The organism is Acidocella aquatica (assembly GCF_030160635.1).
GTDB lineage: Bacteria > Pseudomonadota > Alphaproteobacteria > Acetobacterales > Acetobacteraceae > Acidocella > Acidocella aquatica.
Window position 1 is genome coordinate 223,782 of sequence record NZ_BSOS01000067.1, and the last position, 54,316, is coordinate 278,097.

The 54,316-nt window shown below is 64.5% G+C and carries 56 protein-coding genes, 2 tRNA genes and 1 riboswitch (2 of these 59 only partly in view); of the genes, 34 read left to right on the forward strand and 24 right to left on the reverse strand.

Translation table 11 applies throughout. The annotated features are described in order from the left end of the window. Positions 1-916: the 3' portion of a metalloprotease TldD gene (gene tldD / locus QQJ84_RS11970; protein WP_408862071.1), read on the forward strand. 536 nt of this gene lie to the left of the window's left edge; only the last 916 of its 1,452 coding nucleotides appear in the window; the start codon falls outside the window, past its left edge; the stop codon is at positions 914-916. A 69-nt stretch (positions 917-985) separates the two neighbouring features. On the opposite strand, the gene xylB is transcribed toward tldD, so the two are convergent. Next, positions 986-2,476, reverse strand: coding sequence for a xylulokinase (xylB, locus tag QQJ84_RS11975; protein WP_284258439.1), 1,491 nt, complete (start codon positions 2,474-2,476; stop codon positions 986-988). Between the two features lie 18 nt (positions 2,477-2,494). Between xylB and QQJ84_RS11980 the strand changes: the two genes are divergently transcribed. Next, positions 2,495-3,547, forward strand: a complete 1,053-nt coding sequence (locus QQJ84_RS11980; RefSeq protein ID WP_284258440.1) for an isopenicillin N synthase family dioxygenase — start codon at positions 2,495-2,497, stop codon at positions 3,545-3,547. Here QQJ84_RS11980 and murI read toward each other — a convergent pair. The 6 genes from murI to QQJ84_RS12010 all read right to left on the reverse strand — a co-directional run bounded on the left by murI (position 3,526) and on the right by QQJ84_RS12010 (position 9,599). Next, the gene (murI, locus tag QQJ84_RS11985; RefSeq protein ID WP_284258441.1) at positions 3,526-4,311 is read right to left on the reverse strand and encodes a glutamate racemase; all 786 of its coding nucleotides are present in this window, start codon (positions 4,309-4,311) and stop codon (positions 3,526-3,528) included. The two genes, QQJ84_RS11980 and murI, sit on opposite strands and share 22 nt — an antisense overlap. 9 nt (positions 4,312-4,320) lie before the next feature. Next, positions 4,321-5,475 carry a rod shape-determining protein RodA gene (gene rodA, locus QQJ84_RS11990; protein WP_284258442.1) on the reverse strand — a complete coding sequence of 385 codons (1,155 nt, stop codon included), beginning with the start codon at positions 5,473-5,475 and terminating at the stop codon, positions 4,321-4,323. Then, the gene (gene mrdA, locus QQJ84_RS11995; RefSeq protein WP_284258443.1) at positions 5,472-7,334 is read right to left on the reverse strand and encodes a penicillin-binding protein 2; all 1,863 of its coding nucleotides are present in this window, start codon (positions 7,332-7,334) and stop codon (positions 5,472-5,474) included. Before mrdA ends, rodA begins: the two co-directional genes overlap by 4 nt. Before the next feature lie 51 nt (positions 7,335-7,385). Further along, on the reverse strand, positions 7,386-7,910 hold the full coding sequence (locus QQJ84_RS12000) for a rod shape-determining protein MreD (protein WP_284258444.1): 525 nt from the start codon (positions 7,908-7,910) through the stop codon (positions 7,386-7,388). A 3-nt stretch (positions 7,911-7,913) separates the two neighbouring features. Beyond that, complete coding sequence (gene mreC / locus QQJ84_RS12005; protein ID WP_284258445.1) at positions 7,914-8,801, reverse strand: rod shape-determining protein MreC; 888 nt, start codon at positions 8,799-8,801, stop codon at positions 7,914-7,916. A gap of 105 nt (positions 8,802-8,906) precedes the next feature. Next, complete coding sequence (locus QQJ84_RS12010) at positions 8,907-9,599, reverse strand: YggS family pyridoxal phosphate-dependent enzyme (RefSeq protein WP_284258446.1); 693 nt, start codon at positions 9,597-9,599, stop codon at positions 8,907-8,909. Here QQJ84_RS12010 and QQJ84_RS12015 point away from each other — a divergent pair. The 4 genes from QQJ84_RS12015 (at position 9,598) to QQJ84_RS12030 (ending at position 13,086) form a co-directional block, all read left to right on the forward strand. After that, positions 9,598-10,194, forward strand: coding sequence for a thiamine phosphate synthase (locus QQJ84_RS12015; RefSeq protein WP_284258447.1), 597 nt, complete (start codon positions 9,598-9,600; stop codon positions 10,192-10,194). The two genes, QQJ84_RS12010 and QQJ84_RS12015, sit on opposite strands and share 2 nt — an antisense overlap. 317 nt (positions 10,195-10,511) lie before the next feature. Continuing rightward, a complete protein-coding gene (locus tag QQJ84_RS12020) occupies positions 10,512-11,834 on the forward strand; it encodes a porin family protein (RefSeq protein ID WP_284258448.1) in 1,323 nt (440 codons plus the stop codon). A gap of 177 nt (positions 11,835-12,011) precedes the next feature. Continuing rightward, positions 12,012-12,545: a DUF3576 domain-containing protein gene (locus tag QQJ84_RS12025; RefSeq protein WP_408862074.1), complete on the forward strand. Its 534-nt coding sequence runs from the start codon at positions 12,012-12,014 to the stop codon at positions 12,543-12,545. Between the two features lie 310 nt (positions 12,546-12,855). After that, positions 12,856-13,086: a hypothetical protein gene (locus tag QQJ84_RS12030; protein WP_284258450.1), complete on the forward strand. Its 231-nt coding sequence runs from the start codon at positions 12,856-12,858 to the stop codon at positions 13,084-13,086. Between the two features lie 37 nt (positions 13,087-13,123). Here QQJ84_RS12030 and QQJ84_RS12035 read toward each other — a convergent pair whose 3' ends face one another. Both QQJ84_RS12035 and metZ read right to left on the reverse strand, forming a co-directional pair. Next, positions 13,124-13,588 carry a hypothetical protein gene (locus QQJ84_RS12035; protein WP_284258451.1) on the reverse strand — a complete coding sequence of 155 codons (465 nt, stop codon included), beginning with the start codon at positions 13,586-13,588 and terminating at the stop codon, positions 13,124-13,126. A 92-nt stretch (positions 13,589-13,680) separates the two neighbouring features. After that, a complete protein-coding gene (gene metZ, locus QQJ84_RS12040) occupies positions 13,681-14,868 on the reverse strand; it encodes an O-succinylhomoserine sulfhydrylase (protein WP_284258452.1) in 1,188 nt (395 codons plus the stop codon). A 49-nt stretch (positions 14,869-14,917) separates the two neighbouring features. Beyond that, positions 14,918-15,015: riboswitch (SAM riboswitch) on the reverse strand. 123 nt (positions 15,016-15,138) lie between these two features. Between metZ and QQJ84_RS12045 the strand changes: the two genes are divergently transcribed. Next, entirely contained in the window at positions 15,139-16,230 is a 1,092-nt protein-coding gene (locus QQJ84_RS12045) for a Zn-dependent alcohol dehydrogenase (RefSeq protein WP_284258453.1), read from the forward strand. Positions 16,231-16,431: 201 nt separating this feature from the next. After that, positions 16,432-16,505, forward strand: a tRNA-Gly gene (locus tag QQJ84_RS12050). A 337-nt stretch (positions 16,506-16,842) separates the two neighbouring features. On the opposite strand, the gene QQJ84_RS12055 is transcribed toward QQJ84_RS12050, so the two are convergent. Continuing rightward, on the reverse strand, positions 16,843-17,739 hold the full coding sequence (locus QQJ84_RS12055; RefSeq protein WP_284258606.1) for a LysR family transcriptional regulator: 897 nt from the start codon (positions 17,737-17,739) through the stop codon (positions 16,843-16,845). Between the two features lie 17 nt (positions 17,740-17,756). After that, positions 17,757-18,722 (reverse strand): thioredoxin-disulfide reductase, encoded by a 966-nt coding sequence (gene trxB, locus QQJ84_RS12060; RefSeq protein WP_284258454.1) that lies wholly within the window; start codon positions 18,720-18,722, stop codon positions 17,757-17,759. Between the two features lie 178 nt (positions 18,723-18,900). Here trxB and QQJ84_RS12065 point away from each other — a divergent pair, with 178 nt between their 5' ends. The 3 genes from QQJ84_RS12065 to QQJ84_RS12075 all read left to right on the forward strand — a co-directional run bounded on the left by QQJ84_RS12065 (position 18,901) and on the right by QQJ84_RS12075 (position 22,017). Beyond that, the gene (locus QQJ84_RS12065) at positions 18,901-19,392 is read left to right on the forward strand and encodes an Lrp/AsnC family transcriptional regulator (RefSeq protein ID WP_284258455.1); all 492 of its coding nucleotides are present in this window, start codon (positions 18,901-18,903) and stop codon (positions 19,390-19,392) included. Beyond that, a complete protein-coding gene (locus tag QQJ84_RS12070; RefSeq protein WP_284258456.1) occupies positions 19,385-20,314 on the forward strand; it encodes a cytochrome c oxidase assembly protein in 930 nt (309 codons plus the stop codon). The genes QQJ84_RS12065 and QQJ84_RS12070 overlap by 8 nt, the downstream gene beginning before the upstream one ends. A 179-nt stretch (positions 20,315-20,493) precedes the next feature. Further along, positions 20,494-22,017, forward strand: coding sequence for an acetyl-CoA hydrolase/transferase family protein (locus tag QQJ84_RS12075; RefSeq protein ID WP_284258457.1), 1,524 nt, complete (start codon positions 20,494-20,496; stop codon positions 22,015-22,017). A gap of 201 nt (positions 22,018-22,218) precedes the next feature. Here QQJ84_RS12075 and QQJ84_RS12080 read toward each other — a convergent pair whose 3' ends face one another. Beyond that, a complete protein-coding gene (locus tag QQJ84_RS12080; RefSeq protein WP_284258458.1) occupies positions 22,219-22,758 on the reverse strand; it encodes a zinc-ribbon domain-containing protein in 540 nt (179 codons plus the stop codon). Between the two features lie 188 nt (positions 22,759-22,946). Between QQJ84_RS12080 and QQJ84_RS12085 the strand changes: the two genes are divergently transcribed. The 4 genes from QQJ84_RS12085 to QQJ84_RS12100 are packed head-to-tail and all read left to right on the forward strand — an operon-like array spanning position 22,947 to position 25,882. After that, on the forward strand, positions 22,947-23,630 hold the full coding sequence (locus tag QQJ84_RS12085) for a cell division ATP-binding protein FtsE (protein ID WP_284258460.1): 684 nt from the start codon (positions 22,947-22,949) through the stop codon (positions 23,628-23,630). Beyond that, positions 23,623-24,549 carry a cell division protein FtsX gene (locus QQJ84_RS12090; RefSeq protein WP_284258462.1) on the forward strand — a complete coding sequence of 309 codons (927 nt, stop codon included), beginning with the start codon at positions 23,623-23,625 and terminating at the stop codon, positions 24,547-24,549. Before QQJ84_RS12085 ends, QQJ84_RS12090 begins: the two co-directional genes overlap by 8 nt. Next, the gene (locus QQJ84_RS12095) at positions 24,549-25,178 is read left to right on the forward strand and encodes a YdcF family protein (protein ID WP_284258463.1); all 630 of its coding nucleotides are present in this window, start codon (positions 24,549-24,551) and stop codon (positions 25,176-25,178) included. Before QQJ84_RS12090 ends, QQJ84_RS12095 begins: the two co-directional genes overlap by 1 nt. Positions 25,179-25,219: 41 nt before the next feature. Next, entirely contained in the window at positions 25,220-25,882 is a 663-nt protein-coding gene (locus QQJ84_RS12100; protein WP_284258464.1) for a lysophospholipid acyltransferase family protein, read from the forward strand. Positions 25,883-26,053: 171 nt separating this feature from the next. Here the strand turns inward: QQJ84_RS12100 and QQJ84_RS12105 are convergent, their stop codons facing one another. The 3 genes from QQJ84_RS12105 to QQJ84_RS12115 all read right to left on the reverse strand — a co-directional run bounded on the left by QQJ84_RS12105 (position 26,054) and on the right by QQJ84_RS12115 (position 30,147). After that, positions 26,054-27,034, reverse strand: coding sequence for a Hint domain-containing protein (locus QQJ84_RS12105; protein ID WP_284258465.1), 981 nt, complete (start codon positions 27,032-27,034; stop codon positions 26,054-26,056). A 465-nt stretch (positions 27,035-27,499) separates the two neighbouring features. Further along, entirely contained in the window at positions 27,500-28,516 is a 1,017-nt protein-coding gene (locus QQJ84_RS12110) for a Hint domain-containing protein (RefSeq protein ID WP_284258466.1), read from the reverse strand. A gap of 158 nt (positions 28,517-28,674) precedes the next feature. Continuing rightward, positions 28,675-30,147: a trypsin-like peptidase domain-containing protein gene (locus QQJ84_RS12115; protein WP_284258467.1), complete on the reverse strand. Its 1,473-nt coding sequence runs from the start codon at positions 30,145-30,147 to the stop codon at positions 28,675-28,677. Between the two features lie 75 nt (positions 30,148-30,222). Between QQJ84_RS12115 and QQJ84_RS12120 the strand changes: the two genes are divergently transcribed. From QQJ84_RS12120 to QQJ84_RS12175, 12 genes are all read left to right on the forward strand, one after another. Then, positions 30,223-31,260 (forward strand): Mrp/NBP35 family ATP-binding protein, encoded by a 1,038-nt coding sequence (locus QQJ84_RS12120; protein WP_284258468.1) that lies wholly within the window; start codon positions 30,223-30,225, stop codon positions 31,258-31,260. Further along, positions 31,260-31,703 carry a DNA polymerase III subunit chi gene (locus QQJ84_RS12125; protein WP_284258469.1) on the forward strand — a complete coding sequence of 148 codons (444 nt, stop codon included), beginning with the start codon at positions 31,260-31,262 and terminating at the stop codon, positions 31,701-31,703. Before QQJ84_RS12120 ends, QQJ84_RS12125 begins: the two co-directional genes overlap by 1 nt. Before the next feature lie 113 nt (positions 31,704-31,816). Continuing rightward, the gene (locus QQJ84_RS12130; RefSeq protein WP_284258470.1) at positions 31,817-32,134 is read left to right on the forward strand and encodes an AtpZ/AtpI family protein; all 318 of its coding nucleotides are present in this window, start codon (positions 31,817-31,819) and stop codon (positions 32,132-32,134) included. Continuing rightward, complete coding sequence (locus tag QQJ84_RS12135) at positions 32,134-32,886, forward strand: F0F1 ATP synthase subunit A (protein ID WP_284258471.1); 753 nt, start codon at positions 32,134-32,136, stop codon at positions 32,884-32,886. Before QQJ84_RS12130 ends, QQJ84_RS12135 begins: the two co-directional genes overlap by 1 nt. 40 nt (positions 32,887-32,926) lie before the next feature. Beyond that, positions 32,927-33,163: an ATP synthase F0 subunit C gene (gene atpE / locus QQJ84_RS12140; protein ID WP_284258472.1), complete on the forward strand. Its 237-nt coding sequence runs from the start codon at positions 32,927-32,929 to the stop codon at positions 33,161-33,163. Further along, positions 33,163-33,732, forward strand: a complete 570-nt coding sequence (locus QQJ84_RS12145) for a F0F1 ATP synthase subunit B family protein (protein ID WP_284258473.1) — start codon at positions 33,163-33,165, stop codon at positions 33,730-33,732. The genes atpE and QQJ84_RS12145 overlap by 1 nt, the downstream gene beginning before the upstream one ends. Positions 33,733-33,735: 3 nt before the next feature. Next, positions 33,736-34,254, forward strand: a complete 519-nt coding sequence (locus QQJ84_RS12150; RefSeq protein WP_284258474.1) for a F0F1 ATP synthase subunit B family protein — start codon at positions 33,736-33,738, stop codon at positions 34,252-34,254. A 189-nt stretch (positions 34,255-34,443) separates the two neighbouring features. After that, on the forward strand, positions 34,444-35,250 hold the full coding sequence (locus QQJ84_RS12155; protein WP_284258475.1) for an ABC transporter substrate-binding protein: 807 nt from the start codon (positions 34,444-34,446) through the stop codon (positions 35,248-35,250). 74 nt (positions 35,251-35,324) lie between these two features. After that, positions 35,325-37,829, forward strand: a complete 2,505-nt coding sequence (locus QQJ84_RS12160; RefSeq protein WP_284258476.1) for a helicase-related protein — start codon at positions 35,325-35,327, stop codon at positions 37,827-37,829. Next, positions 37,829-38,107, forward strand: coding sequence for an RNA-binding S4 domain-containing protein (locus QQJ84_RS12165; protein WP_284258477.1), 279 nt, complete (start codon positions 37,829-37,831; stop codon positions 38,105-38,107). Before QQJ84_RS12160 ends, QQJ84_RS12165 begins: the two co-directional genes overlap by 1 nt. A gap of 101 nt (positions 38,108-38,208) precedes the next feature. Further along, positions 38,209-38,541: a ferredoxin FdxA gene (fdxA, locus tag QQJ84_RS12170; RefSeq protein WP_284258478.1), complete on the forward strand. Its 333-nt coding sequence runs from the start codon at positions 38,209-38,211 to the stop codon at positions 38,539-38,541. A 104-nt stretch (positions 38,542-38,645) separates the two neighbouring features. Next, positions 38,646-39,407: a CarD family transcriptional regulator gene (locus QQJ84_RS12175; RefSeq protein ID WP_284258479.1), complete on the forward strand. Its 762-nt coding sequence runs from the start codon at positions 38,646-38,648 to the stop codon at positions 39,405-39,407. Between the two features lie 18 nt (positions 39,408-39,425). On the opposite strand, the gene QQJ84_RS12180 is transcribed toward QQJ84_RS12175, so the two are convergent. The 3 genes from QQJ84_RS12180 to QQJ84_RS12190 form a co-directional block, all read right to left on the reverse strand. Further along, a complete protein-coding gene (locus QQJ84_RS12180; protein ID WP_284258607.1) occupies positions 39,426-40,499 on the reverse strand; it encodes a site-specific DNA-methyltransferase in 1,074 nt (357 codons plus the stop codon). Between the two features lie 66 nt (positions 40,500-40,565). Then, a complete protein-coding gene (locus tag QQJ84_RS12185; protein ID WP_284258481.1) occupies positions 40,566-41,165 on the reverse strand; it encodes a ribonuclease HII in 600 nt (199 codons plus the stop codon). After that, complete coding sequence (locus tag QQJ84_RS12190; RefSeq protein ID WP_408862102.1) at positions 41,158-41,595, reverse strand: nucleoside deaminase; 438 nt, start codon at positions 41,593-41,595, stop codon at positions 41,158-41,160. The genes QQJ84_RS12185 and QQJ84_RS12190 overlap by 8 nt, the downstream gene beginning before the upstream one ends. Positions 41,596-41,703: 108 nt before the next feature. Between QQJ84_RS12190 and QQJ84_RS12195 the strand changes: the two genes are divergently transcribed. The 3 genes from QQJ84_RS12195 to rsmD are packed head-to-tail and all read left to right on the forward strand — an operon-like array spanning position 41,704 to position 43,692. Next, on the forward strand, positions 41,704-42,414 hold the full coding sequence (locus QQJ84_RS12195; protein WP_284258484.1) for a gamma-glutamyl-gamma-aminobutyrate hydrolase family protein: 711 nt from the start codon (positions 41,704-41,706) through the stop codon (positions 42,412-42,414). Beyond that, positions 42,407-43,141 carry a pseudouridine synthase gene (locus tag QQJ84_RS12200; protein WP_284258485.1) on the forward strand — a complete coding sequence of 245 codons (735 nt, stop codon included), beginning with the start codon at positions 42,407-42,409 and terminating at the stop codon, positions 43,139-43,141. Before QQJ84_RS12195 ends, QQJ84_RS12200 begins: the two co-directional genes overlap by 8 nt. Continuing rightward, complete coding sequence (rsmD, locus tag QQJ84_RS12205) at positions 43,138-43,692, forward strand: 16S rRNA (guanine(966)-N(2))-methyltransferase RsmD (RefSeq protein ID WP_284258486.1); 555 nt, start codon at positions 43,138-43,140, stop codon at positions 43,690-43,692. Before QQJ84_RS12200 ends, rsmD begins: the two co-directional genes overlap by 4 nt. 240 nt (positions 43,693-43,932) lie before the next feature. On the opposite strand, the gene QQJ84_RS12210 is transcribed toward rsmD, so the two are convergent. The 5 genes from QQJ84_RS12210 to QQJ84_RS12230 form a co-directional block, all read right to left on the reverse strand. Next, positions 43,933-44,271, reverse strand: coding sequence for a hypothetical protein (locus tag QQJ84_RS12210; RefSeq protein WP_284258487.1), 339 nt, complete (start codon positions 44,269-44,271; stop codon positions 43,933-43,935). Between the two features lie 402 nt (positions 44,272-44,673). After that, positions 44,674-46,443: a DNA mismatch repair endonuclease MutL gene (gene mutL, locus QQJ84_RS12215; protein WP_284258488.1), complete on the reverse strand. Its 1,770-nt coding sequence runs from the start codon at positions 46,441-46,443 to the stop codon at positions 44,674-44,676. Between the two features lie 141 nt (positions 46,444-46,584). Then, positions 46,585-48,417, reverse strand: coding sequence for a putative bifunctional diguanylate cyclase/phosphodiesterase (locus QQJ84_RS12220; RefSeq protein ID WP_284258489.1), 1,833 nt, complete (start codon positions 48,415-48,417; stop codon positions 46,585-46,587). A 121-nt stretch (positions 48,418-48,538) separates the two neighbouring features. Further along, positions 48,539-48,614: transfer RNA gene (locus tag QQJ84_RS12225), tRNA-His, on the reverse strand. A gap of 67 nt (positions 48,615-48,681) precedes the next feature. Then, entirely contained in the window at positions 48,682-49,848 is a 1,167-nt protein-coding gene (locus tag QQJ84_RS12230) for an aminotransferase (protein WP_284258490.1), read from the reverse strand. Positions 49,849-50,115: 267 nt separating this feature from the next. Here QQJ84_RS12230 and QQJ84_RS12235 point away from each other — a divergent pair, with 267 nt between their 5' ends. Then, positions 50,116-50,454 carry a P-II family nitrogen regulator gene (locus QQJ84_RS12235; protein WP_284258491.1) on the forward strand — a complete coding sequence of 113 codons (339 nt, stop codon included), beginning with the start codon at positions 50,116-50,118 and terminating at the stop codon, positions 50,452-50,454. Positions 50,455-50,576: 122 nt separating this feature from the next. Next, positions 50,577-52,010 (forward strand): type I glutamate--ammonia ligase, encoded by a 1,434-nt coding sequence (glnA, locus tag QQJ84_RS12240; RefSeq protein WP_284258492.1) that lies wholly within the window; start codon positions 50,577-50,579, stop codon positions 52,008-52,010. Positions 52,011-52,075: 65 nt separating this feature from the next. On the opposite strand, the gene QQJ84_RS12245 is transcribed toward glnA, so the two are convergent. Beyond that, positions 52,076-52,894, reverse strand: a complete 819-nt coding sequence (locus QQJ84_RS12245) for a shikimate 5-dehydrogenase (RefSeq protein WP_284258493.1) — start codon at positions 52,892-52,894, stop codon at positions 52,076-52,078. A gap of 205 nt (positions 52,895-53,099) precedes the next feature. Between QQJ84_RS12245 and rimP the strand changes: the two genes are divergently transcribed. Both rimP and nusA read left to right on the forward strand, forming a co-directional pair. Next, a complete protein-coding gene (rimP, locus tag QQJ84_RS12250) occupies positions 53,100-53,624 on the forward strand; it encodes a ribosome maturation factor RimP (RefSeq protein WP_284258494.1) in 525 nt (174 codons plus the stop codon). Between the two features lie 43 nt (positions 53,625-53,667). Beyond that, positions 53,668-54,316: the start of a transcription termination factor NusA gene (gene nusA / locus QQJ84_RS12255; protein ID WP_284258495.1), read on the forward strand. The gene runs 866 nt beyond the window's last position; 649 of the gene's 1,515 nt are visible here — the first part of the coding sequence; the start codon lies at positions 53,668-53,670; its stop codon lies beyond the right edge, outside the window.

Genomic DNA, 54,316 nt, shown 5'->3' on the forward strand with positions numbered 1-54,316 from the left:
CCGCCTGGCCGACCTGCGCCCCCTGGTCCGCCTCAACGTCTCCGTCGTGCTGGAACACAACGGGCGGCGCGAGTCCGGCTCCCACGGCGCGGGTGGGCGCACCTCCTACGCGCCGCTCATCGCCCCGGCCTATTGGCAGGGCGCGGTGCATGAGGCCATCCGCCAGGCCGCCGTGAACCTTGAGAGCATCCCAGCTCCCGCCGGTGAAATGCCCGTGGTTCTGGGCGCCGGCTGGCCGGGCATCCTCCTCCATGAGGCCATCGGCCACGGGCTGGAGGGTGACTTCAACCGCAAGCAGACCTCGGCCTTCGCCGGGCTCATGGGCAGCCGCATCGCGGCCAAGGGCGTAAGCGTGGTGGACGACGGCACCATCCCCAACCGCCGCGGCTCATTGACGATTGACGACGAAGGCACCCCCACCTCGCGCACCGTGTTAATCGAGGACGGCATCCTCACCGGCTTCCTGCAGGACCGCCAGAACGCCCGGCTGATGAACATGCGCCCCACCGGCAACGGGCGGCGCGAATCCTACGCCCATTCCCCCATGCCGCGCATGACCAACACGATCATGCTCGGCGGCGATGCGAACAAGGAGGATATGATAAAGAGCATCAAACGCGGCCTCTACGCCGTCAACTTCGGCGGCGGCCAGGTGGACATCACCTCCGGCAAATTCGTCTTCTCCGCCTCGGAGGCCTATATGATCGAGGACGGCAAAATCACCGCCCCGGTGAAGGGCGCCACCCTCATCGGCAACGGGCCGGACGCGCTGACCAAAGTAGAGATGATCGGCAACGACATGGAGCTGGACCCAGGTGTTGGCACCTGCGGCAAAAACGGCCAGGGCGTGCCCGTGGGCGTCGGCCAGCCGACCATGAAAATGTCCGGCCTCACGGTCGGCGGCACCGCGGCCTGACCCGCCAACCGCCCCCCACCGCCACCGTCATCCACCACCGTCATGCCAGCGCAAGCTGGCATCTCCTCTCTACCCCCCTACATCCCAGAGCCGGTGGTTAACCTCCACCAGCCCCGCCTGCGCATCCTTATAAATCCCGAACAAACGGTCATACATCGCATGCGCCCCCGCATCCGGCGCGGTCACATCCAGCAACCGCACGCACCGCGCCACCGCCTGCGCGGGTGAGGCAAACACCCCCACGCCGACCCCCGCCATCAGCGCGGCGCCGAACGAGGCATCGCCCGCCTCGGTGCGCTCCACCACCAGCCCGGTCACATCGGCGATGATCTTGCGCCAGGCCGCGCTGCGCGCCCCGCCGCCCATCAGCCGTATCACCCCGAAGCCAAGCCCCATCCCGCGCGCCGCTTCCAGCAGATCCCTGATCGAAAACGCGATCCCCTCGTAGAGCGCCCGCGCGAAATGCGCCCGGCCGTGCGAAATCGTCAGCCCGATGAAATCGCCGCGCAGCAGCGGGTCCCAATAGGGCGAGCGCTCACCCTGCAGATATGGGTGAAACAGCAGCCCCTCCGCCCCGGCCCGCACGCCGGCCGCCAGCGCGTCCATCTCCTCGAACCCGCCCTGCGCGAACATCAGATCGCGCAGCCAGCGATGCGCCGAGGCGCAGGAATTCGTCCCCGTCGCGGTGTAATACATCCCCGGCATGATATGCGGATAACAGGAGATCGGCGGGTTCACGCTCGGCCCCTGCGTCGCCAGATACAACACCCCCGCCGTCGCCAGCTTCACCCCGCCCATGCCCGGCGTTACCGCGCCCACGCCAAAAAACTCCACCGTGGTGTCGTTCGCGCCGCACACCACCGGCGTTCCCGCCGCCAGCCCGCACAGGGCTGCGGCGGCGGGCAACACGCCCCCCACCACCGATGATGCCTCCACAATCGGCGGCAGGCGCGCCATGTCCCACCCGATCAACCCGCAAATCTCGGCTGACCAGCCGCGCGTGGCGTCCTCGGCCAGCAGGCTGCCCATGGCGTCGGAGAAATCGGTCTCCCAGGTTCCGGTGAGGCAAAAGCGCAGATAATCCTTCGCCAGATACAACCGCCGCACCCGCGCCATCACCTCCGGCTCATGGTTTTGCAGCCAGGCCAGCATCGCCAGCGTCCAGGTCGGGTTAACCCGGTTCAGGCCAATCTCCACAATCCGCGCCCCGGCCCGTGCGTGCAAGGCGGCCGCCTCGGCGGCGCTGCGCTGGTCGTTCCACATAATCGCCGGGCGCAGCACATGGCCCGCCTCATCGGTCAGCACCGGAATATGCGCCCCGGCTGAAACGCCCACCCCGGCGATCTCATCAGCCCCGATCCCCGCCGCCGCCAGCGCCTGGGGCACCGCCCGGCACAATGCGGCGAACCACTCGCCCGGGTCCTGCTCGGACCATCCCGGCCGCGCCACCACGGTGGTCACCGGCGCGCCCGCCTCGCCCGCAACCTCCCCCGCCGCGTTGATAATCGTCACCTTGAGGCTGCCCGCCCCCAGATCGATGCCACAAAGATATTTTTTCATACCGGCCCCTGGAACCCCGTGTCAGACAGGTCTAACTTTATGGCCATGGCGGACACCACACAACTCGACCCCGGGCTGATCCCCCAGCAGGTTTTGCCGGACCAGATTCCGGTCATCGACCTCGCCCCCTTCCGGCACGGCACCCTGGCGGAAAAAGCCCAGGTTGCGGCCAAAATCGGCGCCGCCTGCCGCAACACCGGCTTCTTCTACATCGTCAATCACGGCGTTCCCCCTGAACTGGTGGCCGATGTCTACGCCCAGGCCAAACGCTTCTTCGCCCTCCCGCCCGCGCAAAAGGCGCAGATCGCCATCGAGAAATCCCCCTGCCATCGCGGCTGGTTCCAGGTCGGCGGCGAAAACCTCGACCCGCGAAAACAAACGCAAAACGGCGACCTCAAAGAGGGCATCAAAATCGGCAACGACCTGCCGCCAACCCACCCTCTGGTGCTGGCGAACACGCCGCTGCACGGCCCCAACCAATGGCCGGACCTGCCGGGCTGGCGCGCGGTGATGCAAAATTATTTCAGCGCCATGGAAAGCCTGGGCCGCGAACTGCTGCACAGCTTCGCCCTCGCGCTGGGCCTCACGGAAACCTATTTTGACCGTTGGCTCTCCACCCCCATGACCACGCTGGGCCCGCTGCACTACCCGCCGCAGCGCGGCCATATCACCGAGGCCCAGCTCGGCGCCGGTGCGCATACTGATTTTGGGTGCCTCACCATACTGGCGCAGGACGATACCGGCGGCCTGCAGGTGCGCGGCAAATCCGGCGCCTGGCTCGCCGCCCCGCCCATCCCCGGCAGCTTCGTCGTCAACATCGGCGACATGATGGAGCGCTGGACCAATGGCGTCTTCGCCTCCACCCTGCACCGCGTCGTCAACGCCTCGGGGCGGGAGCGTTATTCCATTCCCTTTTTCTTCGACCCCGATTTCGCCACGCCGGTTGAATGCCTGCCCACATGCCTGGCGCCGGGGGAGACGCCGAAATATCCACCCACCACGGCGGGCCGGCATCTGCTCGATAAAATCAACGAGTCATTTGCTTACCATCAGGAAAAACAGGGTCCCTGACGGATTTCATAAAACCCGAATTCCGCCAGCCGCGGCCGCATGACATCCAGATCCGGCAGCGCCGCGGTGAACCACGCCACCTCCGCCTGCGGCTCCGGCGCGGTGGAAAAACCTTCCGTCACCGCCAGCGTGCGCCTTGCCACCGGCAACGCCGGATCGAACCACTTCACATCGGGATAGAGCGCCTCGAACTCGGGGTGCAGAAACGTATAATGCGTGCAGCCCAGCGCCACCGCGTCAATCCGCTCCGCGCCCGGCTGGCTGAACAGCGGCGCCACGGCGCTCGCCACATCCACCGCCTGGCCGCGGAATTTCCGCTCCGCCAGCTCCGCCAGCGTGGGCGCGCCAAGGCTGTGGATTTCACAATCGGGCGCGAATGCTTCGATCAGCTCGCGCAGATACGCCCGGCGCACCGTCGCGGCGGTGGCCAGAATGCCGATCACCCTGGTTTTGCTCGCCGCCGCCGCCGGCTTGATCGGCGGCACGCAGCCGATGAAGGGCAGCGCATACGCCGCCCGCAGCGCCGCCAGCGCGATGGTGCTGGCGGTGTTGCATGCCACCACCACGGCATCCGGCTTTAAAAACTCAATGGCCTTGCCGATAAGCCCCACGATATGCGGCAGCAGCACCGCATCGGGTTTTTCGCCGTAGGGGAAAAACCCGATGTCGGCGAGGTAGCTGATCCGCGCGTGCGGCTGCAACCGGCGGATCTCGCGCACCACCCCCAGACCGCCAATCCCTGAATCAAAAACAAGCAGATGCATGGCGCCGCCTCAGAACTCCTCGTTGGCAAATTCCACGTCGCGATGCACATGCACCGACATCAGCACGCCAAACCCCAGCATCACCGCCGTCAACGCCGAACCGCCGTAGGAAATCAGCGGCAGCGGCACGCCGCCCACCGGGATCAGCCCCATCACCATCGAGAGATTGACGAAGCAATAGAGGAAGAAATTGGTCCCCACCCCCAGCGCCACCAGCCGCCCGTAGGCATGCGAACACGAAACCGCCGTATAAAACGCCATCGCGATAATGGAGAACAACAGCGCCAGCACCGCCATGCTGCCCAAAAAGCCAAACTCCTCCGCGATGATGGTGAAGACGAAATCAGTTTGCTTCTCAGGTAAAAAATTAAGCTGGTTCTGCGTGCCGTGCAGATAGCCCTGGCCTGCCAGCCCGCCCGAGCCCAGCGCGATTTTTGACTGGATGATGTTATACCCCGCCCCTAGCGGGTCAGAGCCGGGGTTCATGAAGGTGGTGATGCGCGCGCGCTGATAGTCATGCAGGTGGTGATAGAGCACAGGGGCTGCCACCAGCATCACGCCCAGCACAATCGCGAATTTCCACCAGCGCACCCCCGCCCCCAGCAACACCGTGACGCCGATCATCGCGGTGATCACGGCGGTGCCCAGGTTTGGCTCCTTCAATATCAGCCCGACGGGGAGCAAAATCGCCGCCGCCGCCGGCAGCAGGAACAACGCCTCGTTCAACCGCTCCTGCGTGGCGCGGCGGAAATAGGCCGCCAGCCCGAGGGTGAGAAACAGCTTCATCAGCTCGCTCGGCTGAATTTCCATGCCCCCCACGCTCATCCATCGCTTGGCGCCAAGCCCGGTATGGCCAAATTTCATCACCACCAGCAACAGCACCACCCCCAGCGCATAGGCCGGCCAGGAGATTTTGGCGATCTGGCGGATATCCACCATGGCGATCCCCAGCATCAGGGCCAGCGCGCCGATGAAGCGGAAAAGCTGGCTGTTGGCATAGGGCACCGGCGCGCCCCCGGCGGCGGAATACAGCGCGGTATACCCCACCCCCGCGAGCAGGCAGACGCAGAGCACGAACAGCCAGTTGATCCGCAGGAATTTGCGCATCAGGCCGAAGGAGCGGTCCCGGAAGGGGCGCAGGGGCGCGATCCGCTCGGGGATCATGAGGGTGCAACCCCCGCCGCCCCGCCTAGCGGCACATCCCGCCCGGCGGGGTCATGGGTGAGCGCATAGGTCATCATGTCCTGCGCGATGGGCGCTGCCGTCTGCGCGCCAAAATTGCCATGCTCGATCACCACGGCCACCGCATAGCGCGGATTGTCATACGGCGCGAAGCCGACGAAGAGCGCGTTCGGCCGTTGTTCCCAGGCCATGGTGAGATCATTGAACCCTTTCTGCTTCTCGGCCGCTGTATTGGTATGCACCTGGGCGGTGCCGGTCTTGCCCGCCATCTGCACGTTTGGCAGCGTGAGCCGGGCGCCATAGGCCGTGCCCGCCGGGGTGTTGACCACCTCGAACAAGCCCTGGCGGATGGTGGCCAGATGCCCCGCGTCAACCTCGAGCACCGGCCAGTCGCCGGGGTCGGAGCCGTCCTGCAGCTGCCCCCCGATCCGCCGCGTGATATGCGGACCGACCGCGCTGCCGGTTGCCACCCGCGCGATCATCGTCGCCAGCGCCAGCGGGGTGAGCTGGGTGTAGCCCTGGCCGATGCCCTGCACCACGGTGCTGCCCTCGACCCAGTGAATCCCCCGCCGGCGCGCCCAATCCAGCGTCGGCACCAGCCCCGGCGAGGCATTGGGCAGATCCACCCCCAGATCGGTGCCCAGCCCCATCGTGGTGGCCATGTCCGCGATCCGGTCGATCCCCACCTTCAGCGCCACCTGATAGAAAAACACGTCGCAGCTCACCTGCAACGCCGTGGTCACGGTGATCGAGCCATGGGCCACATGATTGTCGCACCAGAACACATGGTCGCCGAGCTTGAAAAAACCCGGGCAGGTCAAAATAGTGTCCGCCGAGAGGGTGCCGGCCTTCATCGCCGCCAGCGCCACTGTGGGCTTGAAGGTGGAGCCGGGCGCGAACAGGCCGGAGATCACCTTGTTTTGCAACGGGTCGCCGGCATCGGCCATCCAGGCGTTCCAGGTGGCGGATGGCACGCCCTTGTCAAACAGCGAGGGGTCGAACGAGGGGCTGCTCGCCATCGCCAGAATCTCACCCGTATTGGCATCGAGCATCACCACCGCCCCGGTCTGGTTTGCCAGCCGCTGCACCGCCAGCGCCTGCAACCCGGCATCCAGCGCCAGCGCCACCGTCTGCCCCGGCGTGCCCGGATCGTGCGCCACCTGGCGCACCACCTGGCCATGCACATTGGTCTCGGTCTGTACAAAGCCCGGCACCCCGCGCAACACCCCGTCCTGCCCCGCCTCCGCCCCGGTGCGGCCGATGCGGATGCCGGGCAATGAGAGCACCGGATCGGCCGCCGCCTCGCGCGCATTGGGCCGCGCCACATAGCCCACGGCATGCGCCAGCCCCGGGCCGAACGGATAGGAACGGCTGGCCCCCACCTCCACGACAACCCCCGGCAGGTCCGGCGTGTTCACCTCCAGCGCCGCCATGTCCGGCCAGTCCAGGTAATCCTTCAGCAGCACCGGAATATAGCCGGGCCGGTGCGCCAGCTCGGCGGCGATGCGCGCCTTCTCGTCATCGGGCAGCGGCACCAGCCGGTAGAAATTATCCAGCACCGCCTGCGGGTCGGGCGCCAGCGCCTGCATGAACAGCGCCCGCCAATGTTGCTCGTTGCCCGCCAGTATGGTGCCGAAACGGTCGGTGATCAGCCCGCGGATCGGCGCTTCCAGCCGCTCGGAAATGGAGTTCTGCTCGGCCAGCAGCGCGTATTTTCCATGTTTGGCGACCTGCAGATTATACAGCCGCCCCGCGATGGCGCCAAAAATGCCGAGCTGCGCCGTGCCGATGAGCAGCGCGCGGCGGTTAAAGGCCGCGCGGTCCTTGGTCTCACGCTTCATGGCACGCACCGCCCGCCCGAACGTGCAAATTCCGAACGCGAAAATCCAGCATTACGCCAGTTCAGCCGCCGCCGCGCCGCGATGCGCACGGATGAAAAACGCCGCCAGCGCCGGGTAGAGCAACACCGCGAAGCCGCTTTGCGTCAGCACCGGCCGCACCGGCAACACGTCCAGCCCGAGCAGCGATTCCACCCCCCAGGCCAGCACGAACAACCCCGCGGCAAAGCCCGAAAAAACCAGCCAGGTGAACAAAAACCCCTGCGGCGCCAACTGGCGGCGCAGCGCCAGAACCCCGCCATGCAGCAGCAGCAGCAGCAGCGCCCACATGCCGAGCGGCGAGAAACCCAGCAGGTCGAGCAGCAGCCCGCTTACCATCACCACCGGCGCCGGCAGCGAGGAGGGCCGGTACAACGACCAGAAAAATACACAGGCCACCGCATACACCGGGCGCAACTGCGCCTGGGCGGGCAGGCCAAAATTCAGGCCGAGCAAAAACAGCCCCGCTACGATGCTGCCAAAGGGAACCGCGTAACGCGCCGCTGCATCCAGCCGGCGCCAGAGGCTTTGCCGCCGCATCCGCTATTTTTTCCGGTGATGCGCGATGGCGGCGGGTTTGGCCTTCGTATGCGCGATCGGTGTCAGCACCGGCAGGTTGTCGGGGTAGCTGAACAGCCGCAGCAGGCGCAGCGAGTCCAGATCCGCCAGCGGCAGCACCACCGGGTCGTTCTGCGCGTTGTAATGCACCACGCCAACCGGCAGCCCGGGCGGGAACGCGCCGCCAACCGCGCTGGTCAGCACCATCGCGCCTTCGGCGGGCGGCTGGCCGGGCGCCCAATAGAGCAGCGCCGGGGTGGGGCCGTTGGTGCCGGTCATCAGCGCCGGCGCGCCGTTTGTGCCCAGCGCCACGGGTATCCGGCTGTTGATATCGGTGATGAGCAAAACCCGCGCCGAGCGGCTCCCCGCCTCGACCACGCGCCCGGCAACCCCGCGCCCATCCATGGCAACCGCCCCGATGAGCGGCACCGGGCTGGCGGCACGGGGCAGCACCACGAGCACCGAGCGGTCATAAACCCCGCCCAGATCAGCCACCACATCGCCGGTGAAAAACGCCGGGGCGTCGGCGGGGGTGTAGTTCAGCGTGGCCTTCAGCGCGTCATTCTGCGCTTCCAGCGCCATCGCCACCGCCTGCCATTGCAGCAATTTCGCGTTTTCCGCCCGCAATTGCGCATTTTCGGCGCTCAGCGAAAACAGATGCCCGATCGCCCCGGTGCCGCTCTCCGCCGCCTGGATCGGCGCCGCGAACACGCCGTATACCGGCGCCAGAACATCATCGAGCCCGGTGCGCAGCTCCCCGGAAATTCCCTGATCGGCACGGCCAATGAGCACGACGCCAAAGGACAGCATCAGCATCACCGGAAATGTGAGCCGCGACACAGCCTGCCGGAACGGGACCGATAATCTGATCACCGGGGTTGCTCTCCACAAGAATTGCTAAATCCAGAGTTGGCATTACAGGCAAATTAACCAGACGCACAGGGTCAGGGGCGCCGATTCGCGCGGCCTGAGCAAGATTTAATGATGTGTTGCCGGAATCACGCCAGGAGGCACCGGGCGGGCGCCGAAGATCGCCGTGCCGACGCGCACATGCGTGGCCCCGGCGGCAATTGCGATCTCGAAATCGCCGGACATGCCCATCGAGCGCACCGCCAGCCCATGCGCATCGGCCATCGCGGCCAGGCGTTTGAAATAGGGCAGCGGGTCCACCCCCTCGGGCGGAATGCACATCAACCCCTTCAGCGCCGCGCCAAAGCGCGCCCGGCTGGCCTTTATAAAACCATCCGCCGCCGCCAAGGGCACGCCCGCCTTCTGCGGCTCGTCACCTATGTTCACCTGCACCAGCAGCTCCGGCAGCCGCCCGGCAGCCGCAGCCGCCTTGGCGATGGCATCGCTGAGGCGTTCGCGGTCCAGGCTGTCGATCGCATCGGCAAGGCGCACCGCATGCGCCGCCTTGTTGGTCTGCAACGCGCCGATCAGGTGCAGCTTCGCGCCGGGGATGGGGAATTTCTCCTCCGCCTCCTGCACCTTGTTCTCGCCGAACACCGCCTGCCCCGCCGCCAGCGCGGCCAGCACCGCCGCGCGCGGGTGGGTTTTGCTCACCGCGATCAGCGTCACATCCGCAGGGTCGCGCCCCGCCGCGCGCGCGGCGGCGGCGATGCGGGCATGAATGTTTTCCAGGTTCGCCGCGATCATCGTAAGGTCAGCCATGGATGCACGGTTAATCGCCTGGGGCCGGAGGGTAAAGCGGATTTCTGGCCCGCCGCCGCTCTGGCTGTTCACCGACCCGGCGCGGATGCCGGATCTGCTGGCGGTGGTCCGCGCCCTGCCGCCCCGGCTGTGCGGCGTGGTGTTCCGCCACGACACCGCGCCAGACCGCGCCGCGCTGGGCGCAAAACTCGCGGCACTCTGCCGGGCGCGCCACATCGCCCTGGTGGTGGCGGGCGATGCGCGGCTCGCGGCCAGCTTAAAAGCCGGGGTGCATCTGCGCGGCGGCCGGCGCGGCGGGGTTTTGCCCCTGCCACGCCGCGCGCTTGTCACCGCCTCGGCCCATAATCAGGCGCAACTGCACCGGGCGCGGCAGGCCGGTGCGCAAATCATCTTCATCTCCCCGGTTTTCCCCACTGCCAGCCACCCCGGGGCCGCCGCGCTTGGCAATTTGGGCTTCCAAACCCTGGCGCGCCGGGCGGGTAGAGCAAAAGCGTTCGCCCTGGGGGGAATTAATGGATATTCCATCCACCGGCTGGGAAAAACCTGCCCCGGCGGCGGCGCGATTGAGGCGTTTTTACTGCCCGGCAAAGAATAAAATTATAAAAGCGATATTGTAGATAGTATTAGTATAAAGACATTCATTAAAATGTCACATTCATAAAAATGTCTTGATTTCTCCACTGAACTTTCGATTCATATTTAACAGTATTGTAATATACATGTGGCGTTTCCGCCACAGTTGCCATGAAATGCCGGAACATCACGGTTCCGAGATTGCGTCAGCGCCGGGATGTGGCTTTTAAGGGGCCATCAGGGTGGCCTGCCTGCGGGCGGCGCCGCTCAGACCCTGGGGTTTAAAGCCCGTCATATTTGTTTCCCGCCGGGTTACCGGCTCAACGAGAAGGATATTTCATGCGCAAGTTACTCCTGGCCTCCGCGGCCTCGATGGGCGCTCTGCTCGCCGCCACCTCCGGCGCCATGGCGCAGCCGGTCAAGCCGGTCGCCGCAGGCACCGTCGCCGTGCATCTTAACGGCTATCTGCAGTTCGAAATCGGCGCGCAGGGCTCCACCTTCAACACGGTCGGCGGCAACAAGCTGAACACGGTCGCCACTGACGGTGAAGTCCGCCTGTATCCTGGTTTCGACGGGCAGACGATTGAAGGCATCGACTACGGCGTCCAGGTCGAACTGCGGACCTCCGCCACCAACGCCGGCAAGGGCGTTAACAGCAATGCCACCGCCTCCAACGGCAACGGCACCGGCGGCCTCTATGTTCGCCGCGCCTATGGCTACCTCGGCACCCCGGATGCCGGCTTCGTGCGCTTCGGCCAGACCGACAGCGTTTACGGCCTGATGCAGAACGGCGTGCTTGAAGCCTACGGCGACGGCAACCAGTGGCCTGCTGACGGTGGCCCGGTTTCCATCCTGCCGACCCATGCCGTTCCTGGCCAGTTCATCTATGCCGACCAGGGCGCTCTGTATGCCACCGACAAGATCGTCTACATCTCCCCGGCCTACACTGACCCGCTACTGGGCGGCGCCGCCAACGCCGGCATCGGCTTCGAGCCCAGCTCCAACGGGTTCAAACAAGGCTACGCCAACTGCACCGTCGCCGGCTCGACCTGCTCGGCGCTGACGGCCTCTTCCACGCCTGGCGACGTCAACGGCACACGCCGCAAGGACACGGTCGACGTGATGGCGCAATACCTGCTGAAGGCTGACGGCTTTGCCAGCAAGTTCTCCGGCGGCTACCTGCACGGCTCGCCGGTGACCTACAACGGCGTCCCGCAAGAATCCGGCCCGCTGGTGCATGGCTATGACGACCTGAGCGCCTACCAGTTCGGCGCGCAGACCACCTACGCCGGCCTCACCCTGGGCGCCAACGTGAAGGGCGGCGCCATCGAGGATGGCTACGCGATGAAGCCCAAGGGCGCGCGCGATGCCCTCGCCTATATCGTTGGCGCAACTTATGTGATCGGGCCTTATGTGGTCGGCGCCAGCTACTTCAACAGCCAGTCGGCCGGCACCTATGACCCGACCAAGGCCGGGAAGGAAGCCCGTACGCTGAGCGAATACGGCTTCACCGCCGGCGGCAACTATGTGCTCGCCCGCCAGATGAACCTGTTCGTGGAATACATGTACGGCCACGCGCACCAGCCGGGTAACGCCAACCTGAGCGCCATGGGCAATACCCAGGCACAAATCGTCACCGCCGGCGCCACCATCAAGTGGTAATGGCCTGAACGGAATTCGCGCCTGGCCCACTCCGGCAGTCAGGCGCGAACCCTCAGCTAAAAGGGGTGGCGGGCAACCGCCGCCCTTTTTCTTTGGCTAGCGGTTCTGGCCCTTGGCGGATGCGGGCTTGAAGGCTAAACAACCATCAAGTTTCAGGTTTGGAGAGTTCAGTTGCGGATGTTCAAAAAAATCGCCGGCCCCGCCGTGTTGCTCCTCGGCGCAATGGCTCTGACCGGCTGCGGCAAAAACCCGCCCAGCATAGCCGCCGTGAATAACCCTGAAACCTCCAGCCTGCCGGGCGCCATGGCCTCGACCGACTCCAGCTCCTCGGGCACGCTCTTCACCTTCGGCAAGGGCTCCAGCAGCAGCACCGCCCAGGCCACGCAAATCCAGGTCAACGCCTATCTCTGGCGCGCCACGCTCAACACGCTGGCGTTCATGCCTCTGGTCTCGGCCGACCCGTTCGGCGGCGTCATCATCACCGATTGGTACACGCCCCCCGCCACCCCCGGTGAGCGCTTCAAGGTCAATGCCTATATCCTCGGGCGCGAACTCACCGCCGACGCCATCCAGGTCAGCGTGTTCCACCAGACCCAGGAAAATGGGCAGTGGGTTGATACCCCCGCCGACCCCGCCACCGCCGGCGGCCTCGAAGACCGCATCCTCGCCAACGCCGCCAACCTCCAGGCCGCGGCGCAGCACACGAATTAGAGCAATAATCATCTGAACTGAACCTGCCGGTTCAATTCAGATGATTGAAATTGCTCGCTCAAAAAAAGCTAGTGTCCTGCCCCTGAAGTCCGCTGCATCCCGCAGCGGACGGAAGGGACAAGCAGGCCAATGAAAACAAAGCGCAAATTTTTTCTGGGGCACCGGCCCTGATATGCTAGGCTATAGCCTGATCGCACCTAAAGCGATCAGGCTATAGCCTTTTTGCTGAGGGCGATTTACGCATCAGGCCGCTCAAAATGAGCGGGCGTCATGCGATCGCGCTCTCGTAAAAACACGAACGGAGGGTATCATGGAGCTGGAAAACCAAGGCGACCATATCGCATTGCTCGCGTTAATGATCTCCGGCGTGCTCATCCATCGGCTCGACCAGATCGGCCAGCTGGATGAGACAACCGCCCTACATCTGCACAAACTCGTGGCCGGAGTCCGCATTCACGCAAAATCGCGCGGATTGACCGACCTTAACACCCTGTTTGACAATCTCGACCGCACGCTGGCCCATAAACTTCCAAAAGCCTGAAGCCCAAAACCAGCCTCAGCCACTTTGCCGCACCGTGTTACCCCACGGTCACGACAATAACATGCCCCGCGTCGGCTTCGGCCAACGCGGTGTGCAGCGCCGCGATCCCCGCCAGCATCATCTCCCCCGCATCCTCATCCTCTTCCTCGGTGAAGTCCTCATAGGCCTCGCCTAGTTCTTCCTCATCGAAATTATCCGGGTTCAGGGCCTCCAGATATTTATCCTGGTCCTCCGCGGTCATGATAAACACCAGCGCCTGCGAGGCTTCCGCGATCTCGGCCACCGTCTCGTTCTCGCTGGCCTCCAGCTCAATGTCATAATCATCGGAGAGGATCGGCAGCAACACCGAAAAAACCTCGCCATCATAATCAAAATCCGCCACCGAGGTCCCGTTGGCGGCCAAAAACGCCGCCAGCGCCTGCGGATCATCCTCCTGCGCCGCAGCGACCAGATCATTCAGATCCGCACGCGGCAAACGAGTAAAAACAGCAGTGGCCGCCATGCTTATCTCCCAACAATATCGGCGCCAACCTTACCAGGGCGCCGGAGGGTGTTCAATAAGCCAGGCCATGGGGCGCTGCCCCCTGGCCTGGCTTACGAAACCGCTCCCAGCGCCTGGGTCAGGTCGTCGATGATATCGGCTTGGTCTTCGAGGCCGACGGAGAGGCGGATGGTGCCCTCGGTGATGCCGAGGCGGGCGCGTTCCTCGGGGCCGATGCGCATATGGGTGGTTGTGGCCGGGTGGGTTGCGAGTGATTTGGTGTCGCCGAGGTTATTGGAGATGGTGATGATCCTGAATGCGTTCATCAGCGCGAAGGCTGCCGCCTTGCCGCCTTTCAGCTCAAAGGTCACCATGGTGCCGCCGCCGCTCATCTGGCTCATGGCGAGTTCGCGTTGCGGGTGTGAGGCGAGGGTTGGGTAGAGGGCGCGCGAGATTTCCGGGCGTGATTCCAGAAAATTGGCGATGGCTTCGGCGGCGGCTGATTGCGCCTTCACGCGCAGGGCCATGGTTTCCAGCCCCTTGAGGATAACCCATGCATTGAACGGCGAGAGCGCGGGACCGGTGTTGCGGAAGAACGGCTGAAAAACCTCCTCCATCCATTTTTTCGGCCCCAGCACGGCGCCGCCGAGCACGCGGCCTTGGCCGTCCATATGTTTGGTGGCGGAATACACCACCACATCGGCGCCAAATTCGAGCGGGCGCTGCAGCAGCGGGGTGGCGAACACGTTGTCGACCACCACGAGCGCGCCGGCGGCATGGGCCAGGCTGCAAACCGCGCGCAGGTCCACCATGTCGAGCATCGGGTTGGAGGGGGTCTCCAGCAGCACCATGGCGGCGGGGGTGGCGAGGGCCTTGCCCCAGGCGGCCAGGTCGGCGCCGTCAACAAACTCGGTGGTGATGCCGTATTGCGGCAACAAGGTGCTCACGATCCAGTGACAGGAGCCAAACAGCGCGCGCGCCGCGACCACACGGTCCCCCGCCTTCAGCCCGGCCAGCATCGCCGATGAGACCGCCGCCATGCCGGTTGCCGTGCAGCGGCACACATCCGCGCCCTCGATCGCCGCGAGCTTCTGTTCCAGCATGCTCACCGTCGGGTTGGAGAACCGCGAATATTGGTAGTGCTGGATCTGGTTGGCGAACACCGCCTCGGCCATTTCCGCGCTCTCATACACAAAGCCGGAGGTGAGAAAGAGAGCCTCGGCGTTTTCATCTAAATTCGTACGGATACGCCCGGCGTGAATCAGCTTGGTTGCCAACCGCTGGCTATCGGAATCGCTCATCTCAAATCCCCTTGCTTCACAAACATGCCCGGCCACAGGGGAGGTGGCGCATGGCAGCGCCACAGCCTCTTTAGCGCGTTTATTTAATGGCATCCGCTGGGATACCGCCTCGCCGCAATCCGGCCGGACAAATCACGAGGTGAGTTTCCGCCTAAACCCGCCTGCCCGCCCGGTCAATGCCGGTTAGGGGGCCGGTTGCGGGAAACGGCGGCGTCTGCTTGGATGCGGCACCCATAACAACGGTTACAATAAACCAAAAGGAAACGACACATGAAAGCAGCCGTGCTGAACCGCCTGAGCGGCGTTTTTGAGATCGAGGAAATCCAGATTGACTCGCCGCGTGGCCGTGAAGTCCTGGTTGAGGTGAAAGCCTCCGGCCTGTGCCACTCCGACCTGCACATGGCAGAAAGCGATTATGGCATGCCCCTGCCCGCCGTGGCCGGGCATGAGCTGGCAGGCATCGTGCGCGAGCTTGGGCCGGATGTGCGCGGCCTGGCGGTGGGGGACCATGTGGTCGGCTCGCTCATCCAGTTCTGCGGCCATTGCGACGCCTGCCTCGGCGGGCGCACCTACCAGTGCGAACACCCCGAGGAGACCGTGCGCGGGCCAACCGATGCCCCGCGCCTGAGCCGCGACGGCCAGCAGGTGTACGCCACTTTCGGCACCGCCGCCTTCGCCGCCTTCTCCCTGGTGCATGAAAACCAGCTGGTGAAGGTGCCCAAGGAACTCCCCTTTCCGCAGGCCTGCATCCTCGGCTGCGGCACCGTCACCGGCGCCGGGGCCGCGATTAACACCGCCAATGTGCAGGCGGGGGACACCGTCGCCGTCTTCGGTGCCGGCGGCGTCGGCCTCAATGTCATCTCCGGCGCGAAGCTCGCGGGCGCCACGCGCATTATCGCCATCGACACGCAACCCAAAAAAGAAGAACTGGCCCGCAAATTCGGCGCCACCGACTTCGTCAACCCGGCGGATGGCGACCCGGTGGCCGCCGTGCGCGCGCTCACGGGCGGCGGGGTGCATCACGCCTTCGAGGTCATCGGCCTGAAGGCCACCACCGAACAGGCCATTAAAATGGTGCGTCTGGGCGGCGGTGTGTATCTCATCGGGGTGCACAAACCAGGCTCGACCATCACCATCGATGTGCTGGCCGACATGGCCTACAGCCAGGCCACCATCAAGGCCGTGTATATGGGCTCCACCAACATCCGCCACGATATCCCGATGTACGCTAACCTCTACCTCCAGGGCCGCTTCAACCTCGACGACCTGATCTCCAGGGAAATCAATATCTCCGAGATCAACGCCGCCTATAAGGAGCTGAAAACCGGCGCCATCGCGCGCAGTGTCATCACCTCGTTCTAAATCAATGAAATTGATCGTAAAACATAAGGTAGAGTGCGATCGTTTGAGGTTCGCTCAACCGAGCGAGCCGAAAGCGTGAATCGCCCTCAGAAAAACGGCCAGAGCCTGATCGCACTTAAAGCGACCAGGCTCTAGCCACGCCACTACGCGCCGGGCCGCGCTTGCGCAGTCCGGCGCGGCAGATTATGTGTGCGCTCATGGGCGGGTATGATGTAATGGTAGCCTGTTAGCTTCCCAAGCTTGATGCGCGGGTTCGATTCCCGCTACCCGCTCCAAATTCCTTGAACACCGGCGGCGCCTGCCACAAAAAAAGACCCGCGGCCAATGGGCCAGCGGGTCAAGTCAACAGGGAGGCTTCACGTCTGGGAGACGTCGGGACCAAGGTCCCAATCCAGCCCTCTCGGGCTGAACGATGTCCGGCTCGCACCGAACAATGTTGTATATAAGCCACAATCAAAAAATATTTAAGTGTTAATTTGGTAATGTAGGGGATTTTTGTAACCACCGATTGCGAGTCAGCCCCGCGCCAGATGCATAATGGTGAATCAACGCACAAAAAACCGGCCATAACCGCCGCTTTTCGCGGCAGCACGGCCGGTTCATATCCCCAGGTCAGGACTTCTGGATATTACGTTCCGAGATGCTGTTTATCAGAAAATCACGGAAAACCGAGACGCGCTTGCTGTTGCGCAGCTCCTCCGGGTACACGAAATACATCTCATTGGCCGGCTTCTTCAGCTCCGGCAGCACGTTCACCAGCCCGGTCTGGTCCTGCACCAGATAATCGGGCACCGCGCCAACACCCATGCCATTGCGGATGCAGACCAGCATCGCCTGCAGCGAGTTCACCTCCAAAACGCCCCGGCGCGGCGTGCCGTCCTTGCGGCCGACCTCGGCCAGCCAGTTCACATCGGGCACCGGCGGCTTGCGGTCACCGAACAATATCAGCTTGTGGTGGTCGAGGTCTTCCACGCTTTGCGGCGTGCCGTTGGCTTTCAGATATTCCGTCGAAGCCCAGATCTGGCTGCGGATTTCGCCCAGATGGCGCTGCACCAGGTCGGGCTGGCGCGGCGGATGCATGCGGATGGCCACATCGGCCTCGCGCATCGCCAGATCCAGATCGGTGTCATCGAGCAGCAGCGTCACGGTCACATCAGGGTGCGCTGCAAGGAAGGTTTTCAGCCGCGGCGCCAGCCAGGTCACGCCAAAGCTGTGCGTTGTGGTCACCTTCAGCCGCCCGGCCGGTTTTTCCTTGCTTTCGGCCAGCAGCGCCTCGGTCATCGCCAGCTTGGCGAACACCTCGCGCACGGTGCGGTTCAGCGCCTCGCCCTGTTCGGTGAGGATCAATCCGCGCGCATGGCGGTGGAACAGCGGCACCGAGAGCGCCTCCTCCAGCGCCGAAATCTGGCGCGATACTGCTGATTGGCTAAGGTTCAGCGTATCGCCCGCATGGGTGAAGCTGCCCGCTTCCGCCACCGCGTGGAACACCCGCAGCTTGTCCCAATCCATTTTTTGTCCGGTCATTTTTATGCTGCCTCACTGACATGCTGGGGTAACTGCGCCAGATATTTCTCCGCCTCCAGGGCTGCCATGCAGCCGGTCCCGGCGGCGGTCACTGCCTGGCGGAAAATTTTGTCCTGTACATCGCCCGCTGCGAAAACACCCGGCACCGAGGTCTCGGTGCTGCCGGGTTTCGTGATGATGAAACCTTCGGCGTCGGTGTTCACCTGCCCGCCGAACACCGCCGTGGCGGGCGAATGGCCGATGGCGATGAACACGCCGTCCACGCTGATCTCCTGCGCAACGCCGGTCTTCACATTGCGCAGCCGCGCGCCGGTAACAACAGCCGGGCTGCCGCCGCCCAAAATCTCATCCACCGCATGGTCCCAGATCACGGTGATCTTCGGGTTGGCGAACAGCCGGTCCTGCAAAATCTTCTCGGCGCGGAAACTGTCGCGCCGGTGCACCAGGGTCACATGGCTGGCGTGGTGGGTGAGGTAGAGCGCCTCCTCCACCGCCGTGTTGCCGCCGCCGACCACGGCGACCTTTTTGCCGCGGTAGAAAAACCCGTCGCAGGTGGCGCAGGCGGAAACCCCGGCGCCCTGGTAGATCTTCTCCGAATCCAGCCCCAGCCAGCGCGCCTGCGCCCCGGTCGCGATCACCACGGCATCCGCCACGAACTCCACCCCGGCATCCGACCACGCGCGATAAGGCCGGGTGGCGAAATCCACCTTGGTGATAATGTCGTAGATGACCTCGGTGCCGACATGCACGGCCTGTTTTTCCATCTGCTCCATCAGCCAGGGACCCTGGATGGTCTCGGCAAATCCGGGATAATTCTCCACATCCGTGGTAATCGTCAGCTGCCCGCCGGGCTGCAGCCCGGCCACCATCACCGGCGCCAGATTGGCGCGCGCCGCATAAATCGCCGCCGTGTAACCGGCCGGCCCCGCGCCGATGATTAGTATGCGGGTTTTCCTCACCTCAGCCATTCTCGTTTGTCATCCACTTTATATAAGAATCAGGAATGCAGCATATCTGTTGACTTCGCGCCGATACAAGCGCGCGTTTATGGTTCGGGTCACAGAAGTTGGCAATTTCCACCCATGGTCAAATGAATTTGTGTAATTATATTGCGCAGAACCATCTGCGATAGTTTTAGGACAAACCATGCCGCGCGACCCCGACCCGATCCAGCTCGACGAAATCGACCGCAAGATCATCGCCGAACTGCAGGAGGACGGCCGCATGACCAATGTGGAGCTGGCCAGGCGCACCGGCATCTCGCCGCCGCCCTGCCTGCGCCGCGTGCGCCGGCTGGAGGAGGCGGGCTTCATCCAGGGCTACCACGCCCGCACCGATGGCCAGAAGCTCGGCTGGCAGATCGCCTTCTTCGTCATCGTCGGGCTTGAGAGCCAGAAACAGGCGGTGCTGGATGGGTTCGAGGCCCTGGTCGCCACCTGGCCCGAGGTGCGCGAATGCCACATGATCCGCGGCGGCGGCGATTTTCTGCTCAAGCTGGTGGCGCGCGACGCCGCGCACGAAAACCAGCTCACCGCCCGGCTCACCGGGGCCGCGCATGTCGCCCGGGTGCAGACGCTGCAAACAATCCGCACCAGCCGCGACCTCGCGGGCGTACCGATGGACCGTTCAAATGGTTGATTTTCTGATCCTGCTGGCCGCCCTCATCGTTGACCTGCTGTGCCGCTATGTTCCGGCGCATCTGCCCTATCTGTTCCCCTTCGTCTTCAACGCGCCGGTGTTCCTCGGCTGCTGGTTCATGCTGCTGTGGTATCTGCGCGGCATGGCCCGCATCGCGCCGGCGGAAAAACCCGGCCGCCTGCGCCAATGGTTCTTCCTGCTCGGCCTCGGCAGCATTTATTTCGTGCTGCAAACGCATTTTGAATACATCTCGCAGCATATGTTCTTCCTCAACCGCATCCAGGCGGTCACCATCGGCATGGCGGCGCCCTTTGGCATCGCCATCGGCTGGATGCCCGAGGTGCTGCGCCTTGGTATCCCGCCCTGGCTGCTGCGCGCCTGCCAGAGCCGGATTGTGTATAAATTTGGCCGCGTGCTCGCCCACCCGCTGCCCGCCATGGCGATTTTCCTCATCACCACCGATGTCTGGCTGATCCCCGCCGTGCATTTCGCGGCCATGATCAACCCGCTCCTCTACGCGGTGATGAACATCTCCTGCCTGCTCGGCGGCCTGCTGTTCTGGCTCGTGGTGCTGGACCCACGGCCAAAACCCGCCGCGCGCTTCTCCTACCTCGCCCGCGCCGCCGCCGGCTTCCTGGTGATGTTCCCGCAGATCGCCGTCAGCTCCTACATCGCGCTGAGCACGGATGATCTGTACTCTTTTTACACACTTTGCGGCCGTCTCTTCCCCTCCATTTCCCCGCTTTATGACCAAATGCTGGGCGGGCTGATCCAGTGGATACCCCCCGGCATGCTCAACACCGCTGCCCTGCTCATCAGCCTCAACGCGCTGCGCCTCTCCGACATCAAGGCCGAAAAAACCTTTGTCCCGCCTCCCGGCGCGAAGATTTACGAAGCCAAATGGACCGGGCAGAGAAAATGACCACCCCGAAATAAGGTTTTTTGTTGCGCCGCAACATGATTTTTGCCGCCCGCGCGATACCAGCGCAGCCCAGCTTTGAAATTTTGGACCAAGTTCCCGGCTTGATTTGATCTATGACAATCCCTCCCCGAGCGTGAGCGGCTAAAGCCCGCTCACATCAAAAATTTTGAGGAGCGGACATGGGCCTGACCGGAAACACACGTATCCTGAACAACCAGCTGCGCGCGAAAGTGATGAGCGCCGAGGCGGCGGCGGAGCTGATCGCCTCCGGCAGCACGGTGGGCATGAGCGGCTTCACCGGTTCGGGCTACCCCAAGGCCGTGCCCCTGGCGCTGGCCGCGCGCATGGAGGCCGAGCGCGCCGCGGGCAACAAATTCCGCCTGCGGGTATGGACCGGCGCCTCCACCGGCCCGGAGCTTGACGGCGCCCTGGCCAAGGCCGACGGCATCGAATTCCGCCTCCCCTATAACTCCGACCCCATCGCGCGCGAAAAGATCAACCGTGGCGAAATGGAATATTTCGACATGCACCTGAGCCAGGTCGCCCCGATGGCCTGGCAAGGGTTTTTAGGCCCGCTGGACACCGCCATCATCGAGGTCACCGGCATCACCGCCGATGGCGCGCTGGTCCCCTCCTCCTCGGTCGGCAACAACAAAACCTGGCTGGACCGCGCGCAAAAAGTCATCCTCGAGGTCAACCGGTGGCAGAACCCGGCGCTCGAGGGCATGCATGATATTTATTACGGCACCGCGCTGCCGCCCCACCGCGTGCCCATCCCGCTCATCCGCCCCGACGACCGCATCGGCCAGACCACCTTCAGCTGCGACCCGGATAAAATCGTCGCCATCGTCGAGACGGACGGGCCGGACCGCAACCTGCCCTTCGCCAAACCCGATGACGCGGCGCTGCGCATCGCGGGGCACCTGATCGAGTTTTTCCGCCATGAGGTCGCGCGCGGCCGCCTGCCCGCCTCGCTGCTGCCGCTGCAATCAGGCGTCGGCAATATCGCCAACGCCGTGCTCACCGGGCTGATGGACGCACCCTTCGAGAACATGACCGCCTATACCGAGGTGATCCAGGACGGCATGCTCGACCTGCTCAACACCGGCAAACTGCGCATGGCCTCCGCCACCTCCTTCTCGCTCAGCCCCACCGCGGCAGAGGCCATGAACGCCAACATGAGCCAGTATCGCGGCAACATGATCCTGCGCCCGCAGGAAATCTCCAACCACCCGGAACTGATCCGCAGGCTCGGCTGCCTGGCGATGAACGGGCTGATCGAGGCCGACATCTACGGCAATGTGAACTCCACCCATGTCATGGGTTCGCGCATCCAAAACGGCATCGGCGGCTCGGGCGATTTCGCGCGCAACGCCTATGTCTCCATCTTCATGACCCCCTCAACCGCCAAGGGCGGCAAAATCTCCGCGATCGTGCCGCAGGTCTCGCATGTCGACCATATCAACCAGGATGTGCAGATCATCGTGACCGAACAAGGCCTGGCCGACCTGCGGGGCCTCAGCCCCAAGCAGCGCGCCAACGTCATCATCGCCAACTGCGCGCACCCTGACTACCGGCCCATGCTGCTCGACTATTACGCCAGGGCGCGCAAAGGCTCCTACGGCCAGCAGTCGCCCAGCCTGCCGGGCGAGGCGCTGTCCTGGCATCAGCGTTTCATGGAAACCGGCTCAATGCGGGTTTAAGCGCGATCGTTTGAGGCTCTCTCAACCGGGCGAGCCGAAAGCGTGAATCGCCCTCAAAAAAACGGCATGCCCCGCCACACAAACATCCAGACACACCAAAGGGGGCCACGGCCCCCTTTTTAGAGCAATATGCGTTTAGATTAACGCAGAGCGCTCAAGCTAAACGCATGAAATTGCTTGCTTAAACAGGGGCTAGCGGATTCAGACGATATGTCCGAAATGCCCGAGGAAGGCCAACCCCGCCAGCCCGGCCGCGAGCAAAACCACCAGCGTCAGCACTAGCGGCAAATTACTGATTTTAACGGCCCGCGCCTGACGCGGCGGCGTTTCCGGCTCATATTCAACCGTGTTGTTGCGCGCCGCATGCACCAGATCAGCAAAGGCATCACCCTGGCCGGGCTGATGCAACGGCGCATTCGCATCCTCCCCGCTGCTCAGGAACATCGACAGGCCCAGCGCCGGGTCCGCCTCCAGCGGCGTATCGGTCATTTGTGTTGCAGCATGCTGTGTTCCGGCATTCTGCATCCCGGCCTGCTGTGTGTCCACACGCTCAAGGGTGGAGCCTTCGTCCACATTCGTCAGCGGCGCCGCGAAATCAGAAACCCGCGCCAAATCCGGGGAAAGCGGCTCGCTGCGCCAATCGGTTCCGCACTGCACGCAATGCAACTTGCGGCTGCGCCCGGCCAGCGCGGCATCGGGCACTTCATATACGGTTGAACAACTCGGGCATAACAGCTGCATGATAGGCTTTAGATTGGCATTTTTGGCGCGTTCACGCAATAACAACCTGCATTATCTTCGACCGCCAATCAATTCATTTGACACAAATTTTTGTCTATCTAAACGTCGCGCGTGCAACACAGTCCTGAATCAGGGTCAGTCCGCCCCGGCCAGGGCAAGCCCATGACGCAACAGAACCCTAAGGTAGAATGATTAGATTCGATGACGTCTGGTTAAAATACCACCATCAGGAGCGCGGCCCCGGGGCTTTGGCGCGCGATGTTCTGCGCGGCATCAGCTTCAAAATCCCCGACGGCGGTTTCCGCTGGCTCACCGGCCCCTCGGGCGCCGGAAAAACCAGCCTGCTCAAGCTCATCTACCTCGCGCAACACCCAACCCAGGGCCGGATCGACATCATGGGCACCCATGCCGCCAAAATCTCCCGGCGCGACGCTGCCCTGCTGCGCCGGCGCATCGGCGTGGTCTACCAGGATTTCCGCCTGCTCGCGCATCTCTCCGCTTATGACAACGTGGCCCTGCCGATGCGCCTGGCGCGCCGCGCCGAGCATCAGGTTCACGCCGATGTCACCGAAATCCTCCGCTGGGTCGGCCTCGCCAACCGGCTGGGCGCGCTGCCCGACGAGCTCTCCGGCGGCGAGCAACAGCGCGTCGCCATCGCGCGCGCCGTGGTCGGGCGGCCCAAACTCCTGGTCGCCGACGAACCCACCGGCAATCTGGACGACGAACAGGCCGGGCGGCTGATGACCCTGATCACCGCGCTCAACCGGCTCGGCACCACCGTCGTCGTCGCCACGCACAACCACGCGCTGGTCGAGGCCTACCCCGCCCCGCGGCTTGAAATGGCCGAAGGCCGGCTGACCGCGCATGGCTAAGCGCCATACCGATCCGCTGGGCCTGCACTCCGCGCTGGAGGACTGGATGCTCCCCGTCCTGGTCGCGGCCATGAGCTTCCTCGCCGCCCTGGCCATCGCAGGCGCGCTGGCCAGCACCACGCTGGCCGCGCAATGGCAGAATGACACCGCGGCGGCGCTCACCATCCAGGTGCCCCAGCCCGGCGCGCCGGATGCCGCCAACAACGCCACCCGCCTGGCGGCCGTGCAAACCGCGCTGCAAACCATGCCCGGCGTCACCAACCCGCAACTGCTGAGCGCTGACGCGCTGAACCACCTGCTCGCCCCCTGGCTCGGTACGGACGCAGCATCGCTCGGCCTGCCGCTCCCCGCCGTCATCACCGCCACCTGGAGCGGCCCCGGCGCGGGCGATTCCATCGCGGCGGCGCTGAACAAGCTCGCCCCCGGCACCCTGGCGCAAACCGGCACACAATGGGCCGCGCGCGTCACCGCGCTCACCGGCAGCCTGCAAACCTGCGCCGCCGCCGTGCTGGTCATCGTCGCCCTGGTCGGCGGCGCGCTGGTCGCGCTGGCCACCCGCGCGGGCCTGGCGCAACGGCGCGACACCATTGAGACCATCCACGGCCTCGGCGCGCTGGATGCCGACATCGCCAGCCGCTTCGCCAGCCGCGCCACCATTCTCGCCGTCACCGGCGCCGCCGCCGGCGCGCTGCTGGCGCTGCCCGTGCTGCTCTGGCTGGCCATGCTCGCGGCACCCTTCGCCAGCCCCATCCCGCAGCCCGGCCTAACAAGCGGCCTGACAAACGGCCTCGCCCGCAGCCTGGCCAGCATGCCGCCCGCGCTGTGGACCGCAATGCCCTGTCTGCCGCTGGCTGCCGCCGTCATCGGGTGGTGCTCGGCACAGCTCACCGTGCGGGGCTGGTTGCGGAAGCTGGTCTGATGCCCCGCGCCCGCCGCTTCCGCCGCCGCCGCTTCTCCATCCTGCGCCTGCTCGCCAATACATTGATCGCGCTTTGCGGCCTCTGGCTGGCCGGTTTCCTCGTCTTCCTCGCCGTGGTCTTTACCGCCACGCCGCCCAACCCGATGCCGCATGCCGACGGCATCGTGGCGCTCACCGGCGGCGATGATCGCGTCGGCGCCGCCCTCGCCCTGCTGGCTGACCGCGACGCCCCGCTGCTGCTCATCTCCGGCGCCGGGCGCGGCACCTATCTGGGCGATTTCACCGCCGACGACGCCGCCGCCGCCACCCATTTCGCCAGCGCCATCACCCTGGGCCACATGGCCGGCACCACCCACGGCAACGCGCTGGAGACCACCAACTGGGTCCGCGCCCACAACATGCACTCGCTCATCATCGTCACCGCCGACTACCACATGCCCCGCGCCATGCAGGAAATGCATCAGGCCCTGCCCGATATCACCCTCATCCCCGCCCCCGTGCGCCCGCCCGCCATGCGCAAACTTCTCAGCCTGCCCACATTGCGGTTACTGGCCGGAGAATATAGCAAGTACCTCGTGGTCCGCTCCGGACTCCGCCGGCTCGCCGCCAGCCTCATAACCCAGGACTAATCAAGCTGCGCTTCCTCCGCTCCCTCGCCTTCAACGCCGTCATGTTCGGCGCCGGCACCGTGCTCAGCCTCTGGGGCATCCTCATCTGGCAATTGGGCTTCCAGCGCCTCGATCGAATTCCCATCCGCTGGGCGAAAATCTGCCTCGGCGGGCTGCGTTTGTTCTGCGGCATCAAGCTGCGCATCGAAGGCCGGGAACACCTGCCCCCGCCCGGCGGCGCCATCGTCGCCGCGCAACATCAGTCAACGCTCGACGTCCTCATCTGGCTGACCCTGCTGCAACACCCCTCCTTCGTGTTCAAACGCGAGCTGACCAAAATCCCCCTGTTCGGCGTGCTGCTCGAGCCCACCGGCATGGTCCCGGTTGACCGCGGCGGCGCCGGCCAGGCCCTGCGCAAAATGGTCGCCGATTGCGGCAAGGCCCTCGCCGCCGGCCGCCAGATCATCCTCTTCCCCGAAGGCACCCGCGTCGCCCACGGCAAATGCGCGCGCCTGCACCCCGGCATCATTGCCCTCGCCAAAGCCAGCAACCTGCCCCTCATCCCCGCCGCCACCAATTCCGGCCTCTACTGGGGCGCCAAAGCCTTCCATATCGCGCCCGGCACCGTCATCGTCAGGCTCTACCCGCCAATCCCCACCGAAACCCCGCAAGACCAAATCCTCAACCGCCTGGCTGTCACCTTCTACGATCAGGGCGTGAACTAGAGTGCGATCGTTTGAGGTTCGCTCAACCGAGCGAGCCGAAAGCGTGAATCGCCCTCAGAAAAACGGCCAGAGCCGGATCGCAGCTAAAGCGATCAGGCTCTGGCGCGCGATCGTTTGAGGTTCGCTCAACCGAGCGAACCTCAAAGCGTTAATCGCCATCAGAAAATGACCCTAGGCGGCGCGTTGCACCTCAGCCAGAGACCCGGCGCGGGCATTGAGCCGGGCGCGGATGGCGGCTGGCACCTGGCGGGCGGCTTTGGCGCGCGGGTATTCCATCTCGGTGATGGCGGTATCGCCAACCAGGGCCTGATGTTCGGCCCAGTTGTCGAAGCCCAGGCGGTCAACATTGTCGACGAAGGTTTCCGCCGGGGTGTTTTCGGCCAGGATCAGCGAGTGGTCCGCAACCTCGACATGGTAATAGGTGAACACGGCGGGAACGTCTTCCTCACGGATGATCGAGACGCCGTTTACCAGCGCACCGGCCTGGATCAGCACATTGTCCACCAGCAGGGCATGGCAGGCGGAAAGCAGCAGGTCGCGCGCGGGCAGATTTTCACCCAGGGCGCCGGCTTTAACGCGGATGGGCAGCACACGCAGGCGGTCGGCGAAGACCATGGAAATGGTCTGGCGGCCGAGCCAGCAGATGGGGGCGGTGCGCCCGTCGCTCAAAGTGACCAGATCACCGGCTTTCAGGGTATCAACCGCAACGTCGCCCGAGGGGGTGCGGATGGCGGTTCCAGCCATGAAGCAGGCGGGGGTGCCGGTGGTGCCCAGAAGATCCCAGCCGATCGTGTTTTGCACGATGAGGGTGTTTGTGCTGGTCGTGCCGCCGAAGGTGCTGCCGGTGTCCTTGATGGTCAGGACATAATATTGCTTGCTGGTGGTGTCCTGAACCAGGATGCCGATATATTTGGTGCCCTGCTCGAGGGCGGCGACATAGGTGAACCCGGCTTTAACGCCCTTGGCAGCGGTTGTGGTGCCGGTGAGCGCGGCACCAACCGGGACGGGGTTGGTGCCGGTGCCAGCGGTATAGGTCATGGTCTCCGTTGCGTTTCGCCCGATTAACAAATTGCTGGTGTTGGGGGCAATGGTGATGTTCCCGCCGGTGTAGGTGACAGCGAACATGCCATTAAATGCTTCGGTCGAGGCCATTGCGGAGAAATCCTTCAAATCAAGTTGCGAGCGGTTATCGATTAGAAGGGTCTTCTGTCATAAAATTAATAAAAATGTATGGTTTTTTAGCTTATTTCCGGTGAACACACTCAAAAGTGAATGTTGCTTCGGGACGATCCACGCAAAACATCTCATAAAAAGTCTTCAGCAAGATTTTATAAAATTTTATCCAATTTTTATCTTACTGTCTTGCATGGCGCAGGTTGTCCCGGCGGCCGAGGCTGATTTAGCACCGGCAGAATTTCAGGATATCCTCTGCTGGCGTATATTCAGCGTTCTCACGCCAATGTGACGCTGGAATTTCATTCCGGAAGACAAAAACCAGATCGTTCTTGCCGCGCAAAATTTCCGGCGCCCACGAACGCCATTATTTTTGAACGACGATCAGCCATGAGATGAAATCGCAACGCGATTCCACCTCATGCCATCGTCAGCGCCGGGAGATCAGGCGGCGGCGCTGCGGGCCGCCGCTGTTGCTTCAGCCCGGGCGCTGAGCCGCTGGCGGATGGCCTTTGGCACTTGGCGCGTGGCCTTGGCGCGCGGATAGTCCATCTCAATGATCGCGGTAGCGCCGGCCAGCGCCTCATGTTCGGCCCAGTTGTCGAAGCTCAGGCGGTCAATGTTGTCGACAAAGGTTTCCGCCGGGGTGTTTTCGGCCAGGATCAACGCATGATCCGCGATTTCAATGTGGTAATAGGTGAAGACGGTGGGAACATCGGTTTCGCGCAGGATCGAGACGCCGTTCACCAGCGCGCCTGCCTGGATCAGTATGTTATCAACCAGCACCGCATGGTCGGGCGAGAGCAGCAGATCGCGCGCGGGGGCGCCGTCTTCCAGCGCATTGGCCCTGATGCGGATGGGCAGCACGCGCAGCGGGTCGGCAAAGACCATTGAGATGGTCTGGCGCCCAATCCAGGCCACGGTGGCGGCGCGGCCATCGTTCAGGCTCACCAGATCGCCGGTCTTCAATGTTTCAACCGCCACGTCGCCCGAGGGCGTGCGGATGGCCGTTCCGGCCATGAAGCAGGCGGGGGAGCCGGTGGCGCCGAGGAGGTTCCAGCCGACGGTTGGCTGCAGGGTGAGCGTTGTGGCGCCGCCCTGGCCGTCATCCCCCTGCTGGCCGTCCTGCCCCCCGCCGCTGTTGAAGTGATTGCCGTTTCGCACGGTTGTTAGCAGGAAGTATTGGCCGGAGGCCTGGCCGCGCACCAGAATGCCGATGTAGAGGCCACCTTTTTCCACCGCGCCGGCATAGGTGAAACTGCCTGTTAAGCCGCCGCCGCTGCCGGTGCCCGTGAGGATGGCGCCTTGCGTGACGGGGGTGGCGCTGGTGGCGCCAGGGAGGGTTATGATCTCGCCCCCGTCCTCCTCATGGAGCAGGTTGGCGGTGTTCCCGGCGGTTGTGATGCTGCCGTCAGCGTAGGTGACGGCGAACATTCCACGGAAAGTTTCGAAAACGGACATGAGCGATGCAACCTTGCTGAAATGGCCGGAATCATCCCGGCGAATTTACGGATGCTCGCTTAAAACAGGTCTTTCGTTAAAAAATCGTAAACATTCGTCTGAAATATTTGCAGGAAGGGAGCCGCACAAGAGAAAGTGATGAACGGCCGGGCGGCTTGTTATTTCGATAAAACAACAGAAACCCAGCGCGGGCCGGGGTCGGTGCCGTTCGCGGTGTCGCCGGTGATGAGCAGGGTGGCGGCGGGCAGGCTGGCCTGGATGAGCTGTTGCAGCTGGGCCTGCAGGGTCGCGGCGGTGACCGTCTGGCCGTTGATCTGCTCGATGATATTCCCGGCGACGATTCCGGCCTTCCCCGCCGGCCCCTTGGCGGTGACGGCGGTGATGGCGGCGCCGCCGCTATCGGCGGGTTTGGTGGAGATGGTGAGGCCGAGGCTGGCCAGGGTGATGGTGCCCGGGGCCGGCGGGGTTGCCGGGGCGATGGTTTCGTCCAGCGCCGGGGGCGGGGCGGTGATGCGCAGGCTGGCGCTGTGCGCGCCGCCGCCGCGCCAGAAGGTGATACCGGCCACGGTGCCCGCGGGGATTTGCGCGGTGCGGATGAACAGGGCGCGCGGGCTGGCGATGGCGGCGCCAGCGAGCGCGGTGATAACGTCGCCGGGTTGGAGGATGCCGCTGGCGGGGCCGTTGGGGGAGACGCTGCCAACCAGGGCGCCGGCGGTGCCGGGCAGGTTGAGGGTGCTCTGGATTTCCGGGGTGATTTCCTGCGTGGCGGCGCCGAGCCAGCCGCGGGTCATGCTGCCGGTGGTCATAAGCGCCTGCGCCACCGGCTGGGCCATGGCGGAGGGGATGGCGAAGCCGATGCCGACGGAGCCGCCCGAGGGGGAGTAGATGGCGGAATCAATCCCGATGACCTCGCCTTTGGTATTGAACAGCGGGCCGCCGGAGTTGCCGCGGTTGATGGCGGCGTCGGTCTGGATGAAATCGTCGTAGGTGCCCTGGTTGATGTTGCGGTCCAGCGCGCTGACGATGCCCGCCGAGGTGCTGCCGGGCAGGCCGTAGGGGTTGCCGATGGCCAGCACCCAGTCGCCCACGCGCAGGGCGCCGGAATCACCGAATTTGACGAAAGGCAGCGGGTGGCCGGTGTTGACCTTCAGCACCGCGATGTCGGCATCGGTGTCGCGGCCGATGACGGTGGCGGGGACGATGGTGCCATCCTGAAAGGTGACGCTGATGCTGGCGGAGCCCGCGATGACATGGGCGTTGGTGAGGATGTAGCCCGAAGGGGCGATGACGAAACCCGAGCCCAGCGCCTCGACCGCTTTGGGCGGCGGCAGCACGGTGCCCGAGGCATCCAGCGTGCCGGAGGTGTCCGCCGTGGGGTGGTAGGCGCTGTTGTCACCGGAGCCATTGCTGCCTGAGCCGTCGCCGCTGTTGTCGCCGCTGTTGTCGCCGGCGCCGGGCGCGGCGGGGTTCACCGGGTCCGTGCTGGCGATGCTGACCACGGCGGGCATGACACGCGCGGCGAGATCGGCCAATTGCGGCAGGCTGGCGCTGCGGGCGGCGGGGCCGAGCGCCAGGGCGGTGGCGCCGGTGATGAATATCGCGGTGATGAGCAGGCGGCGGGGTGAGGTCATGGCCAAATTGTGTGGCGGGGCGGGCATCTCCGCAAGAGGGTGGACACGCCGGGGCGCTGCGCTAAAGCTTGGGGCATGAATGAAGATGACATCCGCGCGGCGCTGGCGCCGTTCAATCTGGGTAAAATGCTCGATGGCCTGCATGTGGGCGATGGGCTGGTGCAGGTGACGCTGGCGATAAAACGTGAGGACGCCGCGGCGCGGGAGCCGTTGCGCCGGGATGTGGAGGCGGCGCTGGCCGCGATGCCGGGTGTAAAAAACGCCTCCGTGGTGTTCACCGCGCACAAGGCCCCGGCCGCGCCGCCGCCGCCGGTGGCGCCGGTGTTGCCGGGGGTGAAGTCGGTAATTGCGGTGGCCTCGGGCAAGGGCGGGGTCGGAAAATCCACCGTGGCGGTTAATCTGGCGGTGGCGCTGGCGCAGAGCGGGCTGAGCGTGGGGCTGCTGGATGCCGATATCTACGGCCCTTCGCTGCCCCGGATGCTCGGGCTGGCGCGCAAGCCCGAGGTGCGGGACGGCAAGATGATCCCGCTGGAGGCCTGGGGGGTGAAGTGCATGTCCATCGGGTTTCTGGTGGATGGCGACACCGCGATGGTATGGCGCGGGCCGATGGCAACCGGCGCGCTGACCCAGATGCTGGGCCAGGTGGAATGGGGCGCGCTGGATGTGCTGGTGGTGGATATGCCGCCGGGGACCGGGGATATTCAGCTCACCCTGGCGCAAAAGGCGCGGCTGGCGGGGGCGGTTGTGGTCTCCACGCCGCAGGATATCGCCCTGATCGACGCGCGCCGGGGGGTGAAGATGTTCGCCCAGGTGAATGTGCCGGTGCTGGGGATTGTGGAGAACATGTCCTATTTCTCCTGCCCGCATTGCGGCGGGCGGACCGATGTGTTCGGCCATGGCGGTGCCGCAGCCGAGGCGGCGCGCATAGGTGTCCCATTTTTGGGCGAAGTGCCGCTGCTGCTGGAAATCCGCGAGACCGGGGACGCGGGGACGCCGGTTTGCGCCGCCGCGCCGCAGGGCGTGGCGGCGGCGGCGTTCCGCGCCGTGGCCGCGGCGGTGGCCGGGGCGCTGGCGCCAGCAAGGCGGGCGCCGCCACGGATTGTCATCGACTGATGGCGGAGGCCGGGTTCTATCATCTGACCCGCACGGATATGGCCGCCGCGCTGCCAGCGCTGCTGGGGCGCACGCTGGCGGCGGGAGAGCGGGCGGTGGTGGTGTGCAAGGACGCGGCGCAACTGGCGGCGCTGGATGTTGCACTTTGGCACGCCCGCCAGCCGGACTGGCTGCCGCACGGCACCAAGGCCACGCCGCACCCGGAATGGCAGCCGGTTTTTTTGACGATTGAGGATGAAAACCCGGCCGGAGCGGCGTTTTTGTTCCGGCTTGGCGGGGCGGCGGCCGAGATGGCGCCTTATAAAAGAGTGTTCGACCTGTTCGACGGCACGGACGAGACCGAGGTGGCGGCGGCGCGGGCGCGCTGGCGCGCGGCGAAGGCGGCGGGGCACACCCTGACCTATTGGAAACAGGGCGAGGGCGGCTGGGAAAAGGCCGGTTGAAAACTTAATCGCCGTGATTGTAACATTAGTCCCCTGGCATTCTTGACAGGCCAGGGGGGGATCGGTAGCAACCGCCCAACTCTCGGCGGCGCAGAACCGCTGAAAACAGGTGCATGAACAACGGTCGCGACAAAGAGACTTTTGAGCAACGGCTTGCGGCAGCGCAGGCGGCGGCCAAAGGTCGGACAAAGCGGGATCCGGCGCAATCGGGCGCGGGGGCTGCCAGTCAAGCGGTCAATTTCGCCATGCGCCTGGGGGTTGAGCTGGTGGCCGCCATGGTCATCGCCGTGGTAATCGGGTGGGGGCTGGACAGGCTCTTTCACACCAAGCCGTGGCTGATGCTTGTGATGGTGCCGGTTGGCATGGCGGCCGGCTTGCGCAATCTGGTGCGGGCCGCTGGAAAAACTGACGGCGGACGGGATAAAAAGTAATGGCAGGCCCATCGATCGACGCGCTTGGACAATTCAGCCTGACAACGGGCCTGGGCCCGCTTGGCCGCGCGGTGGACTTCACCAATTCAAACGAGGCCATGCTGGCCGCCGCGGTGATCATCGTCGGCATTTTCGCCGTGGGCCTGCGCGCCCGCGCGCTGATCCCCGGCCGCGGGCAGGCGGTGGTCGAGCTGCTTTATGAATTCGTGCACAACATGTGCGTTGACACCATCGGCGAGGAAGGGCTGCGGTTCTTCCCCCTGGTGTTCACCATTTTCAGCTTTGTGCTGCTCGGCAACCTGCTCGGCCTGTTCCCTTATTTCTTCGCCTTCACCTCGCATATCGCGGTCACGCTGAGCCTGGCGCTGTTCGTGTTCGTGTTCTCCACCGGGGTGGGGTTCTATACGCACGGTTTCCGCTTCTTCAAATTCTTCGTGCCGCATGGCGTGCCAAGCTGGCTGCTGCCCCTGCTGGTGCCGATCGAGATCATCTCCTATCTCTCCCGCCCTGTTTCACTCTCGGTTCGTTTGTTCGCCAACATGACCGCCGGGCATGTGATGTGGGAGGTTTTCGCCGGGTTCATGCTGATGCTCGTGGCGAGCTTCGGTGTTTTCGGGGCGTTTGCCTCGGTGGTGCCGCTGGGCCTGAACGTGGCGCTGGCGGCGCTGGAATTGCTGGTGGCGGGGCTGCAGGCCTATGTGTTTGCCATCCTCACCTGCCTGTATCTGCACGACGCCGTGCATATGCATTGATGTTTTTTGCTTAAAAAAGTTTCGGAAAGGAAAGTTTACTATGGATCCTCAGTCAGCCGCTCTGCTCGCCAAAGACATTGGCGCCGGTCTTGCCACCATCGGTGTTGCCGGTGCCGGCGTTGGTATCGGTAACCTGTTTGGCGCGTTCGTGTCCTCCGTTGGCCGCAACCCGGCCGCGCGTGACACCATGTTCCGCGACGTTCTGCTCGGCTTCGCGCTGACCGAAGCGGTGGCGCTGTATGCGCTGGTTATCGCGCTGATCATCCTGTTCACCTGATGCGCCGCATCGCCACCATCGCTCTGCTGAGCCTCAGCCCCGCCGCCGCGTTCGCGGGCGGGACAATGCCGCAGATGGATTTCGCCAACCCGCTCACCTCCTATCAGGTGTTGTGGATGGCGGTGATTCTGGTGGCGCTCTATCTGCTGCTGGCCCGCTGGGGCCTGCCGGAGATGGGGAAAGTGCTGGCAAACCGGGCAAGCGTCATCGCGCAGGATCTGGCGGCGGCGCGGGCGGCTAAAATCACGGCCGACCAGGCCGTGGCGGCGCTGAACGCGACGATGAGCCAGGCACGCGGCGCGGCGGGCGCCGAAGTGGCGCAGGCCGTGGCGAAGGCCAAGGCCGAGGCCACGGCACAGGCAGCGGCGCTGGCCGCCAGCCTGGACCAGAAATTGGCCGAATCCGAGATGCGGATCACCGCGGCGCGGAATGCGGCGATGGCCGCGATCAAGCCGGTGGCGGCCGAGGCCGCCGCGAGTATATTGCAGAAGCTCACGGGCAGCGCGCCTGGGGCAGACATTCTGGGGCAGCGTGTTGACGACGCCCTGGCCGCGGGGAAGGCAGCTTAAGCGATGGAATACCAGGCCCTGAGTTTTACCCCCTGGGAACATGGCTCGTTCTGGGTCTTTGTCGCGGTGGTTATTTTCGCGCTGCTGGCCGGCCGTAAAATTGCGGCACCCATCGCCGCGATGCTCGACGCCCGTGCCCAAAGCGTGCGCGACGCGCTGGAAGAAGCCGCGCGGCTGAAGGAAGAAGCGCAGGCGCTGCTGGCCGACGCCAAGGCGCGCCAGGCGCAGGCCACCGAGGACGCGAAACAGATCCTCGCCTCCGCCCATGCCGAAGCGGCGCGGATGTCAGCTGAGCTGGCCGAGGAAGCCCAGGCAACCGCCGCCCGGCGGGAACGCCTGGCGATGGAGCGCATCGCCGCGGCCGAAGCCGCCGCCGTGAAAGACGTGCGGGCCGCCGCCATTGATATCGCAACCGCCGCCAGCGCGCAGATTTTGCGCGACGGCTTTGGCGCGCCAACCGACGCCGCCAGAATCGACCAGGCAATCGCCAGCATCCCAACGGCCCTGCGCCGCGCGGGCTAGGGTGCGATCGTTTGAGGTTCGCTCAACCGAGCGAGCCGAAAGCGTGAATCGCCATCAGAAAAACGGTCCTACCTCCCGGACACGCCCATCCCCAGCCGGTTGCCTGCAAGGTTGATTGCGTTAAGGTGACAAACGCTGCCTTCCGCCATGCGGGCGAAAGGGCGCGGACACTCTGTTTGGGAGATTTGCATGAAGAAATTTTTTAGCGTGACGGCGTTTGCCGTTGCCGCCCTGGCCGCGCTGGCGCCTGTCGCGGCGGGTGCCAAAACCATGACCGAGATCAAATTCGGGGTGGATGCGACGTATCCGCCGTTTGAGAGTCTTTCCCCCAGCGGAGAGTTTGTTGGTTTTGACATTGACCTTGGCCGCGCCATCTGCGCCGAGCTGAAGGTGAAGTGTGTGATCGTGAGCCAGGGTTTTGACGGCATTATTCCGGCTTTGCAGGCGCGCAAGTTTGACGCGATTTTATCCTCGATGACCGTGACGCCCGAGCGGGCCAAACAGATCGATTTTTCCTCCGAGATGTATAACGAGCCGACCAGCCTGATCACCAAGAAGGGTGCGGGCCTGGAGCCGACGGCTGCGAGCCTCAAGGGCAAGACCGTGGGCGTGGAGTCCGGCACCATTCAGGAGAGCTACGCCAAAACCTATTGGCAGCCCAATGGCGTGAACGTGATCTCCTATCCCGGCCAGGACCAGGTGTATGCGGATCTGCTCTCGGGCCGGCTGGATGCCTCGTTGCAGGATTCCGTGGAGGCTGATTATGGCTTCCTGAAGACGCCAAAAGGCGCCGATTATGCGCTGGCGGCCAACGTGACATATGACCCGAAGGATGTGCTGGGCTCGTATATCGCCATCGGTATCCGCAAGGATGAACCCGCGTTGAAGGCGAAGATCGACGCGGCGATTGCTGAGATCCTCAAGAACGGCACCTATAAAAAGATTGAATCACGCTACTTCAATTTTGACGTCTACGGCGCCAACCCGGCGCAGTGAGTTCCGGCCCGGCCCCGCGCCAGCGCGGGGCCGGTGGCTTGCAAATCCGGCTGAAGGCCATCACATGCTGAGGCATGTCCGGATCATATTCCAAGGTGAGGGCGGTGTTGGGCCCCACCAATACCGGCAAGACGCATCTGGCGATGGAGCGTCTGCTGGGCCACTCCTCCGGGATGATCGGGTTTCCGCTGCGGCTGCTGGCGCGCGAGAATTACGAGCGCATGGTGGCGCGCAAGGGCGCTAAAAATGTCGGGCTGATCACCGGCGAGGAAAAAATCGTGCCGCCCGGGGCGCGCTGGTTCTCCTGCACGGTGGAGGCGATGCCGCTGGACCGGCGGGTCGAGTTCCTCGCGGTTGATGAAATTCAGTTATGCGCCGACCCTGACCGGGGGCATGTCTTCACCGACCGGCTGCTGCATGCGCGCGGCCTGGTGGAGACGATGTTTCTCGGCGCCGAGACGATCCGCCGTCTGCTGCTGCGGCTGGTGCCGGGGATAGAGGTTGAGACGCGGCCCCGGCTCTCCGAGCTTTCCTATGCCGGGCCGGTGAAGCTCTCGCGCCTGCCGCCGCGCTCGGCGATTGTGGCGTTCTCGGCGGCTGAGGTTTACGCCATTGCCGAGGCGGTGCGCCGCAGGCGGGGCGGCTGCGCGGTGGTGATGGGCCGGCTCTCGCCGCGCACCCGCAACGCGCAGGTGGCGCTGTATCAGGAAAAAGAGGTGGATTTTCTGGTCGCGACGGATGCCATCGGCATGGGGCTGAACATGGATGTGGACCATGTGGCCTTTGCCGGGCTCTCGAAATTTGATGGCCACCGGCCGCGGCCGCTGCTGGCGGCGGAGGTCGCGCAGATCGCCGGGCGGGCGGGGCGCGGGATGCGCGATGGCAGTTTTGGCGTCACCGGCGTTTGCCCGCCGCTGGGTGAGGAGCTGGTGGAGGCGGTGGAGGCGCATGCCTTCGAGCCGCTGGAACAGCTGGCCTGGCGCAATTCGGCGCTGGATTTTACCTCGGTGGAGGCGCTGCTGGCCAGTTTGACCATGCCGCCCAGCCTGCCGGGGCTGGTGCGCGGGCAGGATGCCACGGATGTGCTGACCCTGGAGGCACTGCACCACGATGCGGATATCCGCAAAGCCGCGCAGGGGCGGGCGGCTACGCGGCTGTTGTGGGAGGCGTGCCAGATCCCCGATTTCCGCAAGCTGGCGACCGACGCGCATGTGAAATTATGCGCGAATGTGTTCACGCACCTGCGTGCGGGCAAAAATTTACCGGTGGATTGGGTGCGCGGCGAGATCGAGGCGCTGGACAAAGTCGAAGGAGATATTGATACCCTTATGCAGCGGCTGACGGATGTGCGCGTTTGGGCGTATATAACCGCCAGAGCTGATTGGATGCGCGATGCCACGCCCTGGGCGCGGCTGGCGCGCGAGATCGAGGATAGAATTTCAGATACGCTGCACATGAAGTTGATGGCGCGGTTTGTGGACAAGAGGGCGGCACATTTGACCAGACGGCTGGAAGACCAAGAAGCGGAAGAGTTGCAGGCGGTGGTGTCCAACCACGGCGTTGTGCTGGTGGAGGGCCATGAGGTGGGCCGCGTGGAGGGGTTCAATTTCCATCCTGACCCCGCGACGCAGGGGCAGGAGAAGAAATTTCTGCTGCGCGCCGCCCGCCGGGCCCTGGGGCAGGAGCTGCCGCGCCGGATTTTGCGCTGCGAGACCGCCGCCGATGAGGCTTTCAGCCTGACCGATGACCGCCAGGTGGTGTGGGAGGGCGCGAAGATCGCCCGGTTGAAGCGCAGCGAGAACCTGCTCAAGCCGGAAGTGGAGATTTTGCACTCCGAATTTCTCGACGGGCTGGCGCGCGAGCGGTTGCGCGCGCGCATCAGCGCGTTTGTGGCGGCGGAGGTGGAAAAACGCCTGGGCGCATTGCTGGTGGCGATGAAGGACCCCCCGGCGGAGCTGCGCGGCGTGATGTACCGGCTGGGCGAGGCCTCTGGCGTGATGGAGGCGGAAAACGTGGCGCCGGAGTTGCGCCAGGTGCTCAAAAAACTGGGCGTGGAGGCGGGGCGCTTCGCGTTTTTTATGCCCGCCGTGTTGAAGCCGGGTTCGGCCAAGCTGCGCGCGCTGCTGTGGGGTGTCGCCAATGACCGCAATCCGCCGCCGCTGCCCGCCGCCGGGCTGGTCTCGGCGCCGATGCCGGGCAACTGGGGGGCGGATTTCGCGCTTTCCATGGGCTGGCTGCCGGCCGGGCCGGTGATGGTGCGGCTCGACGTGGCGGAGAAGCTGGTGCGCGAGATGCATTATCTGGTGCGCAAGCATCCGGTGTTTCTGCCGCCCAACCTGGGCTCGCGCATGGGGCTCAAGCCCGACCAGCTCGCCCCGGTGCTGAATGCGCTGGGGTTCAGGATTATTCCGGCGCAGGTTTTGGGCGAGAAGCGGTATGGCCCGGCGGCGCCCGCGATGTTGGCGCGCCGCAAGATGGAGCCAAAGCCGGTGGCCCCGCCACCGCCGCCGCCCGTGCCGGTCTCTGAGGATAACCCTTTTGCGGCGCTGGCGGCGCTGCGTCAGGCCGCCCGGCGCTGATGCCCGAGGAGGATGCCGGCTGGCAACGGCTGGATAAATTCTTGTTTCATGCGCGGTTTTGCAGGACGCGCAATGTGGCGGGCGAGATGGTGGAAGCCGGTGGGGTGCGGATCAACCGTCAGCCGGTGGAGAAGGCCCATGCGCGGGTGCGGGTGGGCGATGTGCTGACCCTTGCGCTGCCGCGCGGGGTGGTGGTGGTTGAGGTTCTGGCACTGGCGCCGCGGCGCGAGGGTGCAGCCCAGGCGCAACAGCTGTATAAGGAAATTGCCGCGGATTGATTTTCTCTATGTGCATTGCAATCGCATCGCTTGCCTTAATGCGCCGCCACGCGCATATCCGGGGCGGAATTGCCACCGTATTATCGTATTAGGAGTGCCTGATGACCTATGTGGTCACCGAGAATTGCATCAAGTGCAAATATATGGATTGCGTTGAAGTCTGCCCCGTGGACTGCTTCTACGTTGGCGAGAACATGCTGGTGATCCATCCTGATGAATGCATCGACTGCGGCGTGTGCGAGCCGGAATGCCCGGCGGAAGCCATTTTGCCCGATAGCGATGACCGCGCGACGCCCTGGGTTGAGCGCAATCTGAGCTTCGCCAAGGTGTGGCCGAATATCACCCGCAAGGGCACCGCGCCGGCGGATGCCGACGAGTGGAAGGACAAGCCGGGCAAGGAAGCCCTGCTCTCGCCCGAGCCCGGCCAGCCGTAATCGCGCGGCCTCCCGTGACGGGAGGCCAAAATTCTGCTACAGGATTATTTTTGAAACCGGGCCGCTAAACCGCGCGCCCGGTAATCGACTGTAGCGGAGTTGTCATGAGCGAAAAACCGAAGACCGGGGCGGCAAAAAATCCCGCCAAACCCTTAGATGAAACGGCAGATGAAGTGACAACCGCCAAACCAGCCGAAAAAACCACCGAAAAACCCGCCGTGAAGGCAAAAGCCATGAAGCTCGCAACCAAGCCGGTTGAGGATGTGCATGAGGCTGAACCCGTGGCCCCGGCGCCCGCCGCGCCGCCGGTTATCAGCCATTCCGGCGTGCCCGCCGGGCCGATGCGCCCGATGACCCCGCCGCGCGCGATGGCGAAGGCCGAAATTTTTGTCGCGGGCGACTTCGTGGTCTACCCGACGCATGGCGTGGGCAAGGTGGAGCGGATCGCCACCGAGGAGATCGCGGGGCATACGCTGGAGCTGATCCATATCACCTTCGATGAAAACCGCATGAAGCTGCGGGTGCCGACCAACAAGGCGCGCACCGCGGGCTTGCGCAAGCTCGCCTCGCGCAAGCAGTTTGACGATGTGCTGGCCGTGCTCAAGGGCCGCGCGCGCATCAAGCGCACCATGTGGTCGCGCCGGGCGCAGGAATATGAGGCCAAGATCAACTCCGGCGACCCGGCGGCGATCGCCGAGGTGGTGCGCGATTTGCACCGCAACGCCGGGCAGCCGGACCAGAGTTTCTCTGAGCGCCAGATTTATGAATCGGCGCTGGACCGGCTGGCGGCTGAGTATGGGGCGCTGGAGCAGATTGATAAGCCGACCGCGATCGAACGGCTGATCGCGCATCTGAAGTCGGAATAAGCGCCGGGAGGCCGCCGTTCAGGCTTCGGCGTCTTCCTTGCGCAGAACATCGAGCGGCACCAGCGCGCCCTGGCGCTCGAAATGCCAGAAGGTCCAGCCGTTGCAGGAGGGGGCGTTTTGCACGGCGGCGCCGACCTGGTGGATGGAGCCGCGGTGCGGCCCGGAGGTGAGGTTGCCCTCGGCGGTGACCTCGGCGGCGATGCGGCGTTGTTTGTCGGTGAGCTGGGTGCCGGGTTTGATGATGCCGCGCTCGACAAAACTGCCAAAGGCGATGCGCGGCGTTTCGCGCCCGGTGGGCGGGGCGGTGATAGAGGCGAGCGGGACGGGAACTTCGGCGCGCAGGCGGCCCCAGGCGGCTTCCACATAGGCGGGGTGGCGCTCGATGCCGATGAAATGCCGGTGCAGGCGCTTGGCCACCGTGGCGGTGGTGCCGGTGCCGAGGAAGGGGTCGACGATGATGTCTCCGGGGCTGGTGGAGGACATGATGACGCGGTGGAGCAGCGCCTCGGGTTTTTGCGTGGGGTGGAGTTTTAGCCCATGCACATTGCGCAGGCGCTCACCCCCGGTGCAGAGCGGCATGGTCCAGTCCGAGCGCATCTGCAAATCGTCGTTGAGCGATTTCATGGCCTGGTAGTTGAATTTATAGCGCGCGGTTTTGGATTTGGCGGCCCAGATCATGGTCTCATGCGCGTTGGTGAAGCGCCGGCCGCGGAAATTGGGCATCGGGTTGGTTTTGCGCCAGATCACGTCGTTGAGGATCCAGAAGCCGAGGTCCTGCAAAATGGTGCCGATGCGGAAGATGTTGTGGTAGCTGCCGATGACCCAGAGCGTGCCGTCCTTGTTCAAAATGCGGTGGCACTGGCCCAGCCAGTCGCGGGTAAACGTGTCATAGGCGGCGAAATCGTTGAATTTGTCCCAATCGTCGTCAACGCCGTCGACCAGGCTGTCGTCTGGGCGGCGCAGTTCGCCGCGCAGTTGCAGGTTGTAGGGAGGGTCGGCGAAGACGCAGTTGACCGAGGCATCGGGGAGCATGCGCAGCATCTGCCCGGCGTCGCCGAGCAGTATCTGGTCAAGCGGGAGTTCGCGCAGCATTTCCACGGGCAAGGCAGACCCTCAAATTCGGTAAAGGTATAAACTGAAGGGAGGACCGTAGTCGCGTCAACTGTTGGATAGCAGCGGGCCGAATCCCATGCGGTGGTGCGGGGTGGGGCCGAGGCGGAGAATGGCGGCGCGGTGGAGGGGGGCGGCGTAGCCGGCGTTTTTGGCCCAGCCGTAGCCGGGGTAGCGGGCGTCCAGGCGGGCCATCAGCCGGTCCCGGGTGATTTTGGCGGCGATGGAGGCGGCGGCGATGGAGAGGCTGATGGCGTCGCCGCCGATGATGGTGGTGGTGGGGATTTGGCTGCCGGGGGGGCGGTTGCCGTCAACCAGCAGGTGGGTGGGGGTTTGCGGCAAAGCGGCGATGGCGCGGCGCATGGCGAGCAGGGAGGCGTGGAGGATGTTGAGGGTTTCGATCTCGCGCACGGAGGCGGCGCCGAGGGCGATGAGCGCGCCCGAGGCCCGCAAGGCGGCCAGGGCGGCGGCGCGGCGGGGGGCGGTTAGTTTTTTGGAGTCGTCGATGAGGGCTTTGAGGCCGGGCGGCAGGGTGGCGGGCAGAATAACGGCGGCGGCGAGCACGGGGCCGGCCAGCGGGCCGCGGCCCACCTCGTCCACCCCGGCGATGATGCCGCCGATGCGGGATTCGTAGGAGAGGTCAGGCATTGCGCAACCCGGCGAAGAAGGCGGCGAGCAGGGCGGAGCAATCGGAATCGCGCACGCCGCCGATGATCTCGGGCTTGTGATGCGTGGTGGCGTGGGTGAACACCCGCGGGCCATGCTCGATCGCGCCGGTTTTGGGGTCGTAGGCGCCAAACACCAGCCTGCGCACGCGCAAGGCGGCAATGGCGCCCGCGCAGAACACGCAGGGCTCCAGGGTGACGGTGATTGTGCAGTCCGCCAGGTATTTTTCGCCCCGCGTGGCGGCGGCGGCCTGGAGGGCCAGGAATTCGGCATGGGCGGTGGGGTTTTGCGTGGCCTCGGTTTGGTTATGGGCGGCGGCGATGATCGCGCCTGAAGCATCGGTGACCACGGCGCCGACCGGGATTTCACCTCTCGCGGCGGCGGCGCGGGCTTGGGCCAGGGCGTGTTCCATGGGGGTCATGCGAGGTTTCTTGCCTTGTGCGGATGCACAGGTCTAGTTGCCTTGTGCGGATGCACAGGTCTAGTTGCCTTGGTAGCGCCTGCGGGTCTAGGTGCGGGCATGACAAAACGGCCTTTGATTGGTTTGACCCTGGATGCCGAGCCTGCGGGCGGGTGGTCCAAATATCCGTGGTATGCGCTGCGGCAGAATTATTGCGAGGCGGTGGCGGCGGCCGGCGGACTGGCGGTGGCGCTGCCGCATGATGCCGGGCTGGCGGAGGATTATCTCGGCCGGCTGGATGGGCTGATTGTGACCGGCGGCGCGTTTGATGTGGACCCCGCACTTTATGGCGAGGCCGAGCGCCACGCCACGGTGGAGCTGAAGGCGGACCGCACCACGGCGGAGCTGGCCCTGCTCCAGGGCGCGTTGCGGCGGGATATGCCGGTGCTGGGCATTTGCGGGGGTGAGCAGTTGCTGGCGGTGGTGCTGGGGGGGAGTTTGATCCAGCATATCCCCGATGCGATGGCCGGGGCGTTGGAGCATGAGCAGAAGACCCCGCATTATCAGCCTGGGCATGAGGTGGAGATTCTGCGGGGGACGCGATTGTATGATATCGTGGGGCCGCGGATGCTGGTGAACACCTCGCACCACCAGGCGGTGCGCGGTGCCGGGCGGTCGGTTGTGAACGCGGTGGCGCCGGATGGGGTGATTGAGGGCATCGAGGTGCCGGGACTGAAATTTTGTATCGGGGTGCAGTGGCATCCTGAGTATTTGATCGACAAAGGGGATACGGCGATTTTTGCGGCGATGATGGCGGCGGCCAATGGTTGAGGAACAGCGCGGCGAGCGGATCGCCAAGTTTTTGTCACGCGCGGGGGTGGCGAGCAGGCGCGATGCGGAGGCGATGATCGCGGCGGGGCGGGTGCGGATGAACAACGCGCCGGTGGAGCATCCGGCGGTGTTTGTGGGGCCCACGGATATTGTGGTGGTGGACGGCAAGGCCGTGGCGCAGCCCGAGCGCACCCGGCTGTGGCGCTACCACAAGCCCGACGGGCTGGTGACCACGCATAAGGACCCGGAAGGCCGGCCGACGGTGTTTGAGCATCTGCCGAAGGATTTGCCACGGGTGATCAGCGTCGGGCGGCTGGATCTGACCTCCGAGGGGTTGTTGCTGCTGACCAATGACGGCGCGCTGGCCCGCCAGCTGGAGCTGCCTTCAACCGGCTGGCTGCGGCGCTACCGCGTGCGCGTGCATGGCGGGGTGGACCCGAAGAAGCTGACGCGCCTCGCCGAGGGCATGGTGGTGGACGGGGTGAAGTTCGGGCCGATTGAGGCGTCTGTGGACTCGGTGCAGCGGGCGAATACATGGCTTAGTGTTTCATTGCGCGAGGGGAAGAACCGGGAAATCAGGCGCGTGATGGACGCGCTGCTGCTGCCGGTGACGCGGTTGATACGCGTGGCCTACGGGCCGTTTCAGCTTGGGCTGCTGGCCAAGGGCGAGGTTGAGGAAGTGAACGGCAAGATTCTGCGTGAACAGGTGCCGGGTTTGGGTAAATGAATTTAGGCCCGCGGATAATTGCGGGGGCGTGGCGGGGGCGCAAGCTGGTGGCGCCGGAGGGGCTGGAGACGCGGCCGACCGGAGCGCGGGCCAGGCAGGCGGTGTTTGATATTTTGATGCATGCGCCTTGGGCAGGGGCGGCGTTTTTGCGCGGCGTGCGGGTGTTGGATGTGTTCGCGGGCACCGGGGCCTATGGGCTGGAGGCGCTCTCGCGCGGGGCGGTGGCGGCGGATTTTATGGAGCAGGCGCCTGGGGCTTTGGCGGCGCTGCGGAAAAATATCAGCGCGTGCAAGGCGGAGGGGATGACGCGGGTATTTGCGGGCGATGTGCTGGCTGCGCGCGGGGGTGACCTGCATGATCTGGTGTTTTTGGACCCGCCGTATGGGCAGGATTTGGTGAACAAGGCGCTGGCGGTGTTGCGCGCGCGCGGGTGGCTGGCGCCGGGGGCCGTGGTGGTGGCGGAGCTGGGGCCGGGGGATGAGGTGGTTTTGCCCGAGGTGCTGGCGGAGCGGGCGCATGGGAAGGCGCGGCTGGTGTTCGGGCGGGGGTGAGGGGTGCTTCACGTGAAGCATTTGTGAGGAGTGGGGTGGAAGTGGTTGGGTTTGTGGGAGAATTTTTTGCTTGCACCCCAGTTTGTGCGGGTTTGTAACGGAAAAGGAATGAGTTGGCGGGGGTGAGGGGGTTTGGGCGTGATGGGTTACGCTTCGCTCACCCATCCTACGCTTGCTGGAGGAAGTCCTAACGGCATTAGGTGGCCCATAAAGTTATTTTTGATCAACGAGGAAGAGATTTCAAGGAAGAGGGACTTGGCCGTCTTGAATGAGGACTTGCTTCGTTTCAGCTTTTAAATGAGGAAAAATTAGGTTGGAATATGGTATCGACGTAAGGTCGTCCTGCTCAGATTGGCATGCCTGAAATGCCATTTCGGCCGCCTCATTTTTATCGGGTGTTTGTGCCGCTTCAATAGGATACGATTGGTTCAAGCACTGGTTCCAGTTGTCTTGTAATGTCCGCGTGATCGTTGCTGTATCGGGTTGTGTCGACTGGGAAGCAATATTTGGCTGCGATGGTGAAACTACCGTACAGCCGACGAGAGCTGAAGCGACAGCGAACATAAAGAATCGGCTCATTATTTATGATGCTTTCATAATGTAATTCTAGAAGATGTGCTTCTCATATCAGATCTATGCCAGTGAATCACTATTTCATTACGAAACTTAGATACATTTGTGGCCTACCAAATAAAGATGCGGAAGTAGTGCGGGGTCAAGAACTATTGTTTTTATATCATATCAATCTAGTTCTGAATTGCCGCGCTTGCGTTTCGCGCGCTTGCAATATCTTCGCGGGGCATGGCGACAAAGGGCGGGGAGACGTCAGCTTACGCTGGCGTGGGTGGTGAAAAGGCGTGGGGATGGCGGGGGAGATGCCAGCTTGCGCTGGCATGACGAATAAGGACACGGGTGGTGACAAGGACGATGGATTGCTTCACTGCGCTCGCAATGACGGTGGGGGTGGGGAGAAAGCGGGGCCTACATCCCCCTCCGGCCGAACATTTTTTCAAGCTCGGCTCGCGAGAGTTTTAAAAATGTGGGGCGGCCGTGGGAGCAGGTGGCGGCGCGGGGGGTGGATTCCATGTCGCGCAGGAGGGCGGACATTTCCTCTGGGGTGAGGCGGCGGCCGGCGCGGATGGAGCGGTGGCAGGCGAGGCGGGCGAGGGCGGAGTCTAGATGGGCTTCCAGCGCGGCGGGGGTGCCGTGTTCGGCGAATTCGTCCGCGAGGTCGCGCAAGAGGGTGGCGGCGTCAGGGTTTTTGAGGGCGGCGGGCAGCGCGCGGACCAATATGGCGCCGGGGCCGAAGGGTTCGATCTCCAGGCCGAGGCGCGAGAGGGTTTCGGATTGGGCGAGCAGGCGCATGGCGTCAGCCGGGGAGAGGTCGACCACGACCGGCACCAGCAGCGGCTGGCTGGCGACGCGCCCGGCGGTGAATTCGGCGCGCAGGCGTTCCTCGGTGAGGCGTTCGTGGGCGGCGTGCTGGTCGGTGATGACGAGGGCGCCGTCAGCGGCGACGGAGAGGATGTAGGTATCGAGGATTTGCGCGACCGGGGCGCCGAGCGGGTGGGTGGTGAGCGTGTGGTCCGGGGTGATCTGACGGGCGGTGGGGGTGAAGCTGGCGAACTCGGATTCCGCGAAGCCCCGCGCGGCGGCGCTGGGTGGGGCCGGGGCGTGCGCGGGCGGGGTGTAGGCGGCGTAAGAGGCGCTGGCGGGCGGGCGCAATGAGAGGCTGGGGAAGGCCTGGGGTGCGGTGGCCAGGGAGACCGGGCGGTCAAGCAGGCGGCCGATGGCGCCCATGACCAGGCTGCGGATGCCGCCCGCGTCGGCAAAGCGTAATTCGGTTTTGGCGGGGTGGACGTTGACGTCCAACGCTTCCTCGGGGACTTCGAGCCGCAATGCGGCGACCGGGTGGCGGCCTGAGGCGATGACATCGCGGTAGGCGAGGCGCAGCGACATGCGTAGGTGAGGGTCGAGCACCGGGCGGCCGTTCACCACGAAGCTTTGCAGCGCCATGGTGGCGCGGGTGAGGCTGGCGGGGGCGGCGAGGCCGGTGAGGCGCACGCCCTCGCGCTGTGCATCGAGCGGGAGCATGGCGCTGGCGGTTTCGCGGCCGAACAGGGCGGCGACGCGGGCGGGCTCGCCCTGGGCGGGCACATCGAACATCACGCGCTCGCCGGAGACCAGGCGGAAGGCGACGCCGGGGGCGCTGAGGGCGAGGCGCCACACGGCGCGCTCGGCGGCGTCGGCCTCGGCGCGCGGGGTGCGGAGGAATTTTTTGCGGGCCGGGGTGGCGTAGAATAAATCCTCGACGATGGCGCGCGTGCCGGCCTCGCCGGCGGCGGGGGTGACCTCGCCCACGGCGCCGCCGGCCACGGTGATGCGCGCCGCGGAGTCCTGCCCCGGCGGGCGGCTGATGAGGGTGAGTTTGGCGGCGGCGCCGATGGAGGGCAGCGCCTCGCCGCGGAAGCCCAGGGTGGCGATGCGCACCAGGGCTTCATCAGCCAGCTTGGAGGTGGCGTGGCGCTCGATGGCCAGGGCGAGCTGGGATTGCGCGATGCCGCAGCCGTTGTCGATGACCTCGATGCGCTCGATGCCGCCGCTGGTGAGAATGACCTCGATGCGGGTGGCCCCGGAATCAAGGGCGTTTTCCACCAGCTCCTTCACCGCGGCGGCCGGGCGCTCGATCACCTCGCCGGCGGCGATGCGGTTGATGGTGGCGGGGGAGAGCAGGCGGATGGTGGGAGGCATGCGCGATCATATCATACCACGGTCATAAAGGATGACCGGTGGTATGAGATTCTTTTTTGGCGCGCGGCCGCCCCGCCAACCCCGCGCGCGATATCAATGACCTACGATGATGAAGCATCATCTACGGCCATTGGTATCAGCTTACCCCCGTGACACCACAAGGGAGGGGCGCGGCGGGGGGGCCAGCACGGGGGGCTGGGCGATGGCGCGCGGGGTGGGCGGGCCAAGCAGCTGGCCCTGCACAAAATGGCAGCCATGGCGGCGCAGATAGGCAAGCTGCGCCTCGGTCTCGACGCCGACGGCGGTGACCTCCAGCCGCAAATTGGCGGCCAGCGCGATGATGGCGTTGACGATGGCCTCCGCGTTGGCATTTTCGCCGAGTTTCTGGATGAAGCGGCGGTCGATTTTCAGGTGGGAGAAGGGCTGCTCGGCGAGCGAGGTGAGGATGGAGTATCTGGCGCCGAAATGGTCGAGCACCAGGCCGGCGCCGGTGGCCTGCAGGGCCTGGAGCACTTCCATGGTGCCGGGGCGGGGCTCGCTCAGCACGGATTCGGGGATTTCGAGGCCGAGGAATTCCGGTTGCAGCCCGGTTTTGCGCAATATGGCGCTGATGCGCGCGGGCAGGTTGATGTCGCGCAGCTGTGCGGGAGAGAGGTTGACCGAGATGCTGGTGTTGCCGGTGCGCGCGGCCTCGGCGCAGGCGGTCTCCAGCACGAAGCAGCCGATCTCGTGGGTCAGCCCGGCGGCGTCGGCCAGGGGGATGAAGCGGCCCGGCCCGATCAGGCCCTCGGAGGGGTGGTTCCAGCGGGCCAGGGCCTCGAACCCGGCCGGGGCGAGGTCGCCGGCGGTGAACACGGGTTGGAAGACGAGGCTGATCTCGCCCCGGCCGAGGGCTGAGCGCAGGTCGCCGCCCAGGCGCAGCAGGTCAGCCGGGCTGCCGGGGGGGGCTTCGCGCTGCAGGGTCTGGCGCCGCAACCCGGCCTCGTGATGGGAGTAGATATGCGCGGTGCCGCCCCCGGCCTGCGCCGCCTGGGTGAGGGCGAATTCGGCCGCCTTCATCAGCCCCAGCGTGTCGGCCGCGTGGTCCGGGTAGATGGCGAGGCCGATGGAGAGCCAGAGTTTGATTAGCTGGCCGTCAATGATGAAGGGTTCATGGAAGGCGGCGGCGATCTGGCCGCCGAGGCTCACCCCCCGGTTGGGCGGCCCGTTGCTGGGGATGAGCATGGCGAATTTGTCGCCGCCGATGCGCGCCAGGGTGTCTTCCTCCTGGGCCATGGCGGCGAGGCGGTTGGCGACCTGTTTGAGCAGCAGATCGCCGCCGGCGCGGCCAAGCAGGTCGTTCATTGGTTTGAACTGGTCAAGGTCCATGATGAGCAACGTGGTGGTGCCGCTGGTGACGTTGTTGCGCGCCAGGGCGGCGGCCAGGGTTTCAGCGAAGAGGGTGCGGTTGGCCAGGCCTGTCAGAGCGTCATAATGCGTGAGGCGGGCGATGCGCGCGGCATCCGCGAGGCGCTGGCTGATGTCGCGGATGGCCATGACGATGGCGGGCTGGCCCTCGAATTCAATGTTATGGCTGTAGATTTCGACCGGGACCTCGGTTTTGTTGGCGCGCAGCAGGGTGATTTCGGTGGTTTGGGGCTGCGGCGCCTCCAGCTCGGCGCGCAGGGTGGCGGCATGGCTGGGCCGGGCGAGGTTGACGAAGTTTTGCCCCAGCCATTCACGCTCACGCGTGCCCAGCATGCGCACCAGGGCGCGGTTCATCTGCAGGATGAGGCCCTGGCGGTGGATCAGCAGCCCGTCGAAGGATGCGTCGGCGAGGTTGCGGGTCCAGGCGCGGCGCAGGGCTTCATCCGCCTTGAGGCGGCCGCGCAGCCACAGGCCGCCGGTGCGCAGGGTGAGCAGGGCGCCGGCCAGGATGAAGAGCAAGGCGAGCAGGAAGATCCAGGCCAGATCATCGGCGTGGGGGAAGGTCATTGAGGGCCCCGGGGTGAGTGACATGCGGGGCAGGTTGGCCGGAAAATGCTTAACCGGTGCTCAATAGTTTGCCGCGGGGCAAGATAAATTCGCGGCAATGATTAATGGGAGGGGAAGAACCTGGGGCGAACGACGGGGATTGAACCCGCGACAACCGGTACCACAAACCGGCGCTCTACCAACTGAGCTACGTCCGCCATCCAGGGTAGGGGCGTCGTACTGCGGCGGGGTATCCGGCGTCAACGTCTTGTTGGCGATAAAGGTTCAGCCTGTGGCGTTTATCCAGCGTTGCAGGCGGGCCAGGGCCTCATGGAGGATGTCCGGCTGCTTGCAGAAGGCGAAGCGGACGTAATTGCGGGGCGGGGTGGCGGCGTAGAAGGCGGAGACCGGGATGGCCGCGACCCCGGCCTGGGTGGTGATGGCGCGGCAGAATTCCACATCATCACCCGGAAAACGTAAGGGGGAGATATCGGCGGTGATGAAATAGCTGCCATCGGCGGGCAGGGTGAGGAAGCCAAGGCGCTGCAGCCCGGTGTTCAGAATATCGCGGCGCTCCATCAGCGCCCCGGCCAGGGCGGTGAAATAATCGTCCGGTTTGGCGAGGCCGAGGGCGACGGCGCGCTGCAGATTGGGGGCGGTGGTGAAGGTGAGGTTCTGGTGCGCCTTGGCGGCCAGGGCGATCAGGTTTTCGGGGCCGGAGATGTAGCCGACCTTCCAGCCGGTGAGCGAGAAGGTTTTGCCGGCGCTGCCGATGCGCAGGGAGCGCGCGGCCATGCCGGGCAGGGTCATCAGCGGGATATGCCGGGCGGGGGGGAAGACCAGATGCTCGTACACCTCGTCGCACACCGCATAGGCATCGTGTTGCGTCAGCAGCCCGGCGATGAAGCCCAGCTCATCGGCGGTGAAGACCTTGCCGGTTGGGTTCATCGGCGAGTTGAGCAGCAGCAGCTTGGTTTTGGGGCTGAAGGCGGCGGCGAGTTCGGCGCGGGGGAGGTGCCAGTCCGGCGGCTCGAGGCGGACCAGGCGCGCGGTGGCGCCGAGCAGCTTCACCACCGGCAGATAGGTGTCGTAGAGCGGCTCGATGAGGATGGCCTCGTCGCCGGGGTTGAGCAGCGCCATAAGGCAGGCGGTGATTGCCTCGGTGGCGCCGGAGGTGACGCAGACGCCGGCGGCGGGGTCTATGGGTAGGCCGTAGAACCGCTGGTTGGCGGCGGCGACGGCGGATTTAAGCTCCGGCAGGCCGGTGAGGGGGGGATATTGGTTGCGGTGGTCAAGCAGCGCACCGGCCGCCGCCTGCACGATATCGGCCGGGCCTTCGGTATCAGGGAAGCCCTGGCCGAGGTTGATGGCGCCGTGTTGCAGGCTGAGCGCCGACATCACGGTGAAGATGGTGGTGCCAGTTTGTTCGAGCAGTTTGTTGGCAGGTTTCAATTCATGCGTCCTCTTTGGGGCTGGAGCGTAACGCGTGGCGGGGTGGGGCGGCAAGTCTGCTTAAAAATTAGGCAAAAGCCGCTGCCCGATAGGCAAATCGAATCGTGATACGCCGCAAACCCCTGTGCAACCTAGCTCTTGCTTGTGGTTTGCGCGGCTGGCACGGTGCGTGCAAGACTGTTTACGCCAGCCCGTTGGCTGGCGCGCAATTGCGCTGTCCGAACGAACACTTAAGGAGGACGCCTGGCCGTGGCGGGCGTGGACCAGATGAAAAAGATCGAAGCGATCATTAAGCCGTTCAAGCTTGACGAAGTGAAAGAGGCTCTGCACGAGGTGGGGCTGCAAGGCATTACCGTCGTTGAGGCGAAGGGTTTTGGCCGGCAGAAGGGGCATACCGAGCTTTACCGCGGCGCCGAGTATGTGGTGGATTTTCTGCCCAAGGTGAAAATTGAAGTGGTCTGCGAGGACGCCGTGGTTGAACGGGCGGTTGAGGCGATCACCAATGCCGCGCGCACCGGGCGCATTGGCGATGGCAAGATTTTTATCTCCACGGTTGAGGAAGCCATCCGTATCCGCACCGGTGAAAAAGGCGACGCCGCCATCTGAACAGGCATTGTCCTGGCGTTCATGCACGGTTAACATGCTGCGCTTGCAACAGGGTTGTTCGGGGCCGCGTGGTGTGGCGCCGTGGAATTACGATTAACTTCTTTATATTACGGGGATAAAGCATGGCGAAGAAGCCCGCTGAGAGCGCCGACGGCGTAGCGAAGGTTCTTGAACTGATTAAGGAAAACGGGGTCGAGTATGTGGACCTGCGTTTTACGGACCCGAAAGGCAAGTGGCAGCACACGGCGCAGCACGTCTCCACGGTCGATGCGGACACGCTGAAGGACGGCTTCATGTTTGACGGCTCGTCGATCGCCGGTTGGAAGGCGATTAACGAGTCCGACATGATTTTGCAGCCGGACCTGGAAACGGCGGTGATGGACCCCTTCGCGGCCAAGCCGAGCCTGATCCTGTTTTGCGACATCATCGAGCCCGCGACCGGCCAGGGCTATGCCCGTGACCCGCGCTCGACCGCGAAGAAGGTGGAAGCCTATGTGAAGTCAACCGGCATCGGCGACACCATTTTCATCGGCGCGGAAGCTGAGTTCTTCATTTTCGACAGCGTGAAGTTTGGCACCGGCGGCAATTTCGGCACCTACCAGCTGGATTCCATCGAGGGCCCCGGCTCTTCGATGAAGGATTATCCGGAAGGCAACATGGGCCACCGCCCGGCGGTTAAGGGCGGCTATTTCCCCGTTCCGCCCGTGGATGGCGATAGCGACCTGCGCGCCGAGATGCTCTCCGCCATGGGCGAGATGGGCCTGCCGATTGAGAAGCATCACCATGAGGTGGCGCAGAGCCAGCACGAACTGGGAACCCGGTTCAACTCGCTCACCAAGATGGCCGACCAGATGCAGATTTATAAATACTGCGTCCACAACGTCGCGCATTCCTATGGCAAGACCGCGACCTTTATGCCCAAGCCGATTTATGGCGATAACGGCTCGGGCATGCACACGCACGCCTCGATCTGGAAGGCTGGCAAGCCGCTGTTCGCGGGCAATGGCTATGCGGACCTCTCCGAGATGTGCCTGTATTTCATCGGCGGCGTGATCAAGCACGCCAAGGCGATCAACGCGTTCACCAACCCCGCGACCAACAGCTACAAGCGGTTGATTCCGGGTTTTGAGGCGCCGGTGCTGCTGGCCTATTCGGCGCGCAACCGCTCGGCTTCGTGCCGTATTCCCTACACCACGAGCCCGAAGGCCAAGCGCGTGGAAGTGCGCTTCCCCGATCCGACCGCCAACCCCTATCTCTCCTTCGCGGCGATCGCGATGGCGGGGCTCGATGGCATCAAGAACAAGATCCACCCCGGCGACCCGATGGACAAGGATCTCTACGAGCTGCCGCCCGAGGAGCTGAAGGGCATCCCGACGGTTTGCGGTTCGCTCCGCGAGGCGCTGCAGTCGCTCGAAGCCGATCATGAGTTCCTGTTGCAGGGCGATGTGTTCAGCAAGGAGCAGATCGAGAGCTACATGGAGATCAAATGGAAGGAAGTGTACCGCTTCGAGCACACGCCGCACCCGGTTGAGTTCGAGATGTATTACTCCGCGTAAGAGACGGATTGTTACGGAAAACGGCGCCTTCGGGCGCCGTTTTTTGTTGGCCGGGCGCGGGCGGTTCAGCCGGTGCGCGCGAAGGCGGCGGCCTGCTCCACCTGGGCGGGCGTGGGCGTTACGCCGGTGTAGAGCTCAAACTGCGCCAGCGCCTGCAATACGGCGACATCCCCGCCCGTGATCAGGCGCTTGCCGGCGGCGCGGGCGGCGGCGAGCAGGGGCGTTTCCAGCGGCACGGCCACCACGTCGAACACCACGGCGGCGGCGGCGATCTGCGCCGGGGTGAAGGCCAGCACCGCCTCGTCCGCCCCGGCCATGCCAAGCGGGCTTGCGTTTATAAGAAATGGCGCGCTCAGCCCCTCGGACGCTGCCTGCCAGCGCAAGCCGTAGCGCGCTGCCAGTGCTGGCCCGCTCTGCGCGTTGCGGGCGAGGATGGTGCCGTTGTGGAACCCGCCATCGCGCAGCGCGGCGGCCACCGCCTTGGCCATGCCCCCGCTGCCGCGCAGGATGAAGGGCGCCGCCCGGTCAAGCCCGGATTGCTCAGCTAGCGTGCGGACCGCGCTGTAATCGGTGTTGTAGCCGGTTAGCCGCCCATCGTCGTTGACGATGGTGTTGATGGACCGGATGGCGCGCGCCGAGGCTTCCAGCGTGTCGATGAGCGGAATCACGGCTTCCTTGAAGGGCATGGAAATGGCGCAGCCGCGAATGCCCAGGGCGCGGATTCCGCCAATGGCGGCGGGGAGGTTTTGCGTGGTGAAGGATTTGTAGACGTAATCCAGCCCCAGCGCCTCGTATAAATGATTTTGGAAGCGCGAGCCGAAGTTGCCCGGCCGGGCTGAGAGCGACATGCAGAGCCTGGTATCCCGGCCGATCGGTGGTTTCATCGCGAATTATCCTTTGTCATCTGAATATGAAGGTTTATTTATGCGGCCGCCGCGCTTGTGCAACGCGTAAAGCGCGCCCGGCGCCGGGCGCTGGGTGTGTTTCACTTGCGGGCGGCGGGAAACGAGCGTATAAGCGGGCCAAATAAACCCGGATTTCCCAAGGGTGGCCCTAACCGGCCGCCTTTTTTATTGGATTTTTGCCTGAATGACCGCCAACCGCCCGAACCATACCGGCCTTGAGGGCCGCATTGCTGAACTGATCGTCGAACCGCTGGAAGCCCAGGGGTATGAGCTGGTGCGGGTGCAGATTATGGGCACTGAATCGCCGACTGTGCAGATTATGGCCGACCGGGCGGATAATGCTGCTTTTACCCTTGATGACTGCACTGCGGTGAGCCATCTGCTCTCCGCCGTGCTGGATGTGGAAGACCCGATCACCTCCGCCTGGACGCTGGAGGTAAGCTCCGCGGGGATTGACCGGCCGCTGACCCGGACCAAGGATTTTGTCCGCTACGCCGGGTTTGAGGCGAAGATTGAGCTGAATTTTCCGGGCCCTGGCAACCGCAAGCGCTTTAGCGGCGTGCTGGTGGGGGCTGATGAGGAGAGTGTGCAGTTGAAGGTGGAAAAGGGCGAGGTGCTCAACCTCAAACGCGCTGACTTCAAGAAGGCCAAGCTGATCCTCACCGATGCGCTGATCGCGTTCTCAACGCCGGAAGCGCCGTTGCAGTGACGCAATATATGACACGTAAATTATACATAATTGGAGACTGACGATGGATACCGCAGTTAACCGCCCGGAATTGCTGCTTGTTGCCGATGCCGTCGCGCGCGAAAAGCAGATTGAGCGCGATGATGTGCTGGAGGCGATGGAGCAGGCGATTCAGAAAGCCGGCCGCGCCAAATATGGGCATGAGAAGGACATCCGCGCCACCATCGACCGCAAGACCGGCGATGTGAGGCTCTCGCGCTGGACCGAGATCGTCGAGACGGTGGAGAACGAGGAAACGCAGATCCCCGTTGCCATCTCGAAGAAATTCGCGCCCGAGAAGGAGGTTGGCGATTTTATCGTCGATCCGCTGCCGCCGATCGATTTTGGCCGCATCGCGGCGCAGACCGCCAAGCAGGTGATCGTGCAGCGCGTGCGCGAGTATGAGCGCTCCAAGCAGTATAACGAGTTCAAGGACCGGGTGGGCGAGATCATCAACGGTGTGGTCAAGCGCACCGAGTATGGCAATTTGATGGTGGACCTTGGCCGCGCCGAGGCGCTGTTGCGCCGCGATGAGACCATTCCGCGCGAGAATTTGCGCAATGGCGATCGCGTGCGCGCGTTTATTTATGACGTGCGGGAAGAGCAAAGAGGCCCGCAGATTTTTCTCTCGCGCACGCATCCTGGGTTTTTGGCGAAACTGTTCGCGCAGGAGG

What these genes read in the sequence shown, in the direction of transcription:
- xylB (WP_284258439.1), bottom strand. Translation starts at nt 2,476, where the DNA reads ATGAAAAAATATCTTTGTGGCATCGATCTGGGGGCGGGCAGCCTCAAG.
- murI (WP_284258441.1), bottom strand. Translation starts at nt 4,311, where the DNA reads ATGCATCTGCTTGTTTTTGATTCAGGGATTGGCGGTCTGGGGGTGGTG.
- rodA (WP_284258442.1), bottom strand. Translation starts at nt 5,475, where the DNA reads ATGATCCCCGAGCGGATCGCGCCCCTGCGCCCCTTCCGGGACCGCTCC.
- mrdA (WP_284258443.1), bottom strand. Translation starts at nt 7,334, where the DNA reads ATGAAGCGTGAGACCAAGGACCGCGCGGCCTTTAACCGCCGCGCGCTG.
- QQJ84_RS12000 (WP_284258444.1), bottom strand. Translation starts at nt 7,910, where the DNA reads ATGCGGCGGCAAAGCCTCTGGCGCCGGCTGGATGCAGCGGCGCGTTAC.
- QQJ84_RS12015 (WP_284258447.1), top strand. Translation starts at nt 9,598, where the DNA reads ATGGATGCACGGTTAATCGCCTGGGGCCGGAGGGTAAAGCGGATTTCT.
- QQJ84_RS12010 (WP_284258446.1), bottom strand. Translation starts at nt 9,599, where the DNA reads ATGGCTGACCTTACGATGATCGCGGCGAACCTGGAAAACATTCATGCC.
- QQJ84_RS12020 (WP_284258448.1), top strand. Translation starts at nt 10,512, where the DNA reads ATGCGCAAGTTACTCCTGGCCTCCGCGGCCTCGATGGGCGCTCTGCTC.
- QQJ84_RS12025 (WP_408862074.1), top strand. Translation starts at nt 12,012, where the DNA reads ATGTTCAAAAAAATCGCCGGCCCCGCCGTGTTGCTCCTCGGCGCAATG.
- QQJ84_RS12030 (WP_284258450.1), top strand. Translation starts at nt 12,856, where the DNA reads ATGGAGCTGGAAAACCAAGGCGACCATATCGCATTGCTCGCGTTAATG.
- QQJ84_RS12035 (WP_284258451.1), bottom strand. Translation starts at nt 13,588, where the DNA reads ATGGCGGCCACTGCTGTTTTTACTCGTTTGCCGCGTGCGGATCTGAAT.
- metZ (WP_284258452.1), bottom strand. Translation starts at nt 14,868, where the DNA reads ATGAGCGATTCCGATAGCCAGCGGTTGGCAACCAAGCTGATTCACGCC.
- QQJ84_RS12045 (WP_284258453.1), top strand. Translation starts at nt 15,139, where the DNA reads ATGAAAGCAGCCGTGCTGAACCGCCTGAGCGGCGTTTTTGAGATCGAG.
- QQJ84_RS12055 (WP_284258606.1), bottom strand. Translation starts at nt 17,739, where the DNA reads ATGGATTGGGACAAGCTGCGGGTGTTCCACGCGGTGGCGGAAGCGGGC.
- trxB (WP_284258454.1), bottom strand. Translation starts at nt 18,722, where the DNA reads ATGGCTGAGGTGAGGAAAACCCGCATACTAATCATCGGCGCGGGGCCG.
- QQJ84_RS12065 (WP_284258455.1), top strand. Translation starts at nt 18,901, where the DNA reads ATGCCGCGCGACCCCGACCCGATCCAGCTCGACGAAATCGACCGCAAG.
- QQJ84_RS12070 (WP_284258456.1), top strand. Translation starts at nt 19,385, where the DNA reads ATGGTTGATTTTCTGATCCTGCTGGCCGCCCTCATCGTTGACCTGCTG.
- QQJ84_RS12075 (WP_284258457.1), top strand. Translation starts at nt 20,494, where the DNA reads ATGGGCCTGACCGGAAACACACGTATCCTGAACAACCAGCTGCGCGCG.
- QQJ84_RS12080 (WP_284258458.1), bottom strand. Translation starts at nt 22,758, where the DNA reads ATGCAGCTGTTATGCCCGAGTTGTTCAACCGTATATGAAGTGCCCGAT.
- QQJ84_RS12085 (WP_284258460.1), top strand. Translation starts at nt 22,947, where the DNA reads ATGATTAGATTCGATGACGTCTGGTTAAAATACCACCATCAGGAGCGC.
- QQJ84_RS12090 (WP_284258462.1), top strand. Translation starts at nt 23,623, where the DNA reads ATGGCTAAGCGCCATACCGATCCGCTGGGCCTGCACTCCGCGCTGGAG.
- QQJ84_RS12095 (WP_284258463.1), top strand. Translation starts at nt 24,549, where the DNA reads ATGCCCCGCGCCCGCCGCTTCCGCCGCCGCCGCTTCTCCATCCTGCGC.
- QQJ84_RS12100 (WP_284258464.1), top strand. Translation starts at nt 25,220, where the DNA reads ATGTTCGGCGCCGGCACCGTGCTCAGCCTCTGGGGCATCCTCATCTGG.
- QQJ84_RS12105 (WP_284258465.1), bottom strand. Translation starts at nt 27,034, where the DNA reads ATGGCCTCGACCGAAGCATTTAATGGCATGTTCGCTGTCACCTACACC.
- QQJ84_RS12110 (WP_284258466.1), bottom strand. Translation starts at nt 28,516, where the DNA reads ATGTCCGTTTTCGAAACTTTCCGTGGAATGTTCGCCGTCACCTACGCT.
- QQJ84_RS12115 (WP_284258467.1), bottom strand. Translation starts at nt 30,147, where the DNA reads ATGACCTCACCCCGCCGCCTGCTCATCACCGCGATATTCATCACCGGC.
- QQJ84_RS12120 (WP_284258468.1), top strand. Translation starts at nt 30,223, where the DNA reads ATGAATGAAGATGACATCCGCGCGGCGCTGGCGCCGTTCAATCTGGGT.
- QQJ84_RS12125 (WP_284258469.1), top strand. Translation starts at nt 31,260, where the DNA reads ATGGCGGAGGCCGGGTTCTATCATCTGACCCGCACGGATATGGCCGCC.
- QQJ84_RS12130 (WP_284258470.1), top strand. Translation starts at nt 31,817, where the DNA reads ATGAACAACGGTCGCGACAAAGAGACTTTTGAGCAACGGCTTGCGGCA.
- QQJ84_RS12135 (WP_284258471.1), top strand. Translation starts at nt 32,134, where the DNA reads ATGGCAGGCCCATCGATCGACGCGCTTGGACAATTCAGCCTGACAACG.
- atpE (WP_284258472.1), top strand. Translation starts at nt 32,927, where the DNA reads ATGGATCCTCAGTCAGCCGCTCTGCTCGCCAAAGACATTGGCGCCGGT.
- QQJ84_RS12145 (WP_284258473.1), top strand. Translation starts at nt 33,163, where the DNA reads ATGCGCCGCATCGCCACCATCGCTCTGCTGAGCCTCAGCCCCGCCGCC.
- QQJ84_RS12150 (WP_284258474.1), top strand. Translation starts at nt 33,736, where the DNA reads ATGGAATACCAGGCCCTGAGTTTTACCCCCTGGGAACATGGCTCGTTC.
- QQJ84_RS12155 (WP_284258475.1), top strand. Translation starts at nt 34,444, where the DNA reads ATGAAGAAATTTTTTAGCGTGACGGCGTTTGCCGTTGCCGCCCTGGCC.
- QQJ84_RS12160 (WP_284258476.1), top strand. Translation starts at nt 35,325, where the DNA reads ATGTCCGGATCATATTCCAAGGTGAGGGCGGTGTTGGGCCCCACCAAT.
- QQJ84_RS12165 (WP_284258477.1), top strand. Translation starts at nt 37,829, where the DNA reads ATGCCCGAGGAGGATGCCGGCTGGCAACGGCTGGATAAATTCTTGTTT.
- fdxA (WP_284258478.1), top strand. Translation starts at nt 38,209, where the DNA reads ATGACCTATGTGGTCACCGAGAATTGCATCAAGTGCAAATATATGGAT.
- QQJ84_RS12175 (WP_284258479.1), top strand. Translation starts at nt 38,646, where the DNA reads ATGAGCGAAAAACCGAAGACCGGGGCGGCAAAAAATCCCGCCAAACCC.
- QQJ84_RS12180 (WP_284258607.1), bottom strand. Translation starts at nt 40,499, where the DNA reads ATGCTGCGCGAACTCCCGCTTGACCAGATACTGCTCGGCGACGCCGGG.
- QQJ84_RS12185 (WP_284258481.1), bottom strand. Translation starts at nt 41,165, where the DNA reads ATGCCTGACCTCTCCTACGAATCCCGCATCGGCGGCATCATCGCCGGG.
- QQJ84_RS12190 (WP_408862102.1), bottom strand. Translation starts at nt 41,595, where the DNA reads ATGGAACACGCCCTGGCCCAAGCCCGCGCCGCCGCCGCGAGAGGTGAA.
- QQJ84_RS12195 (WP_284258484.1), top strand. Translation starts at nt 41,704, where the DNA reads ATGACAAAACGGCCTTTGATTGGTTTGACCCTGGATGCCGAGCCTGCG.
- QQJ84_RS12200 (WP_284258485.1), top strand. Translation starts at nt 42,407, where the DNA reads ATGGTTGAGGAACAGCGCGGCGAGCGGATCGCCAAGTTTTTGTCACGC.
- rsmD (WP_284258486.1), top strand. Translation starts at nt 43,138, where the DNA reads ATGAATTTAGGCCCGCGGATAATTGCGGGGGCGTGGCGGGGGCGCAAG.
- QQJ84_RS12210 (WP_284258487.1), bottom strand. Translation starts at nt 44,271, where the DNA reads ATGAGCCGATTCTTTATGTTCGCTGTCGCTTCAGCTCTCGTCGGCTGT.
- mutL (WP_284258488.1), bottom strand. Translation starts at nt 46,443, where the DNA reads ATGCCTCCCACCATCCGCCTGCTCTCCCCCGCCACCATCAACCGCATC.
- QQJ84_RS12220 (WP_284258489.1), bottom strand. Translation starts at nt 48,417, where the DNA reads ATGACCTTCCCCCACGCCGATGATCTGGCCTGGATCTTCCTGCTCGCC.
- QQJ84_RS12235 (WP_284258491.1), top strand. Translation starts at nt 50,116, where the DNA reads ATGAAAAAGATCGAAGCGATCATTAAGCCGTTCAAGCTTGACGAAGTG.
- glnA (WP_284258492.1), top strand. Translation starts at nt 50,577, where the DNA reads ATGGCGAAGAAGCCCGCTGAGAGCGCCGACGGCGTAGCGAAGGTTCTT.
- QQJ84_RS12245 (WP_284258493.1), bottom strand. Translation starts at nt 52,894, where the DNA reads ATGAAACCACCGATCGGCCGGGATACCAGGCTCTGCATGTCGCTCTCA.
- rimP (WP_284258494.1), top strand. Translation starts at nt 53,100, where the DNA reads ATGACCGCCAACCGCCCGAACCATACCGGCCTTGAGGGCCGCATTGCT.